The sequence below is a fragment of the Paenibacillus sp. BSR1-1 genome, assembly GCF_030403775.1.
GTDB lineage: Bacteria > Bacillota > Bacilli > Bacillales > Cytobacillaceae > Neobacillus.
This window is the reverse complement of sequence record NZ_JAQMWQ010000018.1, coordinates 57672-115342: the sequence shown is the minus strand read 5'-3', so window position 1 is coordinate 115342 and position 57671 is coordinate 57672. Positions and strand designations below refer to the sequence as shown.

General features: G+C 37.9%; 51 protein-coding genes and 1 pseudogene (2 of these 52 cut by a window edge). 38 read left to right on the top strand and 14 right to left on the bottom strand.

Annotation, left to right across the window (positions count from 1 at the left end):
* Positions 1-947, top strand: partial view of a formate dehydrogenase subunit alpha gene (gene fdhF, locus PH210_RS21530; RefSeq protein ID WP_354670006.1) — the 3' portion only. 1129 nt of this gene lie to the left of the window's left edge; only the last 947 of its 2076 coding nucleotides appear in the window; its start codon lies beyond the left edge, outside the window; the stop codon is at positions 945-947.
* Between the two features lie 201 nt (positions 948-1148).
* Positions 1149-2000: a LysM peptidoglycan-binding and 3D domain-containing protein gene (locus tag PH210_RS21525; protein WP_289988367.1), complete on the top strand. Its 852-nt coding sequence runs from the start codon at positions 1149-1151 to the stop codon at positions 1998-2000.
* A gap of 47 nt (positions 2001-2047) precedes the next feature.
* Here the strand turns inward: PH210_RS21525 and PH210_RS21520 are convergent, their stop codons facing one another.
* Both PH210_RS21520 and PH210_RS21515 read right to left on the bottom strand, forming a co-directional pair.
* Entirely contained in the window at positions 2048-3349 is a 1302-nt protein-coding gene (locus tag PH210_RS21520) for an MFS transporter (protein ID WP_289988365.1), read from the bottom strand.
* Between the two features lie 232 nt (positions 3350-3581).
* Entirely contained in the window at positions 3582-5084 is a 1503-nt protein-coding gene (locus PH210_RS21515; RefSeq protein ID WP_289988363.1) for a nitrate/nitrite transporter, read from the bottom strand.
* A gap of 266 nt (positions 5085-5350) precedes the next feature.
* Here PH210_RS21515 and PH210_RS21510 point away from each other — a divergent pair, with 266 nt between their 5' ends.
* From PH210_RS21510 to PH210_RS21500, 3 genes are all read left to right on the top strand, one after another.
* Positions 5351-6004 carry a potassium channel family protein gene (locus PH210_RS21510; protein WP_289988361.1) on the top strand — a complete coding sequence of 218 codons (654 nt, stop codon included), beginning with the start codon at positions 5351-5353 and terminating at the stop codon, positions 6002-6004.
* A gap of 334 nt (positions 6005-6338) precedes the next feature.
* Positions 6339-7490: an acyl-CoA dehydrogenase family protein gene (locus PH210_RS21505; protein WP_289988360.1), complete on the top strand. Its 1152-nt coding sequence runs from the start codon at positions 6339-6341 to the stop codon at positions 7488-7490.
* 187 nt (positions 7491-7677) lie between these two features.
* Positions 7678-7839: a hypothetical protein gene (locus PH210_RS21500; RefSeq protein WP_289988357.1), complete on the top strand. Its 162-nt coding sequence runs from the start codon at positions 7678-7680 to the stop codon at positions 7837-7839.
* Positions 7840-7882: 43 nt separating this feature from the next.
* Here PH210_RS21500 and PH210_RS21495 read toward each other — a convergent pair whose 3' ends face one another.
* Together PH210_RS21495 and PH210_RS21490 are read right to left on the bottom strand one after the other, a co-directional pair.
* The gene (locus tag PH210_RS21495; RefSeq protein ID WP_289988356.1) at positions 7883-8062 is read right to left on the bottom strand and encodes an H-type small acid-soluble spore protein; all 180 of its coding nucleotides are present in this window, start codon (positions 8060-8062) and stop codon (positions 7883-7885) included.
* A 79-nt stretch (positions 8063-8141) separates the two neighbouring features.
* The gene (locus PH210_RS21490; RefSeq protein ID WP_289988354.1) at positions 8142-8327 is read right to left on the bottom strand and encodes a hypothetical protein; all 186 of its coding nucleotides are present in this window, start codon (positions 8325-8327) and stop codon (positions 8142-8144) included.
* Between the two features lie 476 nt (positions 8328-8803).
* Between PH210_RS21490 and ltaS the strand changes: the two genes are divergently transcribed.
* The 17 genes from ltaS to PH210_RS21405 all read left to right on the top strand — a co-directional run bounded on the left by ltaS (position 8804) and on the right by PH210_RS21405 (position 33250).
* A complete protein-coding gene (gene ltaS, locus PH210_RS21485; protein WP_289988352.1) occupies positions 8804-10765 on the top strand; it encodes a lipoteichoic acid synthase in 1962 nt (653 codons plus the stop codon).
* A gap of 344 nt (positions 10766-11109) precedes the next feature.
* Positions 11110-11628 carry an HD domain-containing protein gene (locus tag PH210_RS21480; protein ID WP_289988350.1) on the top strand — a complete coding sequence of 173 codons (519 nt, stop codon included), beginning with the start codon at positions 11110-11112 and terminating at the stop codon, positions 11626-11628.
* 161 nt (positions 11629-11789) lie between these two features.
* Positions 11790-15197: a hypothetical protein gene (locus PH210_RS21475; protein WP_289988347.1), complete on the top strand. Its 3408-nt coding sequence runs from the start codon at positions 11790-11792 to the stop codon at positions 15195-15197.
* Positions 15198-15394: 197 nt separating this feature from the next.
* The gene (locus PH210_RS21470; RefSeq protein ID WP_289988346.1) at positions 15395-18559 is read left to right on the top strand and encodes an efflux RND transporter permease subunit; all 3165 of its coding nucleotides are present in this window, start codon (positions 15395-15397) and stop codon (positions 18557-18559) included.
* 355 nt (positions 18560-18914) lie between these two features.
* A complete protein-coding gene (locus tag PH210_RS21465) occupies positions 18915-20075 on the top strand; it encodes a cation:proton antiporter (protein WP_289988343.1) in 1161 nt (386 codons plus the stop codon).
* Positions 20076-20216: 141 nt separating this feature from the next.
* Positions 20217-20345, top strand: coding sequence for a hypothetical protein (locus PH210_RS21460; protein WP_289988342.1), 129 nt, complete (start codon positions 20217-20219; stop codon positions 20343-20345).
* Positions 20346-20574: 229 nt separating this feature from the next.
* On the top strand, positions 20575-21573 hold the full coding sequence (locus PH210_RS21455; RefSeq protein ID WP_289988339.1) for an ABC transporter substrate-binding protein: 999 nt from the start codon (positions 20575-20577) through the stop codon (positions 21571-21573).
* A gap of 80 nt (positions 21574-21653) precedes the next feature.
* The gene (locus PH210_RS21450; protein ID WP_289988337.1) at positions 21654-22685 is read left to right on the top strand and encodes an ABC transporter permease; all 1032 of its coding nucleotides are present in this window, start codon (positions 21654-21656) and stop codon (positions 22683-22685) included.
* Entirely contained in the window at positions 22660-23454 is a 795-nt protein-coding gene (locus tag PH210_RS21445; RefSeq protein WP_289988335.1) for an ABC transporter ATP-binding protein, read from the top strand. The genes PH210_RS21450 and PH210_RS21445 overlap by 26 nt, the downstream gene beginning before the upstream one ends.
* Positions 23455-23691: 237 nt before the next feature.
* Positions 23692-24822 carry a 4-hydroxyphenylpyruvate dioxygenase gene (gene hppD / locus PH210_RS21440; protein ID WP_483312134.1) on the top strand — a complete coding sequence of 377 codons (1131 nt, stop codon included), beginning with the start codon at positions 23692-23694 and terminating at the stop codon, positions 24820-24822.
* An 84-nt stretch (positions 24823-24906) separates the two neighbouring features.
* Positions 24907-25515 carry a flavin reductase family protein gene (locus tag PH210_RS21435; RefSeq protein WP_289988331.1) on the top strand — a complete coding sequence of 203 codons (609 nt, stop codon included), beginning with the start codon at positions 24907-24909 and terminating at the stop codon, positions 25513-25515.
* 14 nt (positions 25516-25529) lie between these two features.
* Entirely contained in the window at positions 25530-26456 is a 927-nt protein-coding gene (locus tag PH210_RS21430) for a fumarylacetoacetate hydrolase family protein (RefSeq protein ID WP_289988328.1), read from the top strand.
* A gap of 4 nt (positions 26457-26460) precedes the next feature.
* On the top strand, positions 26461-27618 hold the full coding sequence (locus PH210_RS21425; RefSeq protein ID WP_289988326.1) for a homogentisate 1,2-dioxygenase: 1158 nt from the start codon (positions 26461-26463) through the stop codon (positions 27616-27618).
* Positions 27619-27756: 138 nt separating this feature from the next.
* On the top strand, positions 27757-28371 hold the full coding sequence (locus PH210_RS21420; protein WP_289988325.1) for an NUDIX hydrolase: 615 nt from the start codon (positions 27757-27759) through the stop codon (positions 28369-28371).
* Between the two features lie 131 nt (positions 28372-28502).
* Positions 28503-29864 (top strand): aspartate kinase, encoded by a 1362-nt coding sequence (locus tag PH210_RS21415; RefSeq protein WP_289988323.1) that lies wholly within the window; start codon positions 28503-28505, stop codon positions 29862-29864.
* 143 nt (positions 29865-30007) lie between these two features.
* Positions 30008-30982, top strand: coding sequence for a quinone oxidoreductase family protein (locus PH210_RS21410; RefSeq protein WP_289988322.1), 975 nt, complete (start codon positions 30008-30010; stop codon positions 30980-30982).
* 24 nt (positions 30983-31006) lie between these two features.
* Positions 31007-33250 (top strand): molybdopterin oxidoreductase family protein, encoded by a 2244-nt coding sequence (locus PH210_RS21405; RefSeq protein ID WP_289988319.1) that lies wholly within the window; start codon positions 31007-31009, stop codon positions 33248-33250.
* 44 nt (positions 33251-33294) lie between these two features.
* Here PH210_RS21405 and PH210_RS21400 read toward each other — a convergent pair whose 3' ends face one another.
* Both PH210_RS21400 and PH210_RS21395 read right to left on the bottom strand, forming a co-directional pair.
* Entirely contained in the window at positions 33295-33870 is a 576-nt protein-coding gene (locus PH210_RS21400) for a DUF2238 domain-containing protein (protein WP_289988318.1), read from the bottom strand.
* Positions 33871-33887: 17 nt separating this feature from the next.
* The gene (locus tag PH210_RS21395) at positions 33888-34451 is read right to left on the bottom strand and encodes a DUF2238 domain-containing protein (RefSeq protein WP_289988316.1); all 564 of its coding nucleotides are present in this window, start codon (positions 34449-34451) and stop codon (positions 33888-33890) included.
* Between the two features lie 150 nt (positions 34452-34601).
* On the opposite strand from PH210_RS21395, the gene PH210_RS21390 reads away from it, so the two are divergent.
* Positions 34602-35219 (top strand): GntR family transcriptional regulator, encoded by a 618-nt coding sequence (locus PH210_RS21390; RefSeq protein ID WP_289988315.1) that lies wholly within the window; start codon positions 34602-34604, stop codon positions 35217-35219.
* Positions 35220-35258: 39 nt separating this feature from the next.
* On the opposite strand, the gene PH210_RS21385 is transcribed toward PH210_RS21390, so the two are convergent.
* Both PH210_RS21385 and PH210_RS21380 read right to left on the bottom strand, forming a co-directional pair.
* Positions 35259-36815, bottom strand: coding sequence for an ABC transporter permease/substrate-binding protein (locus tag PH210_RS21385; RefSeq protein ID WP_289988312.1), 1557 nt, complete (start codon positions 36813-36815; stop codon positions 35259-35261).
* Positions 36815-37945, bottom strand: a complete 1131-nt coding sequence (locus PH210_RS21380; protein WP_289988309.1) for an ABC transporter ATP-binding protein — start codon at positions 37943-37945, stop codon at positions 36815-36817. Before PH210_RS21380 ends, PH210_RS21385 begins: the two co-directional genes overlap by 1 nt.
* 167 nt (positions 37946-38112) lie before the next feature.
* On the opposite strand from PH210_RS21380, the gene PH210_RS21375 reads away from it, so the two are divergent.
* The 3 genes from PH210_RS21375 (at position 38113) to PH210_RS21365 (ending at position 40988) form a co-directional block, all read left to right on the top strand.
* Positions 38113-38790 (top strand): response regulator transcription factor, encoded by a 678-nt coding sequence (locus PH210_RS21375; RefSeq protein WP_289988307.1) that lies wholly within the window; start codon positions 38113-38115, stop codon positions 38788-38790.
* Complete coding sequence (locus PH210_RS21370; protein ID WP_354670005.1) at positions 38787-40172, top strand: HAMP domain-containing sensor histidine kinase; 1386 nt, start codon at positions 38787-38789, stop codon at positions 40170-40172. The genes PH210_RS21375 and PH210_RS21370 overlap by 4 nt, the downstream gene beginning before the upstream one ends.
* Before the next feature lie 132 nt (positions 40173-40304).
* Positions 40305-40988, top strand: coding sequence for a M50 family metallopeptidase (locus PH210_RS21365; RefSeq protein WP_289988305.1), 684 nt, complete (start codon positions 40305-40307; stop codon positions 40986-40988).
* A gap of 37 nt (positions 40989-41025) precedes the next feature.
* On the opposite strand, the gene PH210_RS21360 is transcribed toward PH210_RS21365, so the two are convergent.
* Complete coding sequence (locus PH210_RS21360) at positions 41026-41151, bottom strand: hypothetical protein (RefSeq protein WP_289988303.1); 126 nt, start codon at positions 41149-41151, stop codon at positions 41026-41028.
* Positions 41152-41294: 143 nt separating this feature from the next.
* On the opposite strand from PH210_RS21360, the gene PH210_RS21355 reads away from it, so the two are divergent.
* Positions 41295-41780: a nitroreductase family protein gene (locus PH210_RS21355; protein ID WP_289988301.1), complete on the top strand. Its 486-nt coding sequence runs from the start codon at positions 41295-41297 to the stop codon at positions 41778-41780.
* Positions 41781-41830: 50 nt separating this feature from the next.
* On the opposite strand, the gene PH210_RS21350 is transcribed toward PH210_RS21355, so the two are convergent.
* The gene (locus tag PH210_RS21350; RefSeq protein WP_289988299.1) at positions 41831-42820 is read right to left on the bottom strand and encodes an NAD(P)H-dependent flavin oxidoreductase; all 990 of its coding nucleotides are present in this window, start codon (positions 42818-42820) and stop codon (positions 41831-41833) included.
* 177 nt (positions 42821-42997) lie between these two features.
* Here PH210_RS21350 and PH210_RS21345 point away from each other — a divergent pair, with 177 nt between their 5' ends.
* Entirely contained in the window at positions 42998-44248 is a 1251-nt protein-coding gene (locus PH210_RS21345; protein ID WP_289988297.1) for a DHH family phosphoesterase, read from the top strand.
* 33 nt (positions 44249-44281) lie between these two features.
* Here the strand turns inward: PH210_RS21345 and PH210_RS21340 are convergent, their stop codons facing one another.
* Positions 44282-45295 (bottom strand): LLM class flavin-dependent oxidoreductase, encoded by a 1014-nt coding sequence (locus tag PH210_RS21340; RefSeq protein WP_289988295.1) that lies wholly within the window; start codon positions 45293-45295, stop codon positions 44282-44284.
* 297 nt (positions 45296-45592) lie between these two features.
* Between PH210_RS21340 and PH210_RS21335 the strand changes: the two genes are divergently transcribed.
* The gene (locus tag PH210_RS21335) at positions 45593-46579 is read left to right on the top strand and encodes an acyltransferase family protein (RefSeq protein WP_289988293.1); all 987 of its coding nucleotides are present in this window, start codon (positions 45593-45595) and stop codon (positions 46577-46579) included.
* Between the two features lie 42 nt (positions 46580-46621).
* On the opposite strand, the gene PH210_RS21330 is transcribed toward PH210_RS21335, so the two are convergent.
* Together PH210_RS21330 and PH210_RS21325 are read right to left on the bottom strand one after the other, a co-directional pair.
* Complete coding sequence (locus PH210_RS21330; protein WP_289988291.1) at positions 46622-47143, bottom strand: MerR family transcriptional regulator; 522 nt, start codon at positions 47141-47143, stop codon at positions 46622-46624.
* Positions 47144-47205: 62 nt separating this feature from the next.
* A complete protein-coding gene (locus PH210_RS21325) occupies positions 47206-48084 on the bottom strand; it encodes a MerR family transcriptional regulator (RefSeq protein WP_289988290.1) in 879 nt (292 codons plus the stop codon).
* A gap of 459 nt (positions 48085-48543) precedes the next feature.
* Between PH210_RS21325 and queC the strand changes: the two genes are divergently transcribed.
* The 8 genes from queC (at position 48544) to PH210_RS21285 (ending at position 54763) form a co-directional block, all read left to right on the top strand.
* Positions 48544-49203, top strand: coding sequence for a 7-cyano-7-deazaguanine synthase QueC (queC, locus tag PH210_RS21320; RefSeq protein WP_289988288.1), 660 nt, complete (start codon positions 48544-48546; stop codon positions 49201-49203).
* 5 nt (positions 49204-49208) lie between these two features.
* Positions 49209-49691, top strand: a complete 483-nt coding sequence (queD, locus tag PH210_RS21315; RefSeq protein WP_289988285.1) for a 6-carboxytetrahydropterin synthase QueD — start codon at positions 49209-49211, stop codon at positions 49689-49691.
* Positions 49684-50406: a 7-carboxy-7-deazaguanine synthase QueE gene (gene queE, locus PH210_RS21310; protein WP_289988283.1), complete on the top strand. Its 723-nt coding sequence runs from the start codon at positions 49684-49686 to the stop codon at positions 50404-50406. Before queD ends, queE begins: the two co-directional genes overlap by 8 nt.
* Positions 50407-50463: 57 nt before the next feature.
* Entirely contained in the window at positions 50464-51189 is a 726-nt protein-coding gene (locus PH210_RS21305; RefSeq protein ID WP_289988280.1) for a polysaccharide deacetylase family protein, read from the top strand.
* An 85-nt stretch (positions 51190-51274) separates the two neighbouring features.
* Entirely contained in the window at positions 51275-52099 is an 825-nt protein-coding gene (locus PH210_RS21300) for a DUF2935 domain-containing protein (protein ID WP_289988278.1), read from the top strand.
* Between the two features lie 153 nt (positions 52100-52252).
* Entirely contained in the window at positions 52253-52600 is a 348-nt protein-coding gene (locus PH210_RS21295; RefSeq protein ID WP_223595528.1) for a hypothetical protein, read from the top strand.
* A gap of 112 nt (positions 52601-52712) precedes the next feature.
* Complete coding sequence (locus PH210_RS21290) at positions 52713-54215, top strand: aminotransferase class V-fold PLP-dependent enzyme (protein ID WP_289988274.1); 1503 nt, start codon at positions 52713-52715, stop codon at positions 54213-54215.
* 59 nt (positions 54216-54274) lie between these two features.
* The gene (locus PH210_RS21285) at positions 54275-54763 is read left to right on the top strand and encodes a L,D-transpeptidase family protein (protein WP_289988272.1); all 489 of its coding nucleotides are present in this window, start codon (positions 54275-54277) and stop codon (positions 54761-54763) included.
* 53 nt (positions 54764-54816) lie between these two features.
* On the opposite strand, the gene PH210_RS21280 is transcribed toward PH210_RS21285, so the two are convergent.
* Positions 54817-57222 (bottom strand): immune inhibitor A domain-containing protein, encoded by a 2406-nt coding sequence (locus PH210_RS21280; protein ID WP_289988270.1) that lies wholly within the window; start codon positions 57220-57222, stop codon positions 54817-54819.
* 237 nt (positions 57223-57459) lie between these two features.
* On the opposite strand from PH210_RS21280, the pseudogene PH210_RS21275 reads away from it, so the two are divergent.
* Positions 57460-57671 (top strand): annotated as a pseudogene (locus tag PH210_RS21275) (hypothetical protein) (it continues 321 nt past the right edge of the window).

Here is a 57671-nt window from a genome sequence, read left to right as displayed (position 1 = left end):
ATCCTCAGGCTGGCGATACACAGACACGCACCTTTGACCGATTAGAAATGGGGGAGTTAAAGGCATTATATATTATCGGCGAGAATCCGCTCCTTGCAGATGTTCATATGAATCATACAAAAACATTATTTGAAAAGCTTGATCTATTAATTGTTCAAGACATTTTCTTAACCGAAACTGCAAAAATGGCAGATGTGGTCTTACCAGCAAAGTCGTGGGGAGAGGTTGAAGGAACATACACGAATACGGATCGGAGAATTCAAAGGGTCCGTAAAGCGGTTGAGGCTCATCCAAATATAAAGGAAGACTGGGAAATTCTTTGCGAGCTTTCTACGTTGATGGGTTATCCAATGCATTATAACAACAGTGAGGAAATTTGGGATGAAGTCAGAAGGATTGCTTGGGAGATGTACGGCGGCATTTCTTATGAACGGCTTGAGAACGAATACAGCATCCATTACCCCTGTCCTGATGAAAAACATCCAGGCACCTATATTATGCATGAAAGGTTCCATCAAACCGAACCACTTGATAAAAAATCACCCTTTGTACCGGTGGATTATACGGCTCCATTGGAATTGCCAGATGAGGAGTTTCCGTTTATGTTAACAACCGGCAGACGATATGAGTCTTATAATACACATTCTCAGACTCGTCATTATGCCGCAGGCGTAAAAATTAAACAAACTGAAGAAACCGTGGATATTCATCCAGATGACGCGAAAGCATTAGGCATATCCGATGGGGAGATTGTACAGGTACGTTCGCGAAGAGGAGAATTAGAGGTGAAGGCAAAGATTACGGAACAAGTTGTCCCTGGCCTAGTGTTTATGAGCTTCCACTGGAGTGAAACCCCAACGAATGTATTAACATTAAATGAATATGACCCAATCTCTGGTACAGCCGAATATAAAGCATGCGCTGTATCGATTTCAAAAATTAGCTAGTTAGTTTTTAGGGGTAGTGTGGATAAAAACTGCACTACTCTTTTATTTTCTGATGTCAGACTATTCAGTTAGTCAGAAATATTATCGTAATATAATTGCCATGCTTGTCATTTAATTAACATCTCCCTGTTCTTTGTTTCAGAAAATTTCATGTTATTATGAGTACAAGTTAGCAACGAAAGAACATGGGAGGAACAAACAATGATAAGTAAAATAAAAACATTCATCGCAGTTGCTGCACTCTCAGGAACTGTAGGCGCTAATGTACATGCGGCGGAATTAACTGTGAAAAAAGGAGATACCCTTTGGGATCTGTCAAAAGTACATAATACATCTGTAGAGAACATTCAAAAATGGAATCACCTTTCTACTGACCTGATTCATCCAGGAGATGTATTAACAATCGCAACGGAAAAGCAATATACGGTATTAAAGAACGATACATTATGGGATATTGCACAAAAATTCCAAGTATCTGTTTCTCAAATAAAAGAATGGAATAAATTAAACACAGATTTAATTCATCCAGGTTTAAATCTAGTAATCTATCAAGGATTAACCAATCAGAATATAAATAAGCCTGAGCCTGTTAAATCAGCTGCAGTAAGTAAACCTTCTGAGACCAAAGCAGCTTCTGCTCCAGTTCAAGTTGCACCTGCTCAAGCTGCTCCAGCTCAAGCTACTCCAGCTCAAGCTACTCCAGCTCAAGCTACACCAGCTCCTGCACCTAAACCTGAGGCTAAGGTAAGTGAACCGGAGAAGACAAAGGAAATTACTGTTAAGGCTACAGCATATACAGCTTCCTGTGAAGGTTGTTCCGGTACTACAGCTACAGGAGTTGATTTAAACGCCAACCCAAATGCAAAGGTAATTGCAGTTGATCCGTCTGTCATTCCATTAGGAAGTAAAGTGTATGTTGAAGGATATGGCGTTGCCACAGCTGCTGATACAGGAGGAGCAATTAAAGGAAATCGCATAGATGTGTTTATTTCTTCTGAACAAAAAGCGATTCAATGGGGTAAAAAGCAAATAACCATTAAAATATTAAATTAATAAAAAAAGTGTCAGGTACCATTATTCGGTACCTGACACTTTTTTTATTATCCTACATGTTTAGCAATCGTTTTGGCCACTGTTGCTTTTCTCTGATAGAAGAACCAGTTAAGACCAAAGGCGACTACATAAAAACCGATGAAGAAATAGAAAGCTGTTACAGGAGTACCAGTTGCATTTACAGACCATCCAAAAAGTTTAGGGATGAAGAATGATCCATAGGCAGCGAAGGCCGCTGAAAAGCCAATTACTGGTGCTGCTTCTTTAGGTATGAAAATGCTTGGAATCATTTGGAATGTTGATCCAGAGCCAATACCAGATGCAAGGAATAATACCAAGAAAGCCATTAAGAAACCTGCAAATTGTTTACCATTTAAGAAATAAATAACTCCTGCAGCGCCAATCCCCATAATTACTAATACGTATGCAGTGACTTTTGCCCCGCCAAGTTTGTCAGCTAGCCATCCGCCAACAGGTCTTGCAGCAGCGGCTACAAGTGCACCAAGGAAGGCAAGTGAGATATGTTCAGGAAATTGAGATTTTAGTAAAAGCGGAAATGCCGCAGAATACCCAATGAATGAACCAAAAGTAGCCACATATAGAGCGGTCATAATCCATGTATGCTTACGTTTTACGATGACAAATTGATCTGTTACAGATTGTTTAGCGCCTGGGACATTATCCATTTTAAATAAAGCAAGGAGTGTCATTATAACGATTGGGATTACCCAGATAAATGCTGCATTTTGTAACCATACGTCCTGACCGTTTGCTAATACTTGTTTGTCACCAACCAAAGCGAATGTTCCTGAAGTAATAATTATAGGTGTTACGAATTGGACAACTGATACACCCATATTACCTAAACCGCCGTTAATACCAAGGGCTGTTCCTTTTTCTTTCTTAGGAAAGAAAAAGCTGATATTAGCAGAAGAAGAAGAGAAGTTACCGCCGCCAAGTCCGCAAAGTGCTGCAAGCAATAGCATGATAGAGAAAGGAGTATCTGGATTTTGGACGGCAAAACCAATTCCAATTGCCGGTATAGCTAAAATGGCGGTAGATATTACTGTCCAGTTTTTTCCACCCATTGAACCAGCTGCGAATGTATAGACAAAGCGAAGCGTTGCACCGACTAGTCCTGGAATTGCAGCGAGTGTAAATAATTGTTCCTCAGTAAATTGAAAACCGATATCGTTAAGACGAACTGCAACAACTGACCAAATCTGCCAAACGATGAATGCAAGCATTAATGAAGGAACAGAGATCCAAAGGTTTCGCCTTGCATGTTTTTTTCCTTCTGCGTTCCAGAACTTTTCATCTTCTGGATTCCAATAATTAATTCGAGCCATTTTTAATTCCCCCTAAAATCTTTTTAAAATTTATCTTTGAAGTAGTTAATGTTGTTTATGTTGTAACTATAAATCAGATGGTAACATGATTTTTGTGACGTACGTCACAAAAATGGTGAAGGAATTGTGAACTGAAGGGCAATGACAAAAAGTTGTAATATTTATCGCACTATCAACCCAAAACAAATGAGAAAGAGACCCTAAAGTGAGGGTCTCTTTCTCATTTGTTTTATTATTTTGCGGGCTTTATCATATCTTCGTAAAACATGCCAACGTAGTTTTTTGTTTCGCCAATGCCGTCTTTGATAGCGGTTATGGTTAACCATTCCCGATAAATCTCATTGTTTTTCCGTTTGTTCCAAATGTACCCTTCCCAAACGCCATTCATTTTTAATTCAGACCACATATTTTTATAAAATTCATTGTCATGTTCACCAGATTGAAGGACACTTGGTGTTTTCCCAATCACTTCATTTTGCGTATAACCTGTTATTTTTGTAAAGGCCGGATTAACATTTTGAATGATCCCGTTAATATCGGTTACACAGATTCCATCAACGGCATGGTTTACAATTTTGGAGGAGAGATCGAGCTTTTCCTGATAATAAAGCCAAACAACCATGACTAAGCTCGCTAATGAAAATTCTGATAAGGACATAAATCCAATTGCATAATGACCTGTAAAATTAAAGAGAATGGTTAGAATAATTGGGGGAAAGAAACCTCCCAGGCCGCCCATTGCAGCGACAATCCCATTGACAATACCTGCCTGTTTTGAAAAATATAACGGGACAAGCTTAAAGATAGCTCCGTTTCCAATGCCGGCAAAGAAGGCAACAAGCAAACAGCCAAACGAATAGATCGGTAAAGAAGGGGTAAAAGATAAAAGAAATCCAGCGAATGTCAGACTGAAAAATACCGCCATTAGAATAAGGAATGGATTAATTTTATCCCCTAGCCAGCCGCCAATTGGTCTGAATAATGTTGCTAAAGCAATAAAACCTGCTGTCCGGAGCCCGGCATCTACCTTATTCAATTCAAAATGATTGACTAAAAATGAAGGTAAATAAATGGTAAAGGCCACAAATGAACCAAATGTAATAAAATAAAACAAGCTTAAGAACCAAAGTTTCGGATTTTTATATACTTCCTTGACTTGCTCTGATATTGGATGAAAGGCTTTCTTTTCTTTTCGGTCCCCTAAGAGAAGATTAAATAGGGCAAAGACTAAAACGAGAATGAGGTAAATCTTTACAGTCGTTCTCCAGCCAAATTCATTGGCTAAAACAGGAGCTAAAAAGGATGTAACTGCCGTTCCAATGTTCCCAGCCCCATAAATTCCATTGATGAAGCCATGTTTTTCTTTTTTATAATATTTAGGTAAAGAAGTGACGCCGATTGAAAATATTGCTCCGCCAACTCCAAGAAAAAAACCGCCTATTATTAACATGAATAACGAATCTGCATAACTAATAACAGAAATTGGTATAAGGAGAATGATAAAACTGCTTGAGAACAATTTTCTTGCACCATAACGATTCGTCCAATAACCTATCGGAACCCTTAGAATGGAGCCTAAGATAACAGGTACGTCAGTTGCCCAAGCAATCTGATTTGAGGAAAGTTCAAAATCTGCCTTGATAAAAGGCATAAGTGAAGAAATAAGTACCCATGTCATAAAGCCGGCAACAAGACTTCCCGTTTGAAGAAAAAGTTGTTTTGTTCCTTGGTTCATAAATAATCCCCCTTTTAGTGCATTTATTCAATCAAATTCCACTATTAAATCATTCATTACAATAAAAGAAAGCATGATGTTTTGCGAAAATTTTCTTTGAGTATTATAAAACAATTTTCTAAAATTGACTGTGAGGTTAGACACAAATCTATTAAAATTCCAAAATAATTAGGTAACAGGTTGGAAAAATTAAGATTGAATATGACACAGGATAGGGAGAATATTATGCAGCGATAAAAATAACATCAAGGAGGATTTTTGACGAGATGGCAGATCAATATGCAGTAATTGGTTTAGGAAGGTTTGGGTTAAGTATTGCCAATAAATTATTTGAATCCGGCCAAGAAGTACTTGGTATTGATGTGAATGAAGAAAGGGTGGAGGACTCTCATCGGTATGTGACACATGCCGTCATTGCGGATTCTACCGATTCAGAGGCATTAAAATCAATTGGAATCCGTAACTTTGACAATGTGATAGTGGCAATCGGCAATGACATCCAAGCTAGCATTTTAAGCGTCTTGCTCTTAAAGGAACTGGGTGTTAAAAAGGTAATCGCAAAGGCTTTAAATAAGCTTCATGGTCAGGTCCTAAAAAAGGTGGGTGCAGACTGGGTCGTATTTCCTGAACGTGATATGGGAATTAGAGTGGCTCATCACCTTTTATCTCCCAATGTGTTGAATTTTATCGAAATTTCAAAGGATTACAGTGTAGAGGAGGTTAAGATCCCTGATCGAATGGTAGAAAAAACTTTACGAGAAATAGACCTTAGGGCAGAGTATAATATTAGTGTAATTGCCATCCGCCATGACAACGAAATTAATATATCACCTTCACCAGATAAAAAAATCAGTTATGGCGATGTCTTAGTTGTCATTGGTGAAAATCGCGACCTTGAGCGGTTTGCTAATCTTCAATAAAGAGGCCCCCCAATTAATTGGGGGGCTGTTTTGGTAGTAGAATATAGCTGACCCCGCCGTTTTATTTGTGAATCCATTAGCCCAATCCCTTAATCCTTAATGGGAACAAGAATGTTAACATCCTCTGAATAGGCTATGACTTCTAATTGGCCGCCTTTTGCCATAGCCTCTATTCCATTTGACTTATCCAATTTAATTTTTCAGCATTTTGCAGTTTTTTGTGCTAAAATTGCTAAATTTCTCTCTATTATTTTTGCCTTTCATAATAAAAAATGATGGATGGATGCAGGCATGTTACTATAGAAATAACAAATGTAAATGGGAGCGATGTTCGATGAATTTTCAAGATATTAAATCTTTTGACGAACGATTAGAGTTTTTGAAAAATCTATCAAAAAAATTTATTAATAGAGCCCATCAGGTGGACATTGAAGGTAGCTTTCCCTTTGAAAATATTCAGGATTTAAAAAACACAGGCTATACCTCATTAACAGTCTCGCAAAAATACGGTGGGGAGGAAATTTCCCTATATGAGTTAATCCGCTTCCAGGAAGTAATTGCAGAAGGTGATGGTGCTACCGCTCTTTCAATAGGCTGGCATATGGGAATCATTCTTAATTTATGTGAAAAAGAACCATGGGATGAAGTCATTTTTAGAGAGCTATGTGAAAAGGTGAAACAAGGTGCTTTAATAAATAGTGCTCAATCAGAACCAATGACCGGAAGTCCAACGCGCGGGGGCAGGCCAGAGACCAGTGCGCAAAAAAGTGGGAACAATTGGTTGATTCATGGCAGGAAAACCTTTACGACAATGTCTCCTGTTCTTGATTATTTTATTGTTAGTGCAGCAATAAAAGATTCTAATGAAATTGGCAACTTCCTTATCCCACGGTCTGCAAATGGAGTCGATATAGAAGAAACGTGGGACAGCATCGCTTTAAGAGGCACAGGTAGTCATGATTTAATTCTTAATAACGTAATGATACCTGATGAGAACTTCGTTGAACGAGTTCGCCCCGAAAGCAAAAGAGCTAACGGCTGGCTTCTTCATATCCCAGCTTGTTATCTTGGAATTGCAAAAGCCGCTAAAAGGTATGCTATACAATTTGCTGAGAACTATGCACCTAATAGTATTCAGGGAACTATAATCGATTTACCAAACGTACAGCAAAAAATAGGCGAAATCGAGTTGAAAATTATGCAGTCAGAATATTTTTTATATAGTGTTGCAAAACAATGGGATGTTTCGAATGAACAAGAAAGAAATAAGATGGGGCCAATATTGGGTGCTGCAAAGTTAACCGTTACAAATTCGGCTATTTCTATAGTAGACCTTGCCATGAGAATCGTTGGGGCCAAAAGTCTTTCCATACAAAATCCCCTGCAGCGATATTATCGAGATGTACGAGCAGGCCTGCATAATCCTCCGATGGATGATATGACAATTCAACTACTTGCAAAACATAGCATTCTTAACTGCGATTAAAAACAACCAGCCACCCGGCTGGTTGTTTTATGAGACTGATTCAATAATTTGAATCCTCATAAAACGAGTCAAGTCAAAAAAAAATGATTCGACAAGAAACTTCATATAATATAGAAAAGTTCTTTTCAATATCATTTTTATAATTTAGATTCTCAATGGAAATGTTATAAAAAAGGAGTGAAGCATAATGCCCAGAGGGAAAGAATTAGAGCAGTTGCCAATGGCAAATATTGCGCCTGGCGCTGGGAAGGATGCAGGTAAATATAATCGAGAAGTGCTTGGAAGTATTGTGCAGCAAGAACAGCCGCATCCAGGGGACATTGATAAGGAAAATGAGGACATGATTTAAGGCAGGCTCCCAAGCCTGCCTTTTACCTTCATATATAAATGAATTATTCTTCGAAGAGTTCACCAATTTCCACTACTGTTCTTTCTTCAAGCGGTCCCCGCAAATGGACTGTTGCTGTTTTTCCATCTTCATTTAATTGGTCAATCCATACGGAAGCCCCGTTATATTTGACCTCAATATCAGCGGAAGAAGATATTATTTGTTTTACTCGATTCACATTCATATTTTCACTCCTAATTATAATATTTGTAACCGTTTTCCAAAACTATATATTATAGAAGAAACTCGGTTTTACTTGATGATTATCGTTCATAAGGCTCAATTTGAACACCATTGATCGTACCGGGTTGGTCAATCTCTTCAAGACTATTTAAATAATTAGTCAGTTCTACTTGCAAGTCCTTTGGAGCACCTGGTTTTAAATGCCAGTTACCGGGTTCATCAACGAAATATGGACTCTTCGTAAATTCAGGCCTTATTCTCGGCATGTTAATTTCTCCTTTTTATAATAACTATATATTTAGACTAACCAGTAAGCACGGAAGTCATGCAAAATCCCCATCTTTAAAGATAAGTCAAAAATCATATTGCATCCTCAATTTTTCAGGTATAGAATAGATGGAAATCACTTTCATATTGGAATTTCCATCATTTGGTTGAAATTAAATAAAGAAAAAGATGAAACTAATTATAAGTGGAATCGTCTTATATAATTGAGGATTGAAAAGAGTCATGTCCAACAAATAACCAACATAATATTAAAGGGATAATTAATGGACACGGATTTAACAAGCCGTATGGGGAATTCGGTTTGTCGAATGGGCTAGAAAAAAGACGTAAGTTTTTGATCGAATACCATTTGAAATGGAATATTTTATGTTTTTCTTTTTAAAGAATCTGTGTTATAGTAATTGAGGTTCGTTTACCGGAGCTTATTTTGGTAAGTGAGAGGAGAATTATAGAGATGAATAAAATTAGACTACCTAAAAAATTCAGCAATAGTCATATTACATTCTTCGCCATTGCCGTCGTATTATTCTGGATCAAAACATATGCGGCATATCAAATTGAATTTAACTTAGGCATTGATAACAGCCTGCAGAAATTTTTGTTATTAATTAACCCATTAAGCTCAGCGCTTTTCTTTTTTGGATTTGCACTTCTATTTAAGAAGCGCACTAAGCTTGTCATGATTATTACTAACTTCATTTTATCATTCTTGTTGTACGCAAATATTGCCTATTATCGCTTTTTTAATGATTTTATAACCGTGCCAGTTTTAATGCAGACTAAGACAAACGCGGGACAGCTTGGGGACAGTGCTCTTTCATTAATGTCACCCTTAGATATTTTTTATTTTACCGATATGTTTATCTTAATTGCTTTAGCATTAACAGTATTTAAGAAAGTAACGGTAACGAACAGAAAATCCTTTAAAATTGTTTTGCTTTTTTCAATCACTACGTTTTTATTTAATCTTGGTCTAGCCGAAAAGGATCGTCCGCAGCTCTTAAGCCGTTCCTTTGACCGAAATTATTTAGTGAAGTATCTAGGTGCTTATAACTTTACGATCTATGATGTGATTCAAAACATTAAGTCATCAAGTCAAAGAGCATTAGCTGATTCAAGTGATATTACAGATGTTGAGAACTATCGTAAAGCAAATTATGCGGCACCAAACCCTGAATATTTTGGTAAAGCTAAAGGAATGAACGTCATTTATATTTCAATGGAATCATTTCAAAGCTTTATGATCAATTATAAAATGCCTAATGGGCAGGAAGTAACACCATTTCTTAACTCGCTAACACATGACAAAAACACGTTTTATTTTGAAAACTTTTATCATCAGACAGGGCAGGGAAAAACGTCTGATGCTGAGTTCTTGATGGAAAACTCATTATATCCAATGGCTCAAGGTGCCGTTTTTGTTAACAAAGCACAAAACACTTATCAAGCAACTCCTTCTATCCTAAAGGGTTATGGATATAATTCCGCAGTATTCCACGGGAACTATAAGACGTTCTGGAATCGAAATGTAATGTATAAAGCTTTAGGTTATGATCAGTTTTTTGATGCTGAATACTATAGCATGAGCGAAGAAAATACGAAGAACTATGGCATGAAGGATAAACCTTTCTTTAAGGAATCAATGCCATTACTAACAAACTTGAAACAGCCTTTCTATACAAAGTTTATTTCTTTATCGAACCATTTCCCATTTGAAATGGATCCACAAGATACTGATTTTCCTGCAGGCGATACCGGTGACACAGTTGTTAACCAGTATTTCCAATCAGCACATTATATGGACCAAGCATTTGAGCAGTTCTTTAATGATTTAAAGGCTTCTGGTTTATATGATAATACTGTAATTGTTATGTACGGTGACCACTACGGAATTTCAGAAAATCATAATGATGCTATGGCAAAGGTTCTTGGTGTTGATGAAATTACTCCAGCAATCAATGCTAATTTACAGCGAGTTCCATTATTTATTCATGTCCCTGGTGTAAAAGGAGGTATTCAGAAGCAGTATGGCGGTGAAGTTGATGTACGTCCTACACTTCTGCACTTACTAGGAATCGACACTAAGGATTACATGGAGTTTGGATCAGATTTATTATCTAAGGACCACCGCAATTGGGCTCTATTCAGAAATGGAGATTTTGTCTCACCTGAAGTTATTCAGGTTAAAGACAAATGCTATTCCACTGCGACTGGTGAAGTAACGGATAAAGCCAATGCTTGTAAGGATATTAGTGATAAGGTAAATACTGAGCTTCAAATGTCCGATGAGGTTGTTTATAAAGACTTATTACGTTTCTATAAGCCGCAGGGATATACACCTATTAATCCGAACGATTATGAATATTTAGGACCAAAAGGGAATAAAGGAACCAAAACGACGACTGGAAATAATTAAACTTGAGAGAAGAAATTTTCTTCTCTCTTTTTTTGTTTGATAGGTAATCGTGTATTTTATGCGATCCAAAAGAAGCTCAAAAAAAGGGTATTGGTATTTGGTCCATTGAAAATTATGCCCAGGAATTCCACCAACGATAATATTGTTTGGTTTTGTACTGAAAAGGAAGCTTAGGATGCTGGCCATCATAAATCAAAACGGTAGGATAATAAATCTTATAAAGGAGCAGTGAGCAATGTTAGAAAAGCTCACTGTTTTTTTATGTTTTTATGATATTAAAATAGCTAAGATTTAATGATTATCATATAATATATGAAATATATGCAACAGTAGGGGGAGAGCAAATGCGAGACGTAAAATTAATAAATATCTTTGAACATCATATTGCACAAAAATATTTAAATCGCTCAGGACTTGCCCATGCGATTGCAGTCGCGTATCATGCATTTCACTTAGGGAGAGAGCAAAAGCTTGATGTGGATATTGCGTCAAAAGCAGGACTTCTTCACGATATGGGGCATTATACATGGTATAAAAACGGAAAATGGGATTATGAATTGTACAAGCAGAATGATATTCATGCCATAAAAGGAGCAGAGCGTGCCCATAAGCTGCTAATTCGTCTTGGAGAAAATCCAATAAAGGCAAAAACAATTGCTCTGGCCATTTTATTTCATACTGATTCATTTTTGCCTTCGAATGACATCGTACGGACACCGTTGCAGCAAATCGTAAAATGGGCAGATGAAAAGGATGAAGAAGAAGGCGGGATGCATCATTACCGAACAATTGAATATGAGAGAGCAAAACAAAGTATCATTCGCCTTGATCAATGGATAGATGCAGAGATCTCTGAGAAATAAAGGATAACAGCTGTGTAATTACTTACACAGCTGTTATTTATTTTACTGTAAAATATTGAGATAATTACCAAAATGGTGTAAAATTTCACTATAGTGGCAAATGAAGATTACATTAAGCTTTAAAATACATACCTAATCATTGTTCGTTAAGGGGGATAAAGATGGAGCCTAATAGCAGGGAAGAGAAAAGACGAATCTTCAGGCAGGAGCTTTTCACCTTAAGGGAAGAAGGATACTTAACAAAGAATATCGTAGAATTAGTCGCGAAAGCACATAATCAGTTTCATTTGGATTTAATCGAGGAAGATGCAATGCAAATGCCAATTGAAAAGGAAATACCGATAAATAAAAAAGTTGATCCGCCTAAACCTCAAAAAGTAAAAAAGACACTATCTCCTGAAGAAATTCGTGAAAGGAATATTACGTGGTCCCTAAATATCGGGGTTATTTTTCTCTTAATAGGGGGCTTATTTGTAGCGACTAGTAACTGGGAATCAATGACAAGTGTGATGAAAAGCGGTTCTATTGCCATTGTTTCGTTATTATTTTACGGAATTGCCGTGCTAGCAGCTAAAGTGTTAAAAATTGACAAAACAGCGTTTGCTTTTACTGTGTTAGGCAGTTTGTTTTTACCTATTTTTATTTTGTCACTTGGATGGTTTGGTCTTTTAGGCACTTATTTATCGATAAGCGGTGAAGGAAAATATGTCCTAGGTATGATGGGGAGTTTTCTTCCGCTCATCGTTTATACAACATTTGCTAGTAAGTTGAAATCTAGATTATTTGTTTGGTTTTCTTATGTAACAGTCACTGCAGGGGCAGCATTTTTAGCTGCTTCATTGAAGCTTAGTGTCGATTTCTTTTATCTGGGTATGATGCTTTTTAATGCCATAATAATTATCATATATCATAGATTAAAAGGTAATGAAGCATATAAATTATTTTCAAAAGAATTTGTCCTATATGTACAAGTCAATCTCGTTCTTTGTACACTTTTTATGCTGTTCTTATATAATAATGAAGTATTATACAGCTTCAATCTTCTCCTAACAGCCATCATATATTTATCAATGATGTTTGTCAGCGGGAGAAAAGAATATCATTTTATTTTTAGTATCATGGTTGTATACGGGGCCTATCAGTTGATTGAACATAGTTTCCTTGATTATTTCGGATCCGTAATCTATGGAATGGTTGGCTTTGCAATCGTGTTTGTGCCAAAGGCACTTGGCGGGAAATTCGCTCTGGATAAAGTCTTTCAATATACAAGTGCGATTATCTCAGGTTTCGCCTTTATCTACATTAGCCTTGAAGGATTCTTACAGCGAGCGGGCAATCCATCCATTGTGTTAATGCTGGCTTATTTAGTTATAGCTGGTAATTTTCTCTATTTATCCCATAACAGTAAGATGCCATTATTCCCTTATTTAAGTGCAGTTTTTACGGCATCAAGTCTCTATGAAGCGATCGCAATGGTCACTAAACCTATTCAATTGAGTATTTCTTTATCTGTTTTTATAACAGGTTTTATTTTGTTTATCGTTTTTGGAATTGTTGTTTCAAATAAAATTATTAAAATCATTCAGAACAGTTCAAAAGATGTTGGATTGGGGATTATGACCTTGGCCATAATGGCAGCCCTTGTTTTCTTCAAGTGGTGGGAGCTGGGAGTCATGCTTCTGCTTGTTACTGTCATTTCCTTTTTAGTCATTAAAAAGGAAAAAAGGCGCTACTATAAAGATGCAGCCTTGTGGGTTTTGCCCGTATCATTTGGTCTTGCCGCGCTGGCATTTGGAGAAGAAATCAATTCAAACTCTCCAATTTACTATGCTGAATACGGATATGCTGTAAACCTTGCGGTTGGTGCTTTCCTTGTTTTAGTATCAAACTTTGCTTGGAGAAAAGCTGCTGAAAAAGAGTTAGAACGAATATCTTTGTATATTTCGCAAGGATTTTACACTATTAGTATTGCCTGTGCCATTTTTTGCCCAATTAATGTTCTTTGGGTTCAGCCATTTGTTTTATTAATTGGTATTGGTATGTATTATTATTTGTATAAAAAGGTTGGAACAAAATGGGTTCCCTATCTTATTTGCTCTGCAACCTTTCTAACATACTTTTCCATCGTAAATGCAGTTTCCCAAAGCATCCATTTAAATCAAACAACTAATTCTTTAATGGCTTCAACAAGTGCAGTTATTCTGCTTTTAATGGCTTTAATTAGTCGTAAATCGGATAAGAAATTATACAATGCTTTTGCTTGGACAGGACACATGATATTTCCATTCACTCTTGCCTTTACCTGGTTTTCCTATAACATTGAATCCATTTATAGTTTTATCACGGCATTAGTTGTATACGGGCTAAGTACAAAATATGCAATTAAAGAATGGAAGATTAGGGTATTTCTATATGGAAGTTTTACAACACTTTTCGTTACGGTATCCTTGGCAATGGATGAAATCCTCGTCCAATATTTTGGAAATTATGAATTCCCGATCACCAGCTGTCTCATCTTAATCGTTTCACTGGCGGTTAATAAGGCGATGCAACAAAGAACATCCTATTATTTAGTGCCATTTTCGATCATTGGAATAAGCTTGATGATCATAAATTATCCATTTTCATGGGTTACATATGTCATTACATGCCTATATGCATTTGCAACCGTATTTTATTTGCATAAAATTAAATGGAGTCTCATTGGGATCATTCCATTATTATTGGCATTTTTAGCCACTGCAGAAATATCATATGTAAGTGACATGAATGAAGTTGAAAAAATGCTTTTATCTGGCGGAATGGGTATTGTATTGTCTGTATTCGGCCAATTAAAGTATAAAATGCTGTTAGAAAACGGAAAAAAACTGCAGGAGATAAAAATTGATGGTTTTACTATCATTTCTTTCTTGTATTTTTGGTTGATGTACTTTTTTGAAAATCAAGCTTTGTGGAGTCATGTTATTCCAGGTGTTCTCATTGCAGCCTTAATATGGATGCAAAGGAAAAGAGTACCTGAAAATATTTCTGTATTTATGTCGATCCTCGGTGGGGCCTATTTATTACAACCGTACTATTCGATCATTCATGAACTCAATATCCCAGCACTGTGGGAGCGGGAGGTAGTAGTTCTTCCATTTATTTTGCTGGTGATTTTCAGCAGGTTCCTTTTAAAAGGCAGATATTCGGAAATTACTAAAGCGATTCAATGGGGAGTCCTAATTATTGTTGCCCTTCTTTTAATTCAGGATGGGTTATCAAGCAGTACGATATATGATGCGATAATTTTAGGTTCCCTCTCATTATTATCGATGATATCAGGGATGTTCTTACAAATTAAGTCTTACTTTTTTACGGGTGCCGGTGTATTACTTTTAAATGTATTCCTGCAAACACGTCCTTACTGGGGCAATATGCCGTGGTGGTTTTACCTATTAATTGCTGGCTTAGTCTTAATTTCTATTGCAAGCTTTAATGAATGGCATAAACAAAAAGTATTAAAAGGGGAAAAAACGTTTATTTCGAGCTTAAAGGAGAAGGTAATTGATAGAATCAAAAAATGGGACTAATAATCTAAATAGTCTTGTGGTAATTTATTAGCGGATAGGTTAAATGCCTGTCTGCTATTATTTTGGTGTTTTTGACCAATCAGTCAAAGCAATACTTATAATTTTTCGTTGACCTAATTATTTATTTCATATATAGTAGGAATTGTTATGACCAGTCAGTCATTAATTGATTCTTCCAAAATAGAAAGGACAAACAAATGAATCGAATTATTAATTTTTCGCTTAAAAACAAGTTTGCTATTTGGTTAATTACTTTAATTATTACGGCTTCGGGATTATATTCTGGATTAAATATGAAACTAGAAACATTACCGGATATTACAATTCCCGTTGTAACTGTTACTACCGTTTATCCGGGAGCAGCGCCAGAACAAGTGGCAGAAAAAGTTTCGGAACCGATTGAACAGCGCCTTAAAAACCTAAATGGTGTAAAAACAGTCAGCTCCAACTCCTTCCAAAATGCTTCAGCGATCCAAATTGAATATGCCTACGAAAAGGATATGGAAGAAGCGAAACGAGAGGTAGAGGAAGCCTTGGCAGATGTTACCCTTCCAGAGGGAGCGGTGAAACCTGAAATCTCCCGGATTAGCTTCAATGCATTTCCGATTCTCGCTTTAAGCGTCTCCAATGAGGATAAATCCTTGGATCAATTGACAAATGATGTGGAAAAGCAAATCCTCCCGGCCTTGGAAGGGTTAAACGGGGTTTCATCTGTAAAAATTGCCGGTCAGGAAGTTAAAGAAATTCAATTAACCTTTAAGGAAGATAAGCTAAAACAATATGGACTAAATAAAGATACCGTTCAAAACGTAATCAAAGGGTCAGATGTCACTTTCCCATTAGGCTTATATACCTTTAAAGATACTGAAAAATCAGTTGTGGTGGAAGGTAACATAAAATCGCTGAATGATCTGAAAGAAATGAAAATCCCAGTTGTTCCCGCACAGTCTCAGGGTTCGACAGGTAGTTTCCCTGGGCAGTCTGGGGGTGCACAGGCGGCACAAAGTTCAGCAGGTCAACAGATAGGACAAAGTAATACAGGTTCACTCAAACAGGCCCCACAAATGCCAACCATCATGCTTAAGGATATAGCGGATATCAATGAGGTGGGACGTGCGGAGTCAATTTCTCGGACAAATGGCAAAGAAGCAATTGGAATTCAAGTTATTAAGGCTGCGGACGCGAATACCGTTGAGGTTGCTAATGAGGTAAAAGCAGAAATTAAGAAATTCGAGAAAAAAATGAAAGGCTCCGAATTCGAGACAACTTTTGACCAAGGAAAACCAATCGAAGAGTCCGTTAGCACGATGCTGAATAAAGCCTTGTTTGGAGCATTATTTGCTGTAATCATTATCATGTTGTTTTTAAGAAGCTTTAAATCAACACTGATTTCAATCATTTCAATCCCTTTATCGCTTTTAATTGCCATTTTGTTATTAAACCAAATGGATATTACCTTGAATGTCATGACCTTAGGAGCTATGACGGTCGCGATTGGCCGTGTCATTGATGACTCTATCGTCGTGATTGAAAATATTTACCGGAGAATGTCATTAACGGGTGAGGAACTAAAAGGAAAAAATCTCATTCGCTCTGCGACGAAGGAAATGTTTATTCCAATTATGTCTTCTACAATTGTAACGATTGCTGTTTTCTTACCATTAGGATTAGTAAAAGGACAAATTGGAGAATTGTTTCTTCCATTTGCGCTAACCATTGTATTTGCATTATTGGCTTCACTTCTTGTAGCAATTACAATCGTTCCAATGATGGCCCATACGATGTTCAAAAAGGGAATTGACCGAAAGCACCATCATGACGATGAAAAACCTGGAAAACTAGCTCAGGTATATAAACGGATATTAAATTGGTCACTGAATCATAAAATTATTACCATTAGTTTGGCTATACTTTTGTTAGTGGGAAGTTTCGCCTTGGTGCCATTAATTGGCGTAAGTTTTATTCCCTCTGACGAAGAAAAAATGGTTGTGGCTACCTACAAGCCTGACCCTGGCCAAACACAGGATGAAGTTACAAAGATTGCTAATCAGGCAGAGGATTATTTTCAGGACCGTAAGGGGGTAGAACTTGTCCAATATACAGTTGGCGGGGAAAACCCAATGAATCCAGGGGCATCCAATCAAGCGATGTTTTTCGTAAAATACGATAAGGATACGGAAAACTTCGATAAAGAAAAGGATTTAGTCATTAAAGAACTGCAAAAAAACACTGGTAAAGGTGAATGGGGAACACAAGACTTCTCTGGCGGTGGTTCAAGCAATGGTCTAACCTACTTTGTTTATGGTGAAAAGCTGTCAGATATCGAGCCGACAGTTAGAAAAATCGAAAATTTAATGAAGGATAATAAATCGCTTCGAAATGTAGATACGAGCATGTCCAAAACGTATGACGAATACACATTAACGGCTGATCAGGAGAAGCTGAGTAAGCTTGGATTGACAGCCGCACAGATTGGGATGGAGTTATCACAAAACCGTTCCCGTCCTGTTATCACAACCATTCAAAAAGACGGCAAAGAATTAAATGTTTATCTGGAAGTTCCGAAACAAGAATTCACGACTGTGAATGATTTGACCAATAAGACGATAAAATCAGCCATAGGCCAAGAAGTAAAGATTGCAGATTTGGTGCAAATAAACGAAGGTAAAACATCTGATACGGTTACAAGAAGAAATGGTGAAATTTATGTTTCTGTCAGCGGTGAAATTACCAAAAAGAATATCTCTAAAACTTCTGCTGCTATTCAAAAGAAGGTAGATAAAATATCTGTACCTGCAAATGTCACAGTGAAAACAGGTGGAGTAACTGAAGATATTAAAGAATCGTTTACACAATTAGGGATAGCGATGCTTGCTGCGATTGCGATTGTATATTTAATTTTGGTTATTACGTTCGGTGGAGCGCTAGCACCATTTGCCATCCTGTTTTCGTTGCCATTCAGCATTATTGGTGGCCTGGTTGGATTATTAATTGCTGGGGAAACCATCAGTATTTCAGCGATGATTGGAGCTTTGATGTTAATTGGTATTGTAGTTACAAATGCGATCGTTCTGATTGACCGAGTTTTAAACAAGGAAAAAGAAGGATACAGCACAAGAGAAGCATTATTAGAAGCAGGAGCAACAAGACTTCGTCCAATTCTAATGACGGCTATCGCTACAATCGGCGCGCTTATTCCATTAGCCTTAGGAATTGAGGGCAGCGGCGTTATATCTCGAGGATTAGGGGTTACTGTAATTGGCGGTTTAACGAGTTCAACCCTCTTGACCCTCGTAATTGTGCCAATTGTATATGAGGGATTAAGAAAAAGGAAAAAAATGATTGTTGATGTTGACCAATAAGACTATATTGAAAAATAACATAATGTTTGTTATAATAGTAATAATTTAATAATCGTTTTTTTGGAGGAGTCTGTCACCAAGGGATTTTTATGTCCTTTGGTTGACAGGCTTTTTTGTATCAAATTAGGGTCTGTTATTCAATAACAGACCCTTTTTATTTTTTATAAAAGGCTATTTTCGCATAAATTGTTGTTTTTCGTAAAAGGTTTATTAACCCGTATATCCAGAAGCGTCGTGGCATCTTTTCGTAAGAACTTTTGCGAAAATTGCCTAGATACTTAGAAAATGAACCTTATTAAGTTCCAAAAGCAACAAAGTTTACGAAAAGAGCCTTATTGAAAGAAAGGTGATGGGGATGAATTTAATTTTTGAGTTGGCGATTATTTTACTTGCATCTAAGATTGCGGGGGATCTTAGTGTTAAACTAGGGCAGCCCTCGGTATTAGGGAAGCTTTTGATTGGAATTATACTCGGGCCGGCAGTATTGGGAGTCGTTTCAGAAACGGCTACACTAGAGGAATTAAGTCAAATTGGTGTAATTTTACTAATGTTTATTGCTGGCTTAGAAACAGATGTGGACGAATTTAAACGAAGCGGCAAAGCTTCATCACTTGTAGGAATTAACGGAATTATTGTCCCTTTAGGAATAGGTTATCTAGCTGGTTACCTAATGAACATGTCAACAATCGAAGCATTATTTTTAGGGTTATTGCTTTCGGCCACAAGCGTAAGTATTTCCGTTCAAGCGCTTAAAGAACTAAATAAAATGCAGTCAAAAGAAGGAACTGCGATTTTAGGTGCAGCCGTAATAGACGATGTTCTTGTAATCCTTGCTTTAGCCTTTTTAATGAGTATGGCTGGCGGTGAGGTAAATCTAAGCATGATTGTTTTGAAAAAGGTACTCTTTTTTGGAGGTGCTATTTTAATAGCTTGGAAGGTTGTACCCTGGGTTTTAAAAAAGTTTGCGCCACTAAAGGTGACGGAATCACTTATTTCGGCTGGGTTGATTATTTGCTTTCTTTATGCCTATGCGGCTGAATTAGCGGGAGTAGCGGCGATTATAGGAGCTTACATTGCTGGAACTGCTATTAGCTTAACAGATTACAAGCGGGAGATATTTGAAAAGGTTGAAACTATTGGCTATTCCGTCTTTGTTCCTGTTTTCTTTACTTCTATTGGTGTGAAAGCAAGCTTCGAAGGTCTGTTAGAAAATGGGGGTCTGATTATTGGACTTAGTATTCTTGCAATCTTAACAAAATTAATTGGAGCGGCACTAGGAGCTAGAATGGCCCGCTTTTCTTGGAAAAGCTCGCTTGGAATCGGTGCGGCCATGGTTTCCCGCGGGGAGGTTGCCCTAATTATTGCTTCAATTGGCTTAGAAACAAAGCTAATCACTGAAGCATTATTTTCTATTTTAGTTATAGTCGTCCTCATTACAACGATTGTTACTCCACCGATGATGAAATTCTTTTTTAAACAGGAGCGGAATAAAAAAGCCATGAAAAGTACTGCTTAATGAAAAAGACATCCAGTCAAATGATAGACTGGATGCTTTTTCATTTTTAGTACAGTTTTTTTTATTGCACCCCCAAAATCGAAAAAAAATACACGAATAGTTTGGTAACTTAAAAAAACTAATTTACTTAGGAGGTTAGATATGGGAAACGTATTAATTGATATCGACAAACTACTAGAAGCCACTGTTGATCTAACATCTGGGAAAAATAGTAATAAAGTAAAACCGGTTGAGATTGATAAATTGCTTGATAACACACGTGATTGGTAAATCATATTTTGGTTCCCTGGCTCATAACTTAAAAATATACTATCAGAATGCCTTCTAATTAATTAGAAGGCATTTTCTTTTTATCATTTCTATTAATTGACACGCTTTAAAGCACAAAAATATTTTAGGATTTTCTATTGCTTTTGTCCAAAAAAAATACTAGAATAATTTTTAATATAATAAATTTTTAGAAAATTATTTTTAAATGAATGTTAGGGGGATATTAAAAATGAAGAAGAAAGTAAGTGCGCTGTCCTTTGCGCTGGCAGGAATGCTGATGCTTGCAGGATGCGGCAGCAAAGAATCATCAGGAGATGCAGAAAAGGGCGGGAAAGATAAGGAATTCAAAGTTGGCATTAGCCAATTTGCTCCGCACCCATCATTAGATGCAGCTACTGAAGGTTTTAAAAAGGCGTTAGCCGACAAAGGTATAAAAGTAAAGTATGATGAACAAAATGCTCAGGCAGATATGAATAATGTCCAAACAATCGCGAAAAACTTTGTGGGCGACAAGGTCGATTTGATTTTTGCCAATGCTACACCTAGTGCAACGAGCGCGTTAAATGCAACAAAGGAAATTCCAATTATTTTTACATCCGTAACAGATCCTGTAGGAGCAGGACTTGTGGAAGCTTTTGATAAGCCAGGAAAGAACATTACGGGAACGACCGATAATCATCCGGATGCAACGAAAAAAACAATCAGCTTTATTACAGATGAAGTGAAAGCAAAAAATATTGGTGTAATTTATAACTCTGGTGAACAAAATTCAGTTGTTCAGGTTAAGGCTGTTAAAAAGATCGCAGAGGAAAAAGGCGCTAAACTTGTAGAAGTATCTGTTGCAACGACAGCAGATGTTAAGCAGGCAGCTGAATCCCTAGTAGGCCGCGTGGATGCAATCTACATTCCAACTGATAACACAGTAGTTACTGCCCTTGACTCTGTCATTGCTGTCTCAAATAGCAAAAAAATCCCACTTTTCGTTGGCGAACTTGATTCAATGAAAAAAGGGGCAGTCGCAGCTAGTGGCTTTAGCTATTTTGATCTTGGCTATCAATCTGGTGTAATGGCTGCTGATATTTTATCTGGTAAAAAGAAAGCGTCTGACATTCCAGTTGAACTGCCAAACAGCTTAAAGCTTGTAATTAATAAAAAAGCAGCTGAAGCACAAGGCTTGCAAGTGAAGGAAGAATGGAGCAAGCTTGGCGAGTTTTATGATGGAAAATAACAAACTATAAATCTATAAGGAGTCAGCCTGAAAGGGTTGACTTCTTGATTGATACATAGAACAAAGAAAGGATGATTTCAATGTTTACAGCCATATTTGGATCTTTTGAAGCAGGTATCATCTATGCGATTATGGCACTGGGCGTCTATCTTTCCTTTCGTATTCTGGACTTTCCAGATCTAACGGTAGATGGTAGTTTTGTGACAGGTGCCGCCATTTCGGCGGTTATGATTGCGGGGGGATCCAATCCGTTTTTGGCAACGATTGTAGCATTATTTGCAGGATTTGCTGCAGGCTGCTTAACGGGACTGCTTCACACCTTTGGTAAAATCAATAATTTGCTATCCGGTATTTTAATGATGATAGCGTTATATTCGATTAACTTACGAATTATGGGACGATCAAATATTCCATTATTAAATACGGATACAGCTTTTACAAAAATCAGTGATATGTTTGAAAAATCAGGTATTGATTCATCTCTAAACAGTATTCTTTCGGCGATTGGGCTTGGCGATAGCCTTCCGGAGACATGGGGAATTTTAATCTTTATGGTCATCGTCACCTTAGTGATCAAAATCCTTACCGATTTGTTTTTGCAAACCGAAATTGGTCTTGCTATCAGAGCAACAGGCGATAACAAAAGAATGATTCGCAGTCTTTCAGCTAATACCAATCTCCTAGTAGTTCTTGGACTCGGACTTTCCAATGCATTAGTGGCATTTTCAGGTGCCCTAATTGCCCAACAAGGCGGATTTGCTGATGTTGGAATGGGAATTGGTATGATTGTCATCGGCTTAGCTTCTGTTATTATCGGTGAAGCCCTGTTTGGTACTAAAACAATTGCACGAGCAACTCTTGCGGTAATCGGTGGTTCCATTATTTATCGTATTGTTGTTACCCTAGCCCTCCGTGTTGAGTTCCTGGACCCAGGGGATATGAAGTTAATAACGGCTGTAATTGTTATTATTGCCCTAACGGCACCAAAGATTATTGAAGGCACCAAAGAGAAAAAACGGAAGGCGAGAAGAAAATCGGAGAGAATGAACATCATTCAGACTTCTGTGAGAACGGAGGGGGACAACCATGCTGCAATTAAATCAGATTCATAAAATCTTTAATGAGGGAACACCAGATGAAAAAATTGCGATTGACCATATTAACCTTTCGCTGAAACCAGGGGATTTCGTGACGGTTATCGGCAGTAACGGTGCAGGAAAATCGACCTTAATGAATATCATTTCCGGTGTTTTATTCCCTGATATCGGAGACGTTTGTATCGGCGGAAAAAATGTAACCAATATGTCCGAGTTTAACCGGTCTAAAATGATTGGCCGCGTTTTTCAGGATCCCATGGCAGGAACAGCTCCAAGTATGACTATCGAAGAAAATCTGGCTATGGCCTATTCACGAAATAAAAGGAGAACGCTTCAAAAGGGTGTGACGAAAAAACGGCGCGATTATTTTAAAGAAGTACTGGAATCATTACATCTCGGTTTGGAAAACCGTCTTAGTGCAAAGGTTGGACTGCTGTCAGGCGGGGAACGCCAGGCGCTTTCCTTATTAATGGCCACTTTTACTGAACCCTCCATCCTGCTGCTTGATGAGCACACGGCTGCACTTGACCCATCAAGGGCGGAGTTGATTACAAATCTGACAAAGGAGATTGTCAATAGGTACAAACTTACAACTTTGATGGTCACACATAATATGCAGCAGGCGATTGATTTGGGAAATCGGTTAATTATGATGGATAAGGGCCAAATCATTTTGGAAGTGGATGAGGAAAAGAAACAGCAGTTAACCATCGAGAGATTATTAGAGGAATTTAAACGAATTCGCGGTGTTCAAATGGTAAGTGACCGAGCGGTCCTTTCATAGTGAAAAATATTTTTTCGATTGTCATTTTAGGTATATATTTTTAAAAAATATTCTCGATACACTAAAGTAAGAAACATCCTAGGACTAGGTATGTTTCTTTTTTCTTTTAGGGAAAAAAATACTATGGTTAAAGAATATTTCTTTACTGCAAAAAAGCGTTATTGCTTTACATCCTGCTCTTGAGGGGACAAGAATTCTTCCATTACAATATATTCTGAATATTACTATTTTTAAAAAATGGGGGTTCTTGAATTGAAAGAAAAACGCGTAAAAGCTGATCAGCTTGTAAATGACTTTTTTCCGGTAAGAGATGTAGATTATATAGAGATTTATACAGGGAATGCCAAACAAGCATGCCACTTTTTTTGCACTGCATTCGGGTTTCAGCCAGTTGCGTATTCTGGTCTAGAAACGGGCAATCGTGAAACCGTTTCCTATGTGTTAAAACAGCGGAATATTCGCTTGGTGCTTACAGGTTCCTATGTGGAGGACAGCAGAGTAGCTCAGTTTGTTAAAAAGCATGGCGATGGCGTAAAAGATATTGCACTTTTAGTGGATGATATCGATAAAGCATATGATGAGGCGGTAAATCGCGGCGCAATTGCCCATGTGGCGCCTTTTGAAATGAAGGATGAAAAGGGTGTTGTAAAAAAAGCTGTTCTAGGTACATATGGTGATACCATCCATACGTTAATAGAACGGAAAAATTATCAAGGTGCATTCCTGCCGGGATTTGAGTCCTATTCTTCTGATGTACCAGTTGAAGATGCTGGCTTAATCGGAATAGATCATGTGGTAGGAAATGTTGAAAGCATGGAAGAATGGGTCGAATATTATTCGAAGGTAATGGGCTTTATCGAAATGAAGCATTTCACCGATAAAGATATCACGACTGAATACTCTGCGCTCATGTCAAAAGTTATGCATAATGGCGGCCGCATTAAATTCCCAATCAATGAACCGGCAGAAGGTAAACGCAAATCGCAAATTCAGGAATTTCTCGAATTTTATAACGGTCCAGGCGTACAGCATCTTGCAATTTTAACAGAAGATATTGTATCTACCGTTTCCACTTTAAAGAGAAATGGTGTTGAATTCCTTAAAACTCCAAGTACTTATTATGAATCATTAGGGGAGCGTATCGGTAAGATTGATGAAGAAATTGAAAAGCTGCGCGAGTTAAATATTTTAGTGGACCGTGACGATGAAGGCTATTTGCTGCAAATTTTCTCAAAGCCGATTGTAGACCGCCCGACACTATTTATTGAAATCATCCAGCGTAAAGGTGCTCGTGGATTTGGAGAAGGAAACTTTAAAGCCCTGTTTGAATCGATTGAACGGGAACAGGAAAGACGCGGTAATTTATAAATTAATAGCTAAATAGAGATAAAAGGGGGGAACTTTTTCCCCTTTTTTTACAACCTTTTGTCATAGGAAAGAGTGGTGTATTGAATGGAAATTACCCCGAAAGCGCTGGAATGGAGAGAGGCCTACAAATTATTAATCGGATCTATTTTACCAAGGCCGATCGCTTTTGTTTCAACGATAGATGTCGACGGTATCGCCAATGCGGCACCCTTCAGTTTTTTTACTGCCGTTTGTGCGGACCCCATGCTCGTCTGTTTTTCGCCGATGAGAAGAGGGAAGGACGGGGCGAAAAAGGATACTCTAGTTAATATAGAAAATACCGGTCAATTTGTTATTAACATTGTCAGTGAGAGTATGGCTGAGCAAATGAATGATTGTGCGATAGAATTTTCTCCTGACGTTGATGAAATCCTGGAAACGGGTTTAACAAAAGAACCTGGCCATATGGTTAAAGTGCCGCGAATTGCGGAATCACTTGTCCATTTAGAATGTGTACTCCATCAGGTTCTCCATTTCGGCGACAAGCCGGGCAGCGGCAGTCTCGTCATCGGTAAAGTGGTCCATGTTCATATTCAAGATGAATTAATGGACAAAGGGAGAATAGACACCGCTCTTTTAAAACCTATTGGAAGAATGGCAGGTAATATTTTTACCGATCCTTTGGCGAAAACGTTTGAAATGATAAGAAAATAGAAAAAGGTGAGTCAATGAAATTTGTAACCTTTGAAAAACCAGATAGAAGTATCCGGGCAGGCTGGCTCCTGAATGAGGCTTATGCTGTTGATATGTCCGAAGCAACGGATGGTAGGCTGCCTTGTAATCTAATAGGCTTTCTAGACAATAGTGAAGAAAATTTAAAGATTGCGGCTGCATTGTCGTTAACCAATGATCATAAAGGAGTTTACCAATTAAGTGATCTTCACTTAAAAGCACCACTTCCCAATCCAAGAAGCTTCCGTGATTTTTATGCCTTTGAGCAGCATGTGAAAACAGCTCGGGAAAATCGTGGCCTGAAAATGATTCCAGAATGGTATGAAATTCCTGTATTTTATTTTTCCAACCACCTAGCAATTAAGGGACCAGGCGAAGAAATCATTAAACCTTTAGATTGTGAGTGGTTAGACTATGAACTAGAGGTCTCATGCATTATAGGCAAATCAGGCAGAAATATTTCAGCAGCAGAGGCCAATGATTATATTTTTGGCTTTTGTATTTTGAACGATTGGAGTGCAAGAGACCTGCAGCGTAAAGAAATGAAGGTTGGCTTAGGTCCTGCAAAAGGCAAGGATTTCTCCACCTCTATGGGGCCATGGATTATCACAAAAGATGAATTGGAAAATTTAAGGACAGGGAAGGGCTTTGATCTTAGCATGAAAGCACGGGTAAATGGCGTCCAACTTTCTAAAGGTAATTTAAAGGAGCTTTATTTTTCCTTTGGAGAAATGATTGAAAGGGCATCAGCAGGCGTAACCCTCTATCCAGGCGAGGTTATTGGTTCAGGCACTGTCGGAACAGGATGTATCCTTGAACTTGGCGAAAAGGTGCATCGATGGCTTAAGCCAGGAGATAAAGTAGAGTTAGAAATTGAGAATTTAGGGATTTTAGAGAATACAATAATCGAAGAAAAGAGGTGAGAGGATGTATTATCGCCAACTGGGAAAGATTCCCCATAAACGGCATACGATGTTTAAAAAAGAGGACGGGAGCCTTTATAGGGAGCAGGTAATGGGAACTCGTGGTTTTTCTGGAACTCAATCGATTCTTTATCATCAATACATGCCGACAGAAGTCGTAAAATCAAAGCTAGTTGGAAATTATTTTCCTGTTTTTGAAGAGCAGCAATCGCTAAAGCACCGACATTTTTTTTCGACCAAGATTACCAAAAAAGGGGATGCTCTTAAGGCAAGAGAATATATTCTAGGTAATCAGGATTTGTTAATCGGAACGGCATCGATTACTGAGTCGATGCAAAGCTTTTATCGAAATGGCGATGGCGATGAAATGCTATTTATTCATCATGGCTCAGGAAAGCTCGAGACGATATTTGGGACAATCACATACCGTCCAGGTGATTATCTCGTCATACCGATAGGGACGATTTATCGAATCATACCCAGTGCAGATGAAGAAACTAAAATGCTTTTTGTCGAAGCGTTTAGTCAAATCACTACTCCAAAAAGGTACCGAAACGAATACGGCCAGCTTTTAGAGCACAGCCCATTTTGTGAACGGGATATCCGCGGTCCGGAAGCCTTGGTGACATTTGATCAAAAAGGGGAGTATGAGGTTATAACAAAATCGAGAGGGGCGATTCATTCTCACATACTGGGGCATCATCCGCTTGATGTGGTTGGCTGGGATGGGTATTTGTATCCTTGGGCTTTTAATATCGAAGATTTTGAACCGATTACCGGAAGAGTTCATCAGCCGCCGCCAGTACACCAAACCTTTGAAGGAAATAACTTTGTGGTTTGTTCCTTCGTTCCCCGCCTTTATGATTATCATCCGGAATCCATACCAGCACCGTATTATCACAGTAATGTTAATAGTGATGAGATCCTCTATTATGTTGAAGGTAATTTCATGAGCCGAAAAGGGATTCAAGAGGGTTCCATCACTCTCCATCCAAGCGGAATTCCTCATGGACCTCATCCGGGAAAAACAGAGGCGAGCATCGGAAAGAAAGAAACGCTGGAGCTGGCGGTGATGATTGATACTTTCCATCCTTTAAAGGTTGTAAAGGGTACGGTTGATTTAGAAGATACTGCTTATATGTATTCCTGGATTGAAAAATAGAAATAATAATGGAGAAACAATCCTGCCTTTTGCGCTAGGATTGTTTTTTTATATACATAGGATATTTTTAACCGATAATTCTGTTAAAAATGCTATTGTAAGTACATACACATTAATATCGAGATGAGGGGTGAAAACGTGAATCGCGAAACCATTTTGACGAAATTAAAAGATCATGTTCCTACAATACTTGGCAGTGAGAAATTTTCAAGGTACGCTGTCATGCTGCCGCTCATTCAAAAAGAGAATGGAATCCATGTATTGTTTGAAATCCGTTCACAGCAATTACGGAGGCAGCCTGGGGAAATTTGTTTTCCAGGGGGCAGAATTGATTCAGTTGACTTTGATGAAAAGGCAGCGGCCATTCGTGAAACGAAAGAGGAATTAGGTATAGCTGAAGAAAATATCAGTGAGGTGTTCCCTTTAAATTTTATGGTGTCTCCGTTTGGGATGATGGTATTTCCCTTTGCCGGCTTTATTACAAATCCAGGCAGTATTCAAGCGAATCCCTCTGAGGTCGGGGAACTATTCACGGTGCCTTTATCATTTTTTATCGAAAAAGATCCGGAAATTTACCGAATTGAATTTAAAGCGGAGCCGGAAGAAAACTTTCCATTTGACTTAATTATCGGCGGAGAGAATTATAATTGGCGGACACGAGGGATGGAGGAATACTTTTATATTTATGAAGATAAAGTGATTTGGGGTCTGACAGCGAGAATTCTTGCTCATTTTATTGAAATGATTCGCTGAATTTTATCTATTGCAAAGTTGTGTACTCCCTATACGTACAAATGTCCATGCAAAAAGGAAAAAATACTTGATTATTTTCAGAATTGGAATAAAATTAAGATTATATTTTTACACAATAGGGAGTTGTCATGATGAAGGTAGTAAAGTTTGGCGGATCATCTTTAGCATCCGGAAAGCAGATTGAAAAAGTATTACAAATAGTCATAGCTGACGCTGAGCGGAAAGTGGTCGTTGTATCAGCTCCCGGTAAAAGATTTTCTGAGGATCATAAAGTAACGGATTTATTAATAGAATGTGCAGAACTCAGCTTACTCAATATGGATCCAAAGGAAAAATTTGACGCTGTTATCGAAAGATACTCATCCATTGCAGAGGAATTAGAACTCGGGGATGAAATTATTCATGAAATTCAAAACGATTTGATAGAAAGGCTGAATGGGAACAAAAGTAGGCCTGACCGGTTTATGGATAGGCTTAAAGCGAGTGGAGAGGATAATAATGCCAAATTGGTGGCTGCCTACTTCCGTAAGCGGGGAATCGAAGCCTCATATATCGACCCGAAGGAAGCTGGACTTTTAGTAAGTGATGAGCCTGGAAATGCTCAAGTATTAACAGACTCGTATAATCGCTTATTTTCACTCCACGAACGCCCAGGCATTTTGATTTTTCCTGGCTTTTTTGGCTATAGCAGGGAAGGTGAAGTTTTTACGTTTTCACGAAGCGGCTCTGATATTACCGGATCGATCCTTGCTAACGCACTAAAAGCGGATTTATATGAAAATTTCACCGATGTAGATGCGGTTTATTCCGTTAATCCTAATTTTGTTACAAAACCAAAAGAAATTAAAGAATTAACGTACCGGGAAATGCGAGAGCTTTCGTATGCGGGCTTTACCGTTCTGCATGATGAAGCCCTTGTCCCAGCATTCCGTGCGGGAATTCCGGTTCATATCAAGAATACAAACAATCCTGCTGCTCCTGGGACCAGAATTGTGTCTGATCGAAAAAATTCAAATGGGCCGGTAATTGGTATTGCCAGTGATCAAGGTTTCTGCAGCATTTATGTAAGTAAATACTTAATGAACAGGGAAGTTGGTTTTGGTCGTAAGCTTTTAGGTATATTAGAAGATTTCGGGTTATCCTATGAGCATACACCATCAGGAATTGATGATGTATCTGTCATCTTGCGAGAAAGCCAAATGGATCCTATTATGGAAAGAGAAATAAAAGACCGTATTATGACAGAGCTTCATGCAGATGAAGTGAAAATTGAGCATAGCCTCGCTCTTATTATGGTTGTTGGCGAAGGCATGAGACATAATGTCGGTACAATGGCTCGAGCCTCTAAAGCGTTAGCAAAGTCACATGTTAATATTGAAATGATTAACCAAGGATCCTCTGAAGTCAGCATGATGTTTGGTGTAAAACAAGTAGATGAAAAAAGAGCTGTTGCAGCATTGTACGAAGAGTTTTTTGTTGCAGTCACGGTTTAATAGGTAAAAGTAGTTCTTAATTACTTTTAATTAAGAACTACTTTTTTTGTCTCTAGAGGGCAAAAATTTAAATAGTATGAAATTTAATTGTGTGCTATCATTGTACTAACCGGTTAGTATCTCTCAAATAAAGGAGACTTAAAATGAAAGCGATTCAATTTAAAGAATATGGAAAACCTGATGTTTTACAGTTTGTCGATGTACCCTCACCAGAATTAAGGCCCAGAAATGTTTTAGTAAAGGTAAAAGCTGCGGGAGTGAACTTTGCGGATACTGCCCGCAGATATGGCCAATATTTAGCGAAAACTCCTCTACCTTATGTTCCGGGAGCGGAAGTAGCGGGTGTCATCACAGAGGTTGCGGCAGATGTCACGGACTTTAAGATTGGCGATCGGGTAGTCGCATTAACAGATGATGGAGGATATGCAGAGTACATTGCACTTCATGAATCCCAGTTAGTAAAGATACCGGAATCAGTTGATTTTAATCAGGCTGCTTCCATTTTAGGTCAGGGAATTTCGGCATATTTCATCTTAAAATCTTCTGGCCAAATCCAAAAAGGTGACACCGTACTGGTGCATGCTGCAGCAGGTGGTGTGGGTACATTTGCGGTGCAATTAGCAAAGATAATGGGCGCAGGCAAGGTCATTGCCACAGCCAGCAGCAAGGAAAAGCTTGATCTTGCTTTTTCTCTTGGGGCTGATGTTGGAATTAATTACACTGAAGAAAATTGGCATAAGCAAGTTCTAGCTGTCACAGGTGGCAAAGGGGTCGATGTTGCTCTTGAGATGGTTGGCGGCGACATTTTTAAAAATACTTTGAAATGCATGGCGGTAAATAGCAGACTTGTCATTTATGGCCGTGCTGGCGGGCAGGAAACAAAATTCGATCCTGCTATCCTCATGCAGCGAAATGTAAGTGTTGTCGGTTTTTGGCTTGTTCATTTTCTGAAAGATTCAAAAGCATATAAAAATAGTGTAAGAGATTTATTGAATTATATTGGCGAAGGAAAATTAAAATTAATAATAGGCAAAACCTTTGCTTTGGAAGATGCGAAATTGGCACACGAACTGTTAGAAGGTCGTCAAACAATCGGGAAACTTATCTTAAATCCTTAATAAGCCTCAGGGGAGGAATTGCAATTGAATTTGAATGAACTGGAAACCAAAATAAACTTTCGTACATGCCCATTGTGCGAAGCGACATGCGGCCTGGAAATTCATACGAGGGGACAAGAGGTTGTCCACATTAAGGGGGATAAACTGGATCCGTTTAGTAAGGGGTATTTATGCCCAAAGGGTTTTAGTGTCAAAGAACTTCATTCTGACCCTGACCGAATCCGAAAACCGATGATTCGTCGTGGTTCTGATTGGCAGGAGGTTTCTTGGGACGAAGCCTTTTTAGAAGTTAGAAAAGGACTGCAAACGATTATTAAAGAGCATGGTAGGAACTCCGTCGCCGTTTATTTAGGAAACCCTTCAGTTCATAATTTGGGGAGCATGTTATATGCGCCAATATTTTTACGGGCATTAGGGAGCCGGAATATATATTCTGCCAGTACGCTAGACCAAATTCCTAAGCAGCTTTCCTCTGAAATGATGTTTGGAAGTGATGCAAATCTACCTATCCCTGACATTGATCATACAAATTATTTTTTAATGATTGGGGCTAATCCGCTTGCTTCAAATGGGAGTTTAATGACCGCGCCTAATATGAGAGGTAGGTTGAGGGCTCTCCGGGACCGCGGCGGTAAGTTAGTTGTTATCGATCCAGTACGTACCGTGACTGCTAAACAGGCAGATGAACATCATTTTATCCGACCTGGAACGGATGCTTTTTTCCTGTTTGCCTTGATTAATACTCTTTTTGAGGAAGATTTAGTATCACCAGGGATACTGGTTCATCTTATTAACGGTTTAGAGGAAATGAAATCCCTATCCCAGGATTTTTCACCAGAGGCGGCAGCAGCTAAATGCGGTATTTCTGCTGCTGAAATTCGCCGGATTGCCCGAGAGCTGGCCGCCTCGTCTAAAGCCATTATTTACGGAAGAATGGGCACCTGTACACAGCCTTTCGGAACGATGAACAGTTGGCTTGTAGATGTATTGAACGTTTTAACTGGGAACTTGGACCGTCAAGGTGGTGTAATGTTCCCTGCCCCGGCGACTAGACGGGCGTCCTCGAAAAAAGTCCGCTCAAACAGGTATAATCGTTATCAAAGCCGGGTTAGCAGCATGCCTGAGGTCTTGGGGGAGCTTCCAGTCTCATGCCTGGCGGAAGAAATGGAAACGGAAGGACCCGGACAAATTAAAGGATTCATTTGTATGGCCGGAAATCCAGCCCTATCAGCACCAAATAGTAAGCGGCTGCAGGCGGCTCTTGAGAGAGTGGATTTCATGGTCAGTGTCGACTGTTACATGAATGAAACGTCAAGACTTGCAAATGTGCTGCTGCCAGTTCCTTCGCCATTAGAACATTCACATTATGATATAGCCTTTTATAATCTTGCTGTAAGAAATATAGCACATTATTCAAAGCCTGTTTTTGACCTGCCTTCAGAACAATTAGATGACTGGCAGATAATTCTGCATTTAGCTGCAGCAGTCAGTGAACAAAATTTAGTTGGCGATCCTCTCACTTTAATGGATGATTATACGATTGGTGAACTGATCGATCATGAATTAAAAAATGAAAATTCGCCTATTTATGGACGAGATGCAGTTGAGATTTTTTCATTACTAAAAGATAGAAATGGGCCAGAACGGTTACTAGATTTTTATCTCCGTGTAGGACCGTACGGTGATCATTTTGGGAAAAATCCGGATGGGCTTAGCTTGTCTGTACTTGAGGTAAATCCGCATGGAATGGACTTTGGTGCAATGAAGCCTAGAATCATCGAAATTTTGCAAACTCCATCTGGGAAAATTGAATTAGCACCTTCAATTTTAGTAAAGGATGTTAAGCGCTTAAAACAGTCGCTTAAGTCTGAAGCGAATCCTGTCGTTTTAGTCGGCAGGCGGGATTTACGAAGCAATAACTCCTGGCTGCACAATTTGCCAGTATTGGTAAAAGGTGAAGACCGTTGTACGCTTTGGATTCATTCCAGTGATGCAACTCGTTTTGGTATAGGTAAGGGAGAAAGGGCAATACTTAAATCCCGAACAGGTAAAATTGAAGTGCCTGTCGAAATCACAGACGATATCATGCCTGGTACTGTAAGCCTGCCGCACGGATGGGGGCATAGTCATACAGGTACACGACTTGGCGTCGCATGTGAGCATCCAGGTGTGAATGTCAATATTTTGACGGATGAACAAGTATTTGATCCTATTTCAGGAAATGCAGTACTTAATGGTGTTCCAGTATCCATTGAAAAGATTGGATAAAAATACCGATTCAAATAAAAGAGGCTTGAAATAAGAGCCTCTTTTTACCCTTTCTTTAATTTAATTTTCGTCCGAATCCCAGCCCAAATGGCGATGGCAAGACCGCCAGCCGTATCCGCAATTAAATCAGTCATTGTATCTGTGTTGCCTCCGCCCTGTAGGGTCATGCCAAAAAATTGATCAGAGCTAAATTCATATACCTCCCACAAAACACCCCCAAGTGCAGCAAACGATAATGTGAATAAAAAGACAAACCACGGCGATATTTCATCCCCTGCATTCCGATGGATTAATCTTTCATACAAGGCAATCCCCGAAAAAGCAAGGATTGCTCCGCTGACAAAATGCATAAAAGTGTCCCACCAGCCAAGTCCATACCAGCCTCGAATCGATCCTAAATATTGTGAGCCGATTAAAAAAATTAAATAGGAGATGACGATGGGCAAATTAAACTGCAGCTTTGTAAATAGCGCCAGCAATAGGGGGACGGCCCCGCAAACAATACCGCCTATGGCAACAGTTGATTTGAAGGATGCTCCATTTTTATAATAATAAAATGCTAAAATTGCCATGAAAACAACATACAATCCACTTAAAAGAATAACGAGCTTCCGATTCATTCAGGAATCCCCCATTTTTAAACTTTTTGTTTTCTAACACCAGAGTAAATAGCGATAAGTAGACCACCGGCACAGCCACATAATAAATCATACATTGTGTCCGTATTGCCGCCGCGCTGCATCGTATGGGTAAAAGTTAAATCCCCAAGAAATTCATAAATCTCCCATATCAAACTTGAAAAAACTGCAAGTGAGAGAATGAAAAGAAAAAGCATGGCAGCCGAAACGCTGCTGCGGACGTTCTCCGGTATTAATCGTTTATACAGAGCAATCCCAACAACCCCAATAAAAATCGCTTTTAAAAAATGAAGAGTAGAATCCCACCATTTGTAGTGCAAATAAAAGCTTGAGATTGATCCCAAATATAAGGAACAAAATAAAAAAATAAAATAGCTGATTATAATAGGGATATTAAAGGGGTTATTTTTCATACGTAATAGAACTAGTGGTAATGCGCTGACCAAAACTCCGCCTAGTGCAACCTGCCATCGGGAGGAATCACCCTTCAAAAGGTAATATATGAGTAAGACAGTCATAAAAATAATAAATGCCGAACTTAAAATGATAATTAATTTTTTCATGATGATTTCATCCTATTCTAATGAATTCCTTAAAATTATGTCCAAACTTAAGAAAATAAGTCTAAAATAGTGATTTAGACTTTTGCTGGTTAGAGTTAATGTATAAAATAAGAAAGAAATTTCTTTTAGACGAAACGTGGCGGTGTTTTTATGCAAAGGGCAAAAATCCCAACCTATGAGCGGATTGCAATTGATTTAGCAAATAGAATTTATGATGGTGAATTTAAAGTCGGAGAAAAAATTCACGGAAGGTCGACGCTGGCTAGTGAATATAAAGTTTCTCCGGAAACTGTTAGACGAGCTATTAAGATATTAGAGGATGTTGATATTGTTCAATCGGCTATGGGCAGCGGAATTGTGATCGCATCCAAAGAGAATGCCATCAAATATATTCATCGATTTTCCAATTTAGCAAGCATTAAAGATTTAGAAAAAGAAATGAATAGTATAATCGTGGAAAGGGAAAAGCTTGATGAGATGATGCTGGATACTCTTAGAAAAATAATGGATTATTCAGGAAAGCTTAGGCATACAAATCCCTTGGCCCCAATAGAGGTAGAGGTCTTTCCAGACTGCAGCCATATTGGTAAAACGATTTCTGAAGTAAAGTTTTGGCAAAATACCGGCGGTACCGTCATCGGTATGAAACGAAACGGGGAAATGATTATCTCACCAGGTCCATATGCGGTAATTATAGAAGGAGATGTGCTGCTTATAATAGGTGATGATAAAACATATGACAGGGTTTTGCATTTTTTAAAGGAATAAAAACAAGCCAGTTTCGAAGGAAACTGGCTTGTTTAAGTTTTATTGAATTAATCCTTCATGTTCCAAAAACTCTTTTGCTACTTTTGCTGGAGACTGTTTCAGACTATCAACCTTATAGTTAAGCTGACGCATTTGATCATCAGTTATTTTACCCGCAAGCGAATTGAGGGCTTTTTTCAATTCAGGATGTTCCTTTAATGTTTCTTGCTTAACAATTGGCACAGCATAGTAAGGCGGGAAGAAATTTTTATCATCCTTTAGAACTTTTAAATGAAAGGCCTCAAGTAAACCGTCAGTGGAAAACGCATCAATAACATCACTTTTATGATTATCTAAGGCTGTATAGCGCAGACCACCGTCAACAGCTTTCACATCTTTAAAATTCATATTATATTTTTGAGAAAGTCCAATCAAACCATCATCACGATTTGGAAATTCAAGTGTAGGACCTAATATTAAGCCATTGCTGACTTTCGCTAAATCAGAAATCGTATTTAACCCATACTGTTTAGCGGTGTCTTGGCGAACAGCCAATGCGTAAGTGTTGTTAAATCCGAGGGGCTTTAATTGTTCAATCCCATATTTTTTAATAAATTCTTTTTGGACAATATTATAGACCTGCTCAGGATCATTTTTGGGCGGCTGCTTTAAAATATTAACCAACCCAGTTCCGGTATATTCGACATATACATCGACGTCCCCTTTATTCAGGGCGCTAAAGGCTACCTGAGAGCCCCCTAAATTAAGCTTTCTTTCTACTTTAAGATCCGTCTTGTCTTCAATTAAATCTGCCAGCATATTTCCTAAAATTAATTGTTCACTAAAATTTTTCGAGCCAATCACAATTTTATCTTCAGCATTGGCCTTTGCATAAATTGAAAAGGCTCCGGCAGTAACAAGCAGAACGGAGGCAATACCAATCACCCATCGTTTTGTCTGCTTACTTGAAGACTTTGAGTACCGTCGTTTGCTTGTATACGAAAGTGCAGATTCCATTTTACCCACAAGAAAGTCAATCAGAAGCGCCAGAATACACGCAGGGATGGCTCCTGCTAAAATCATGTTATTATCAACGGTTTGCACCCCTGAAAAAACGAGGTAACCAAGTCCTCCGGCGCCGACGAAAGCAGCGATAGTCATTAATCCAACAGCGGTTACCGCTGAAATTCTGATTCCCGCCATAATCATCGGGAAGGCAAGTGGCAATTGCACTTTTCTCATTGTTTGACCTTTGGTCAGACCGATGCCTTTGGCGGCTTCCAGAATATCCCTATCAATATTAGTTAATCCTGTATAAGTGTTTTTTACAATTGGAAGCAGTGAATAAAGAACGACCATGATAATTGCGGGCGTGCTTCCGATACCAATAAAAGGAATCAAGAATCCAAGTAAAGCCAAGCTTGGTACAGCTTGAATAACATTTGTCGTCCCAATAACCGGCTTAGAAAGCTTTGGTTCTCTAGAAATAAGAATTCCAAGCGGAATACCTACCACAATCGCGATTAATACGGAAACAATACTTAAATAAAGATGCTGTCCTAGTAAACTAAAAATCTGCTGATAGTTAGACGTTAAATAATTCCAAAAATTACTCATTAAAACGCCACCTCCAAATCAATTAGTTGGCTGCTTAATGCTGATAAAATGCTGCTTCTTGTGATTAATCCAGTTAATTGTTTAGCACTATTCACCACAGGCAAATAGCCTATTTTATGCTCATTCATAGTTGCTAACACTGAAATTAAATTTGCATCTTGGGAAACAGAAAGAACATTTTGTTCCATAATCATTTCAATTGAGGTATTTCGATTAAGAAGTTGAATGCCTTTTAAAGTCACTAGTCCTTTTAGGACGTTATTTTTATCGGTAACCATTAAACTGTCTACCTTATTGTCCTTCATGATCTCAATCGCCTGTAGGACGTTTCTCATCGCTGTAATTTTTACAGGATTCTGAATCATAATATCTTCGGCCAATAATAATTCGGGATTATTCCATACACGTCGTTTCCCAATAAATCCCTCAACAAATTCATTAGCAGGATTTTTTAAGATATTTTCAGGAGTATCATATTGAAGAATATCCCCATCTTTTAAAATACAAATCTTATCTGCTATTTTAATAGCTTCATCCATGTCATGCGTAACAAAAATGATGGTCTTATTCCATTCCTTTTGCATTTGGAATAATTCCTCCTGAAGGGAGCTTCTTGTAACGGGATCTAATGCACTGAAGGGTTCATCCATTAAGATGATATCGGAGTTTGTAGAGAAGGCCCTGGCAACGCCTATCCTTTGCTGTTGGCCGCCGCTTAATTCTTTGGGATAACGGTGCAAATATTCCTTAGGATCTAAACCTACCATTTCCAGCAATTCTAAAGTCTTTTTTTCAATCGACGCCGGATCTTCACCCTTCAGTTTAGGAATCAATTCCAGGTTTTCTTTAATAGACATGTGAGGAAATAATCCTGTGTTTTGAATGACATATCCAATATTTCTCCGTAATTCAATCGGATTCATCTTAGAGATATCTGTCCCGTTGACAAAAATCTGTCCCGATGTGGGCTGAATAAGCTTATTAATCATTTTAAGCAAAGTCGTTTTACCGCATCCGCTTGGACCAATAAAAACAACCAACTGACCTGCTTCAATGTCTAATGAGAAAGTGTTAATAATGGTCTTAGTTCGATATTTCTTAACAATATCTTTAAACTGTATCAAGTTCATTCCCCCTTTTTTTGAAACGTTACCGGTAATGTGACAACTCAATGATAACACATAAGTTGTCACTTTGTCGAGTTCAAGAAAAATTGAAGGATCGGATCAATCTTTTCAAAAGATTAGTCATTAAGTAAAATGGTGTGTGAGCAATGCATAAATAAGTAGGTGGAAAAATGAAAACAATTTTAATTTGCGATGATGATGTGCATATTCGTGGTTTAGTAAAAGGTCTATTATCAAAAGAAGGTTTTAAGATTCTAGCAGCTGATAATGGTGCCGCTGCCTTTGAATTATTACAAAAAGAAATGTGTGATTTGGCCATAGTAGATGTCATGATGCCAATTATGGATGGGTATCTTTTAACGAGTAAAATTCGAAAATTGTACGATATTCCGGTCATATTATTAACAGCGAAAAGCCAGATTGAAGACAAGGAGAAAGGGTTTGAATCTGGGACGGATGATTACTTAATTAAACCCTTCGAACCAAAAGAACTGATTTTCAGGGTAAATGCTTTGTTGCGGAGATATGGTAATTCGAATGAAGCAAATGTAAATTTAGGTTCCTTATACATAAATAAAAAAAGGTATGAAGTTAAAATCAACAACAAAACCTTCATACTTCCACTAAAGGAATTTGAGCTTTTATCATTTCTTGCCGCCCACCCGAACCAGGTTTTTACCCGCAGTCATTTAATTGAAAAGCTTTGGGGATTAGAGTTTGAAGGTGATGATCGAACCGTAGATGTTCATATAAAGCGCTTGCGGGAGAGGTTTAGTGACATCGCTGATGATTTTTCCATCAAAACTATAAGAGGAGTGGGATACTCCCTGGAGGCAGAAAACGCATGATCATGAAATCTTTATATAGTAAATTTGCCTTTATTACGATCATGATCATGATTGTGAGCGGTATTGTGTCGTTTTTCATCTCAAATGTCTACTATCAAGTAAAATTGAAGCAGCAAAATGATGAAAAAATCACAAATTTTGCTTTAGAAATGGCTGATTTTGCAAGCAAACATCCCTCAATAAGCCTTCAGGATTATTTTGGACATATCGGAGTGATTGGTTATCAAATCTTGTTGATAAATCAAGAAGGCAAAAAAATCTATTTTGGTTCCTCTTTCAGGCGAACGAATTTGCCGGAGGTTGTCCAGGAAAGGGTGATGAATGGGGAAGTGTATCATGGAATTCGCCAATTTCCTCACAAAACGTTTGTGACCGGCTTTTTTGCGAATGAATTATCCAATTCCATCGGAGTCCCTTTTCAGTATCAGAATAAAAAATATGCATTGTTTATTCGGCCGGATATTAAACTTTTGTTTAACGAAATGCATATTTTGTTTGGCTGGCTTCTACTCCTATCCATTTTGTTAAGTATTTTTATGGTGCTTATTAGTACTAAATATTTAATTGAGCCTATTAGAAAACTTAATATGGCAACGAAAGAAATATCGGAGGGTAATTTTTCAATCAGATTGAATATTGAACGAAAGGATGAACTCGGGCATTTGGCTGCCAATTTCACCAAAATGTCTGAGAAGCTGGCAAAAGTCGATATGCTGCGAAAAGAATTAATTTCAAATATTTCCCATGATATTCAATCTCCTGTTGCGAATATAAAAGGGTACTTAGATCTCTTGGAAAATAATGATAAACAGGATCCGGACAAACAGCAATATATTCGGATCATGCATTCTGAAGCAGACAGGTTATCAAAAATGACCAAGCAGCTTTTGCTTCTTTCATCAGTAGAAAGTAAAAGAGATTTAATGAATGTAAGTAAAGTGGATATCTCAGGTCTGCTTAAAAGTGTCATTCATCAATACCAATGGAGCATCCTGGAAAAAGGGATTATGATCAGTTACGAGCTCCCGGATGCATGGGTCAAAGGAGATGCTTCTTTGTTATACTCTCTCTGGGAAAATCTGCTGACAAATGCCATTAAATATAATTATCAAAATGGGACGATTGATATTGAATTATTGGAAACAGTGTCAGATATAATAGTTGTTTTTAAAGATACTGGTATTGGATTAGATGAAAAACAAATAGAAAGAGTTTTTGACCGGTTTTACCGCGCAGACGCTTCAAGGGAACGGTCTGTTGAGGGGACCGGGCTTGGCTTATCAATTGTCAAATCAATTATCGATTTACATCATGGAAAAATTGAAGTTAAAAGTCAAAAGGGAAAGGGATCAGTCTTTAAGGTGAGTCTTCCTAAATTGTAACAAAATGGATGAAAAAAGAAGGCAGGCAATCTAAGATATTGCCTGCCTTTTATGTTTATTTTGTAAAAGTTTCCTTAAAAGATGTTAAAATAAAGATAATAAAAAATATTCAAAAAAAGAGGAGAATGTAAAATGAGCTTTGTTCGAGATAAATTTAGTTCGAAGTTTTTCTTTTTCCTCGTGTTTGCTTTTCTATTGATTCATGTGCCCATTATCGGTAATTATGTAAAAATTATTAATACCCTTATCCATGAATCCGGCCATGCTTTGATTGCGCTATTTAGCGGCAATGTCGAAAGAATATCGTTGTTTATGAATTCAGAAGGTGCGACCTATAGTAATCAATCTACATGGATTGGCAGCTTTTTTACCAGTCTTGCTGGCTATACATTTGCTTCTTTTATGGCGTTCCTTTCATTTTTGCTAATCGGAAAGAAAAAACAAATAATCTTAATTGATATATTGTTAGGTTTTATTTTTCTAAATTTGTTATTTTGGGTACGTAATCCATATGGGATATTTTGGCTCTGTTCCTTTGCGGTCGCCTTTTTAATTTTATTGATAAAAGGAAGTCAAGGTCTAAGAGATCATATTTTACTTTTGATTGCTTCAATTTTATTGGTTGATTCCGTTCAAAGTGCTTATGAAATCTTAATTATTAGCTTTATTCAGCCCGGTGCGGCGGGGGATGCTGTAAATCTTTCGCAATTGACGCATATTATTCCTGCGCCACTTTGGGGGATTTTCTTCTTTATTCAGTCACTTTGGTTTTGTTACTACGGCTTGAAAAAAGGCTATTATAAACTGAAAAACTAAAAAAGGAGGACCTGCCTCCTTTACTAATAAAAATACTTTATTTTTGTAAATCTTTTTTCGTTATCTCACTTCGAATACTTGTCTCTTTTGAGAATTCAGTATCTTGTTTTTTGTTGGCCGGATATTTATTTTTCCTCTCACGATTGTCGTTACGATTTGTCATTTAAGTCCCTCCCTTCAATAGGGTCGATGATTATTTTGTACATGCGGATGTTTTTTACTCAAGTAGATTTGAAAAGCACATTGTTGGTAATAGTTAACATATGATAATACAATGACCGATGGATGAAGGGTGGAGTAATAGAAATGAATATTTTAGACGCAATTAATACACGAAGAAATATAAAAAAATTCAAACCAGTTTCAGTTAAGGAAGAGTTGATTCATTCGTGGCTCCAGGCAGCGGCAATGGCGCCTAATCATCGAATGACCGAGCCATGGGAGATTTATATTATTGGAAGTGAAACACGAGCAAAATTGAACCATAAAACAAATTTTGGGAATGCCCCTTTTTTGATGGCAATATTATCCAAACATGGAGCAACAAAAATTGAATCTGAAGAAAATGCAATGGCAACTGCCTGTTTTGTCCAAAATTTTAATCTGGCTGCCTGGGCTGAGGAAGTAGGGACATTTTGGTCATCGATAGGAGCGAAAGGAAAAAATCGAGAGACCCTCGGAATTCCTGATAATTATGACCTCATTGGCGTTCTTGCTGTTGGATACCCAGAAGAAATACCAGCTCCAAAGCCAAGAACTTCAATTAATAGCAAAATAAAGAAGCTGCCATAAGAATAAATAAAGACAAAGCCAACCCTTCATTTTATGGTTGGCTTTGTCTTTTATGTTAAAAGACTTTTATTTACGGACTCTTTAAACTCCAATGTAAGATTGTCGATGATTTTTTGGACAGGTAATATTTCTTTAATTTCATCCACTCTTGCGCCCGCAAAAACTAACCCGTTTTCAACATCCCCATTCACTGAGGTAACGAGAGAATCTAGTGTGCAAAAACGATAAGAACAATTTTTTAAACAATCCTGACATTTAGCAATTTTTAATTTGTCTGATCCACTGATTAAGTTGGTAAAATGATTCCTTATGGCCCTCCCTTGTAAGCCAACAGTAGTTTTAACCAGAACCAAATCATCCTTTTGGGCATTAACGAATTTTTGTTTAAACGCTAATGGGGCATCACATTCTTCGCTGGCCACAAACCGTGTCCCCATTTGCACCCCTGAAGCACCCATAGAAAGTGCTTTTAAGATATCGCTTCCATTCATAATGCCTCCTGCAGCAATAACGGGAATGGAAACCGATTCAATAACTTCTGGAAGTATGTCAAACATTAGGCGATTAGTTCCAAGATGACCTCCAGCCTCAAACCCTTCAACCACTACTGCAGAAGCACCTAGCCTTTCAGAAATTCTAGCCAATTTGGCTGAGGAAACAATCGAAATGACCGGAATTCCAGCTTGTTTTCCCCAGGTATACATATCCCTTGAAATTCCTGCGCCAGAGATAATAAAATCGACCTTTTCTTCTAGGGCAGCTTTCATTTTTTCAGCAAAATCATTCATAGCAAACAAAACATTGACCCCTATATACCCTGTGTCTTTGATTAGATTTCTAGCTTTTTTAATGTGAGCACGCATTTCCGTAACTGAAATTCCTGTCCCAGAAATAATCCCAATCCCACCAGCATTTGCGACTGCTGATGCCAGTTTGCTTAAAGAGATACCTACACCCATTCCTCCTTGAAGGATCGGAACCTTTGGCATGATATGACCTATTTTGAGTTGTGGAAAGTTCAATTCATAACCCCATTTCATATGATTTCTTTTATAACTACTTGTAAATCGTATCATATTGTTTTTAAACTGTATGTGATGTTTGTTACCTGGTCATAAAGGTAGGTTATATTTCTTTTCTAACAAAACAAAGTATAAGAACAAACTTCCGAATCCAAACTATACGTTATGGATAAATTTTTGAATGGTGGGGAAGAGATGGTAAAACTTTTTACAGACATTGATTTGGATGGACTTGGCTGCGGCTTGATCGCTAAGATTGCATTTGGGGAAAAGGCAGATGTAGCATATTGCTCCTACCGAAATCTAAATCAAAGGGTGGAAGCATTTATTTCTAATTTAGAGAATAATGCAGAAGAAGTGTATATAACTGATTTAGCCGTCAATAACGATGTTGAGAAAAAATTGGCAGAAAGATTTCGGCAGGGCAAGCATATTCAAATGATTGACCATCATGCGACCGCGATGCATTTTAATGAGTATAAGTGGGCAAGTGTAAGGGCGGAGTATGAGACGGGTAAAAAGACTTGCGCTACCTCATTGTTTTATGATTTCCTTGTTGAACATGGAAGGTTAGAGCGAAATAAGGCTTTAGAGGAATTTATCGACTTGGTCCGCCAGTATGATACATGGGAATGGGATGAAAATGATAATATCAAAGCAAAAAGATTAAATGATTTATTCTATATCAGGAACCGCGAGCAGTTTGAAGAAGAGATGCTAAAAAGGCTGACAGAAAACAGAGATTCATTTGATCTGACTGAAACGGAAAACATGCTACTTGATATCGAAGAGCAGAAGATAAGCAGATACATTCAGTCGAAGAGCAGACAAATGGTCCAAACCTTTGTTGGCGATTATTGTGTCGGAATTGTCCATGCGGAGCAATATTTATCTGAGTTGGGAAATGCATTAAATAATCTTTATCCGTATTTTGATATGATTGCATTATTGAATGTCGGAGGTAAAAAAATGGGATTCCGAACTATTCACGATGACGTAAATGTAGCCCAATTTGCCCAAAAATATGGCGGCGGCGGCCACCCGAAAGCCTCCGGAGCGGATTTAACAGCTGAAGCATTTGAAACGTTTATTGTGGGAGTTTTTAATCTTTCTTCTCCTAAGCCAGACGCAGATCGAAATGAATTTAATGTGAAAGAAGCCTCCTATGGCAGCAGTTATCAGAACCATAAAGGGGAAATTAGTTTTATTCAGCCGAAGGGTAATAGCAGTTACATTGTATTCCATAATGGGGAGAAGCTAAATCAATCATTCTTGTCTTATGCAGAGGCTGAACGATTTTTAAAAAGAAACTACGCTTCTTGGCTCCGATATGACAAAGAATATCTTCCATTACTTGCAAAAAATCTCCAGATTTCATTGGAGGAAATAAAAGAAAAATATCCTGAAACAATTAGTAACAGGATTGTGGATATTGTAAACATTTAAAAAGAGCTTGGGCAGCCAAGCTCTTTTTTATGTTCATTTAACTATTTCAGATAAAATTTCATAAGAACGAAGCCGGGCTTGATGATCAAATATTTGTGAATTGATAATCATCTCATCTGCCTGGGTTTCATCTAAAAAGGCTTGCAGTTTCTCCTTAACCGTTTTCGGTGAGCCTACAATAGACGTACTCAATCGACCGGCTAACAGTGACTTTTCATAATCACTGCAAAGCGAATCAATATTTTCGACAGGAGGCTGGAGCTTTCCAGGGTTATTTCGGATTAACGCTAGGAATTGCTGCTGCATTGAGGTTGAAAGCCAGTTAGCTTCATTATCTGTTTCCGCGGCAATAACATTCACTCCCACCATGGCATAAGGCTTCTCGAGTACATCTGATGGTTTGAATTTGCTGCGATATAGAGCAAGAGCAGGTTTCGTGTATTCAGGAGAAAAATGACTAGCAAAGGAAAAAGGCAATCCTAATTGTCCTGCTAATTGAGCACTAAAACCGCTGGAACCCAATAACCAAATTGGGACATCCAATCCTTCTCCAGGAATGGCCTTTACATAATTTTTCCCTGATGGATTAAAGTACTCTCGGAGTTCACCCAGCTGCTCAGGGAAGTCATGGCCATCGCTTCGCCGGTCTCTTCTAAGTGCATGGGCTGTCATCTGGTCTGTTCCTGGTGCACGGCCTAGTCCAAGGTCAATACGACCTGGAAAGAGAGATTCAAGCGTTCCAAATTGCTCGGCAATGATTAGTGGTGAATGATTGGGAAGCATAATCCCGCCAGAACCAACGCGGATGGAAGTAGTGCCAGCTGCAACATGACCAATAACCACAGCTGTCGCAGAACTCGCAATCCCTAGCATATTATGATGCTCTGCAAGCCAATAGCGGTTATAGCCTAATTTTTCAACATGACGGGCAAGGTCTAACGTGTTTCTTAATGACTCAGCAGGAGTTCCTCCTTCAATGATGGGAGAAAGATCAAGGACTGAATATGGAATATCACTTAGACGTTTGCTTGTTTTTTCTTGATTCATATTGTCAGCCTCTTTCATAAAAACTTTAATGGGTAATCATAAAGAAATTTTAACAGTTCCATGATGCCTCGCAAAATGAAATGACTTGCCCCAACCATTTTAAGGGTTTATTAAGAATTGAGTGGTAATTTAATCGTGGGTATATTTGATTATTATTTCAAAATTGTAATTTACATGAAATATTATGTAAATCCGCTAACATATTTCCGTAATGGTTTTGAGGTATCATGGATGAACAGGGTGTTTTGGAAAATTTTAATATACCTTTTTGAGTGAATTAAACTATGGGGTGATAAAATGGGTTCAATTTCAAAAAGGAGTAAATATTTCGATAATGCCAAATTTATATTAATTTTTCTTGTTGTTTTTGGGCATCTCATCAGTCCTTTAAAGGAACACGATGGGCTCCTTTTTACCTTATATTCCGCGATTTTTTTATTCCATATGCCAGCATTTATATTAATCTCCGGATACTTCGCAAAAGGTTATAAAAAACCTGGCTACTTGAAAAAGTCTGTAAAAAAAATATTAATTCCTTATTTTATTTTTCAATCTATTTATTCTGTTTATTATTATTTAAACGGACAGGAAGACAAATTGAATTTTGATTTACTCCATCCGCATTGGACGCTATGGTTTTTAATGAGTTTGTTCTGCTGGAATTTGTTGTTATATATCTTCGCAGAACTTAGATGGAAGGGTTTAGTGATTGCTATCGCAATCGGTATCGGGGTAGGTTATGTTGATCATATAGGCAGTTTCTTAAGCTTATCAAGGACATTTGTATTTTTTCCATATTTTTTATTGGGGTACTTACTAAATGGGAATCAGTTAAAAAGGATTATCAGAGCAAAGTACTCCCTTCCATTGGGGATATTAATCATATCAGTAACACTTTTATTGGTTGGATTTGGTTTCCCAAAAGATGCAGTTCCATGGTTGTTAGGTGATACATCATATGCAAACATGGGAGGGAAAGAGGTATCAGATGGGTTATTGCGTGGACTCCAATATGGTGTGACATTCATAGTAATGTTTGGGTTTTTAGCTCTTATACCGTCCACTCAGTTTAAATTAACGAAAATCGGAGAAAGAACCTTATATATTTATTTATTTCATGGTTTTATTATTAAATCGTTTCAAACGTTCATTCCGGATGAGCAATTAAATTCCATATCTGGAAATTATCTTTTACTTTTCATCATTTCTTTCTTGATATGTAAAGTTCTTGGAAGTTATTTGATGAAAAAATATACGCAGCCTCTAGTTGAATTAAAAGTATGATAGCCGAATGTGTTGATCACATTCGGCTAATTTTTTGCCCAATTACAATCCAAGTAATGAACTAACGAAACTTTTCTTTTTTCTTTTGACTTTTCCGTTGTCCAGGACGAGTGGTTTTTCTATTTGAGGCGGTCTTTTCATTTCGTTCATTTCTGTTTGAAGTGTTTCTACCAGTTGTGTTAATTCTTTTATTTGTTGCTGCAGTTCTTCAATTTCACGGCGATGCTGTAAAAGCTGGTAGGAAGCAACCGAATCTGCTTTTGCATGAAGACCCATTTCTAGTTTATTAACTTTTTCAAGCAGCTTTTCAAATGTTTCATTCTTCTCCGTAGAGTTAACTATACCTTTTCGAGGTATCTTCTTCTCTTTTACAGGAACAATTTCTTGAATTAGTGTCCCGCTTTGCAGTTGTTCATGAATTTCTTGTAATACCTTAATGTCCTTGTCATTAAAATGATAATGCCCTCGTTCATTTCGTTCCATTGGCAGGTCGAGCTGTTTTACCCAGCGTTGAATCGTACTAGTAGACACTCCTAATAATTTAGCGGCCTCGCTTGTATTCATATCGAATCCCTCCAAAGTTAAAATTCTCGTAAACTCCGAACGACGATTTGATTAACAATCTTTTAAGCCCAGAATTTCCACCATTTCTTTTCTTTGGATGCTGCTACATCTCTAAAGCTTGTCAGCATTTGTTGAAATGCTAATTCCCTTTGAGTAATTTCTTGACGGTATTGATTTCGTTCTTCGATAAAAAATTCACGGTCAATGGAAATAGCTTCAGCAAGGTTTGAGATTTCGTTATTGGTTACATCAACATAATGAGACAATTCTTCTGTGGTTTCGGAAAGTTGTTTTGAAAGGGTGAAAATTTCTTCAGTTGTTTCCATTGAAACGTTTGCAATATTATTAGAAAGGTATTGCAATGATTCTAGCGTATGTTCAGAAGCTTTTTCAATAGATTCTGAAAGCTGTTGAATATCAGATTGTGTGTTGGCTGATGATTTATAAATCGAATCGGAAATTGATTTGACAGTAGTTAATGTTCCATTTTTAATTTCTTTTTTTACTTCCTCTATTACCTCTTTACGGACAACACTTCGGATTTCTTCTTTTACTTCATTTAAAAAATTTTGCGTATAGGTATCCATGGCTTCGAAAAAAAGATTGGCATTATTTAATGGATACTCCTCTACAACCGCCGGCGTTTTCGGTTCTGAAATGACTTCTACAGAGATGACAGAGGGTTCTAAATCAGTTTCAGCAACATTTTCGGACTCTGGTTTTGGTTGTAGCGATTTGCGAATAAGCTCTTTACTTGCCTTTTTTTCTTGCATACTTTTAATATCGAAAAGGAGGTTTATCTCTCTTTCTCCATAAATTCTTGCCCCTTGTTTTGTCCGGGGAATATCGAGTAACTCATTAAATTCTGTTTCCCACTGACGTAAGGTTCCAGGCGCGATATTTATTTTTTTTGCTGCTTCTTTTAAGGTATAGGTTTTCATTTACAAATCATTCCTCTCTTTAAAAATCTAGGAAATAATCATCGTTATGATAGTAATTCACCATTAAGTATCCTATTTTCCTGCTATATGACAAAAGCTATCAAAACAAGACTTAATGCAAGAAATAACAACATATTACTGCAAATTGAGCGCATTTCTTTTTTTGGAATGAGTAAGTTGAAATAGTTGAGTGTAAACTAAAAGCAAAATGTCGATTGAACAACAATTTTTATTGTGATGTTGGCGATCATTTAGAAGTTGATTTCGGTAAAATGATATAGAATTAGCAAAAATTTTATCTTTGAAAATATTTATTTTGTGGTATAGTTAGAAACGGAAATAAATAATAATCCGCAGGCAGATGCGGTAGAGGTTCTAGCACCCCTCTCAAAAAAAACTAAGAGGAACAGTACTGCTTCTTAGTGGTGCTGTTTTTCTATTTTAAGGAGAATGAGTAAAATGAAAAACAGTAAAGCACTTGTAGTCTTTAGCGGCGGTCAGGATAGTACAACATGTTTATTCTGGGCCTTGGAAAAATTTAAAGAAGTGGAAGTCGTCACTTTTAACTATAATCAGCGTCACAGCCTTGAAATTGATTGCGCCAAAAATATTGCAAATGAACTTGGTGTCAAGCACCATATTTTAGACATGGCACTGCTAAATCAATTAGCGCCAAGTGCATTAACACGGGAGGATATTGAAGTAAAGGATGGCGAAGAGGGCGAATTGCCATCATCCTTCGTACCAGGAAGAAATTTAGTCTTTTTAACGTTTGCAGGAATCTTAGCGAGTCAGATCGGCGCCAAGCATATTGTTACAGGTGTTTGTGAAACAGACTTTAGCGGCTATCCAGATTGCCGCGATATTTTTGTGAAGTCTTTAAACGTTACCCTTAATTTATCGATGGATTCCCAATTTGTAATCCACACACCACTAATGTGGATTAATAAAGCAGAAACTTGGGAATTAGCCGATAAATTAGGAGCTTTAGATTTTGTCAGAGAAAAAACGCTAACTTGTTACAATGGCATTATTGCCGATGGCTGCGGCGAATGTCCTGCCTGCAAGTTACGACAAAATGGATTAGATGAATACTTGAAAATTCGAAAGGAGTTTTAACAGCTATGTATGGTTTTCGAATTGTTGATAAACTCCAAAAGATTGATGTAGATATCCAAAAAGAGCAGCTAAGGTATCATAAAAAGCGTGTCATGGTAAGTAAAGAATTCACCTTCGATGCTGCCCATCACCTGCACAACTATGAAGGAAAATGCAAGAACTTACATGGGCATACCTATAAAGTGATATTTGGTCTCAGTGGTTTTGTCGATGAGCGCGGTTTGATGATGGACTTTGGCGATATTAAAGATATTTGGAAAAATGAAATTGAAGTCTTCCTCGATCATCGGTATTTAAATGAAACTCTTCCGCCGATGAATACGACAGCTGAAAATATGGTTGTTTGGATTTATGAAAAAATGACTGAAGCACTAAGCCAAGATGAAAGACAGAAACAGTACCACGGTGTAAGGGTGGAATTTGTCCGTTTATTTGAAACACCGACGAGTTATGCGGAAGCCAGAAGGGAGTGGATGGAAGTTGAGTAAATTGCCTGTAATGGAAATTTTCGGGCCAACCATCCAAGGCGAAGGCATGGTTATCGGTCAAAAAACGATGTTTGTAAGAACGGCGGGCTGTGATTATTCCTGCAGCTGGTGTGATTCATCTTTTACATGGGACGGAACCGGTAAAAATGACATCAATATGATGACAGCAGATGAAATTTGGGAAGAATTAAAAAGGCTTGGGGGAAATGGGTTCTCGTTTGTAACTATATCTGGAGGTAACCCTGCACTATTAAAAAATTTAGATACTTTAATAGAACTATTCAAAGAAAATAATATAAAAATCGGCCTAGAAACGCAGGGCAGCAGATGGCAGGATTGGTTCGTGGATATTGATGAATTAACAATTTCGCCAAAGCCGCCTAGTTCAAAAATGGAAACAGACTTCTCCATTCTTGATACAATCCTAAACCGCCTTGAAGATCCCTCAAAACATGTAAGTATAAAGGTTGTCATTTTTGATGACCAAGATTATGACTATGCCAAAAAAGTATACCAGCGTTATCCGACTGTTCCTTTCTTTTTGCAGGTTGGAAATGATGAATTAGCAACAACCGATAATCTGGCATTAGTTAGTCAATTATTGAATAAGTATGAGTGGCTTATTAATAAAGTGATGGATGATGTTGAATTTACAAATGTAAAAGTCCTTCCACAATTGCATACTTATATTTGGGGCAATAAACGAGGGGTTTAGATCGAATTATTGGGGTAAACTATGTGCGAGTCGTTTCAAGGTAAAGTGAGGGAATATATGAAAAAGCTGCTATTTTTCCTATGTCTTTTCGTAATTGGACTTCCCGGTGTAGTTTTCGCTCAGCAAAAGGTACCCATTCTTATCTATCACTCGATTGATGAATTTACTGGTCATGGTTCAAAAGAGTTATATGTTACACCGGATAATTTTAAAAAGCAAATGATTTATTTGAGAGATCATGGCTATACCCTGTTGACTTTCGAACGCTGGCAAGATGTTCAAAAAGTGAAAAAGCCCATTTTTATTACCTTTGATGATGGATATAAAAATAATTTAAACGCGTTTGCAATTTTTCAAACAGTGAAAACGAATCATTTCAAGCCTGCTGGAACTATTTTTGTGATATCAGATTTTATTGGCCGTTCAAATCGCTTATCGCAAATGGATTTGAAGATGATGGCGGATTCTGGCTTGATTTCTATTCAATCTCATACGGCAACCCATCCAGATTTAACCAAATCGGAGAATTTGACTTATGAACTAAAGGAATCGAAAGAAAAAATACAGAGGATAACGGGCAAACCAGTCATCGCCTTGGCCTACCCTTATGGAAATGCTGATGAACATGTTGTTAACGAGACGAAAATGTACTATTCCTACGGACTTACTACTACTCCTGGGCCATTTACAAAAACCGGGATTAAGCATGAAGTTTATCTTTTGCCTAGAACGTACGTGAAATATTCAACAACACTTGAAGACTTTGCACAAATAGTAAAATGACCATAAAGATAGGCGATTACTTTTTACAAGGTAATCGTCTTTTTTTGTGGTTTAGATAATATGCTCTTTTTAGGGGGGAGTGGGGATGAATTCGGGGATTAGTGTATGGCAAGAGCATTCATTTTGGCTGGAAATTCTCCAGGATCATGCAATTTTTGTTCGCGATCACTTATCAATAGAAGCTGAAGAGGCAATTTCCATCGCTGAAAGGTTTAAAGAATCATTCGGTGCCTTACTCAATAGCCTGCAGCAATTGAATCCAGACTTAACTGTTTCAGCAAGTGAACAAATTGCTTTTGCTAAACAAGCTTATTCTGTTTCATTTGAGTACTATCGATTTGAGGGTCATTTACAAAATCTTAGGATTAAAAATGAAATAAATTTAAACTTATCGCCAACCTATTTAAATGGAACATTGAATGAAAACCAAGAGTACTTACGGATCCTTTCTTATTTTGTCAATGGACAGCAGCCTGTTCCCTTACGGCTCGATCAACTGCTGGATTTATGGCTGGAGGATCAGCTCGGTCATATCATTTTATTAAGGAATATTGTAGATCCTATTGAATTGGCCGTCGATAGGCAGACAGATGTGTATGCACAAAGGTTTCAAATGTTTATTCTCCAAAATCATCATGTAAAGGGATTTCTTAGATTTACGGAGCAGGGTTTCCCTCGTCAGAAAGAGCTTGCTATAGAAATAGGAAGAAGCGTTATTGAAATGAATCAGTTCGTCAGGTCAATCGTGGAAAAATATAGAGGCAGTAAACTATTAAATAAAACAACATTAAGATTTTTAGAACACCACTTTCCGGAAACTTGCTACTTTATTAAAAAATTAGCGGAATTTGCACCAGAACTTCATTTAGAAAGCACACATTGCTCCTTAAGAAAACCATCTTTTAGCTAAATAGAGAAACTGAGCATCTACGGCTGCTCAGTTCTTACTATTAATTATATGAATATCTCGATAATGACAAAGCATTGTAATCTGTACGAAACTTCCGTGTAAACTATCACAGCTATAATAGAACAAAGACTCTAGTAGGGCGGGTGTTTTTATATGGAAGAGACAATGGTAAAATCTTATTTGCAAAAATCACTAGAAGAGTGGAAGGATGATATTTCACTCGTTCTTGATGAAATTGCGTCTGAATATGATGAGGTGGCCCAAGAATTAAAGGTGTATTCATATAAATATGGGATTACCAAACAAGTTATTCAATCGACAGTTAATGAGGAAATTATTGAGAAAATTCGCCAAATGTATCATAAACCTTTCGAAGAAAGCTATAACCAGCTGAAGGAATACATAAAAGATCTCGAAGAAAAACGAAGAGTTTTCCAAATGTTTATTCAAAAAATCGAAGAAGTAACCAAGAAAGAATCAGCTAAGATTACAACTTATTAATTGTATTAGGAGGCATCCTTTAAGGGACTGCCTCCTTTTAATTTGGCGTGAACCACTCCAAAAGGGATTTGCATATATTGATTAGAAGGATGGAATAGCGAGGTGTCAATATATGATAACAGCAAAAATTGGAAGTAATACTTATCAAATCCCGGATAACCTCGAGGAGTATTTTCAATCGTTTCGAAAACAAGTGATAGGGATGAATCAAGAGTTTGAATCGCCCTATGGCAAAAAGAAAATTATTTATGCCGACTGGACAGCCAGTGGACGATTGTATAGACCAATTGAACAAAAAATTTCTGAAGTATTTGGACCATATATGGCCAATACACACACAGAATCCAATATTACCAGTCTAATGATGACTGAAATTTATAAGCAATCAAGAAGGATTATTAAGGAACATGTTAATGCCGATATGAATGACGCTGTCATCTTGGATGGTTTTGGAATGACATCAGTCATCAACAAATTTCAAAGGCTCATAGGCATCAGGGTGCCAGAACAATGGAAGAATCACCTGCAGATTCCAGAGGAAGATAGACCGGTTATTTTTCTGACTCATATGGAGCACCATTCGAATCAAACCTCCTGGCTCGAGACTTTGGGAGAGGTGGTGATCATTCCACCCGATCCGGAAGGTGGAGTGGATGTTCATCAATTGGAATTTCAACTCTCTCGATACAAAGAACGCCGAATTAAAATCGGTTCTTTTACTGCCTGTTCCAATGTATCTGGAATCCAAACTCCTTATCATCAATTAGCAAAAATAATGCATCAACATGGCGGGATTTGTTGTGTGGACTTTGCCGCATCTGCCCCATATATCAAGATCGATATGCATCCTAAAGATCCGCTGGAAAAGCTAGATGCTATTTTTTTCTCACCCCACAAATTTTTAGGAGGACCTGGAACAAGCGGGGTATTAGTCTTTGATTCTCGATTATATAAAAATAAGGTACCCGACCATCCAGGAGGCGGAACGGTGACATGGACAAATCCATGGGGCAATCATAAATATTATGATGACATTGAACTGCGGGAAGATGGAGGTACACCTGGCATTCTTCAAGGCATTCGTATCGCCCTTTGCTTGAATTTGAAAAAACAAATGGGAGTTCCGAACATTTTAAAAAGAGAAAAAGAGCAGCTTGCTTTATTGCTATCACAATTAGAGGATATTCCAACCCTGCACATATTAGACGGTCACATCAAGGATCGCTTGGGAATCGTGTCTTTTTATGTGGAAAACATCCACTACAATTTAATTGTCAGATTACTTAATGATCGATTTGGCATTCAGGTAAGGGGAGGCTGTTCGTGCGCTGGAACTTATGGGCATTACCTTTATAACATAAATGAAAAAATATCAAAGCAAATTACGGACCAAATAAATCTGGGTGATATGTCCACTAAACCTGGCTGGGTTCGCTTTTCCTTACATCCCATCATGACTAATGACGAGATTTCAATGTTTGTTAGAGCAATGGCGGAAATAGTCAGCAACATTTCTGACTGGAAAAAGGACTATGTATATGATCCTGCGAGCAATGATTACTTTTATATTAATCATATTAGAGAGGATATGTCGCCATTATTCCGCTTTGAATAGGGAGGTATCACGGGCAAGCGGCTTTTCATATGCTAATCAAAAAAAGGGGGTGGTTTGGGATGATTCATACAGTAAGAGCTGGTGAAACGTTACCTATCATATCCGCTAATTATCGGGTTAGCCTCAGGCGGCTTTATGCAGCAAATCCCGGGATAGGGCATTTGCATGCAGGACAAAAAATTCAAATTCCCGGTCTGCCGGAGCCGAATACGATCCCTTTTTCTATCCTTATTTCAGTAGGGAAGAGAAACCTTGTATTATATAATAATGGGAGATTAGTGAGAATTTTTCCAATTGCAGTCGGGAAGATGTTGACAAATACTCCAACTGGAGAATTTGTCATTGTGAATCGACAGTACAATCCTGGAGGGCCGTTTGGAGTTTTATGGATGTCGCTTTCAAAACAGGGTTATGGGATACACGGTACCAATGATCCAAGTTCAATCGGCAAGGCTGTTTCCCATGGATGTGTAAGAATGTACAATCGAGATGTTTTGCAGCTGGCGGATATGGTCCCGAATGGAACTAGGGTTGTAATTAGTCCATAAATTTTAGATAAAAGGCCCACCTTCTACTAAGAGGAAGGTGGGCCTAAAATTTCTTATTTATAGATTACGATGGATCCAACAGACTTATCTGTTGATTGTCCGTTCACACGAACCTTGAGTCCAAAGTGAGGGATGTTTCGTCCTTCATCTGGTAAAAATGGATTTAAGAAAGATTTGCTGTCATCGAATAATGAAACAGCATTTTGACTTGGTGCAGTCATAGTCCTAAATCCATAATCAACAAATAGGTTTGAAGTTGGATCTAAACCAAATGCAGCATCACGAGTATAGAATCGAGAAAGTACTGGGTCATTATTGCTCCATGATAAACTTTGACCTAAATGGGCATCAACTACTCCAAGGAACCCATCACCAGGATGTCCTCCATTTTTAACTGGACCAGTCCAGTTTTCAGTATAGCTATCATCCACATACCAGACTACTAATCCACCATCAAAGCTCATTAAGGACTGACCACGCTTAATATGGGCAAGACCTGCATCGACACCTTTATGATTTCTCCACTCAAGTAGATAGTAATGGTTGGTTAATTTGTTCCCATCCATTTTAGTGAAACCGTTTAAAGTAAATTGAGAAGGTGTATTTTCAGCACCATCATTTACTAAAGTTTGGCCATCTGCAACTACTTTTAGGTTATCAACAAAGAATCCAATTTTTGAAGTTCCCCAGTCTGTTGCATAGCGAACGCGAAGTTGAATTTTTTGACCTGCATATGCTGATAGATCAAAATTCTGTGCTTGCCATCCATTTGAATTTCCAGTGAAACCAGGCATTGAATTTAAGATAGTTGGATATCCTTCGGCAACCACATCTGAACGAGTATGGTCGTTTCCTAACGATTTCCAAGTTGCGCCATTATCAGTGGATACTTGAACGAAACCAAAATCCCATTGTTCTTCCGTATCGTACCAAGCATCGAAGGATAAGGTAGCAGAGGTTTTTCCTGATAAATCCACATTCGTTACCATATTGGAATCCATTTCATCAGCTTGTCCGCCCCAGAACTCATAACTACCAGCTGCTGGAGTATTGATAGGTGTTTTCTTCTTAGGCAGGTTCACACGAATTGCTTGATTATTTTTGCCTAGTGGTGAATTTGCTTGGTCTAACAAGAATTGTGTGCCTTTTGTAGATACCTCATCCCAATTCACAACAGTGGGAGCTGTCCATTTTCCGCCAAGTGTAGATTGGAAATACTGTTTAGCCCAAGGAGAGAAGCCTGTTGGTTCTGCACCTGGGATTTTACCAGCCCATGAACCGCTTGACATGATGGACCAATAATCGATTGGTTCACCTTGACCAGAATAAATTGTATCATATTCATCTGGAAGACCTAAGTCATGACCGTATTCGTGTGCGAATACACCTGTTGCCCCGTCTTCAGGCATTACAGTGTAATCGTAGAAACCTGGTAATCCTTCTCCTAAACCGTCTGGATCATAGAATACAGCTGAACGGTGAGACCAAATAGCATCATTACCTAAAGAGCCCCCGCCCGCTTCTTGACCCATTCCAGAGTGGATAATTTGTAGATGGTCTACTAATCCATCTGGCTCCCAGTAGTTACCGTCACCATCTAAATCATGTGGATCTTCCAAATCATAGTTTTGTAAAGGTACTCCTTCAGCTTTTGCAGCATCTAGAGCATCCTTTACTAATTGTTTGGCCCCGCCAGGAGTGACGTTATCATGACCTCCAGAAGCTCTATCTGCACCGTAATACTTGGCTGTTCCTGGTACTTTTAACCAGCCATATGCTTGTCCTTCAATTGTATAAGTTCCACCTGATTGTTCTTCATAATATTGTTTTTGTGAAACTTGTTCTTCACCATTAGGGCCTTTATATGTGCCTTTATCTCCAAAAATCATATTCTCATAATGTTCAGGAGTATAGTCTGGATAATAGTTATCGGTTTCACCAGGCTTAATATTATTGTGTGCAAAATCAGAATACTCTACCATTAAAGTTAATAGTTTACCTTTTTTCTGTACACCTGGCGATTTTCCTTCTTGTACAGGATCAGGATTACCCTTTAATTGCCCATACTTGTTTCCGCTTCCTTTTAACAAACCATTATTAAAATCTTTAAATTTCCTTTGCTTTGCAGCATCCGCTGCTTTTACTTTTGCGGCTAAAGGATCTACACTGGTTTCTTTATCTTGTTTCCCCTTTAACTCTAGGTAATTATGTAGAGCTTTTTGTTGCTCCACAGAGGATGCGTCTTTAGAAATGATACCCTGTTTAATAAGGGAATCTAGTAATTTGTCCTCATTTACTACAGATAAGTCTAGCGAACCATAAGAATGAGAGACTGAAGCTTGACTTTGACCTTGGTTTAGGACAGCAGCCGAAGTTTTCACATAGTTTCCAGGAAAGCCGGAAAATAGTGTTCCTGCGATTACGGCTGTAGTAAGTCCTGTTTTTAATAGTTTTTTCAATAATCTTCCCCCTTAGTAAAAAAATAGAGTGCCTTTTAATAATATTTCGAATATTGAAATAAGACAACGGGATGATTTGCTTAATTTTCTGTAAATTCGAACAAATTATAGTGAATTCGACTTATTTTTCAGGAGGGATTTTTGTCACATCTTTCCGTATCTACCTTCACAAAACGACAAGCGAAATTTACAATAAAAATATATATAGTAATAATCAGCCAAAGAGGAGACTTTTCGATGAAAAAAGTTTATATCATCCACGAAGATAGCGAATGGACCAGTCATTTGACGAAGCGCTTAGATGAATTAGAAGTCCCATATGAAGAATGGCATCTAGACCGTGGAAGATTGGATCTATCCAAAGAACCACCAGAAGGGTTTTTTTATAATCGGATGAGTGCCTCTTCCCATACGAGAGAACACCGCTTTGCACAGGAATTTATAGGTGC

Excerpts from the sequence above, each read along its gene's own strand:
- PH210_RS21500 (WP_289988357.1), top strand. The coding sequence starts at position 7,678 with ATGCCCAGAGGGAAAGAATTAGAGCAGTTGCCAATGGCAAATATTGCG.
- PH210_RS21385 (WP_289988312.1), bottom strand. The coding sequence starts at position 36,815 with ATGAGTAATTTTTGGAATTATTTAACGTCTAACTATCAGCAGATTTTT.
- PH210_RS21525 (WP_289988367.1), top strand. The coding sequence starts at position 1,149 with ATGATAAGTAAAATAAAAACATTCATCGCAGTTGCTGCACTCTCAGGA.
- PH210_RS21475 (WP_289988347.1), top strand. The coding sequence starts at position 11,790 with ATGGAGCCTAATAGCAGGGAAGAGAAAAGACGAATCTTCAGGCAGGAG.
- PH210_RS21450 (WP_289988337.1), top strand. The coding sequence starts at position 21,654 with ATGTTTACAGCCATATTTGGATCTTTTGAAGCAGGTATCATCTATGCG.
- PH210_RS21350 (WP_289988299.1), bottom strand. The coding sequence starts at position 42,820 with ATGAAATGGGGTTATGAATTGAACTTTCCACAACTCAAAATAGGTCAT.
- PH210_RS21520 (WP_289988365.1), bottom strand. The coding sequence starts at position 3,349 with ATGGCTCGAATTAATTATTGGAATCCAGAAGATGAAAAGTTCTGGAAC.
- PH210_RS21455 (WP_289988339.1), top strand. The coding sequence starts at position 20,575 with ATGAAGAAGAAAGTAAGTGCGCTGTCCTTTGCGCTGGCAGGAATGCTG.
- PH210_RS21425 (WP_289988326.1), top strand. The coding sequence starts at position 26,461 with ATGTATTATCGCCAACTGGGAAAGATTCCCCATAAACGGCATACGATG.
- PH210_RS21335 (WP_289988293.1), top strand. The coding sequence starts at position 45,593 with ATGGGTTCAATTTCAAAAAGGAGTAAATATTTCGATAATGCCAAATTT.
- queD (WP_289988285.1), top strand. The coding sequence starts at position 49,209 with ATGTATGGTTTTCGAATTGTTGATAAACTCCAAAAGATTGATGTAGAT.
- PH210_RS21370 (WP_354670005.1), top strand. The coding sequence starts at position 38,787 with ATGATCATGAAATCTTTATATAGTAAATTTGCCTTTATTACGATCATG.
- PH210_RS21395 (WP_289988316.1), bottom strand. The coding sequence starts at position 34,451 with ATGAAAAAATTAATTATCATTTTAAGTTCGGCATTTATTATTTTTATG.
- PH210_RS21470 (WP_289988346.1), top strand. The coding sequence starts at position 15,395 with ATGAATCGAATTATTAATTTTTCGCTTAAAAACAAGTTTGCTATTTGG.
- PH210_RS21465 (WP_289988343.1), top strand. The coding sequence starts at position 18,915 with ATGAATTTAATTTTTGAGTTGGCGATTATTTTACTTGCATCTAAGATT.
- hppD (WP_483312134.1), top strand. The coding sequence starts at position 23,692 with ATGGGGGTTCTTGAATTGAAAGAAAAACGCGTAAAAGCTGATCAGCTT.
- PH210_RS21510 (WP_289988361.1), top strand. The coding sequence starts at position 5,351 with ATGGCAGATCAATATGCAGTAATTGGTTTAGGAAGGTTTGGGTTAAGT.
- PH210_RS21480 (WP_289988350.1), top strand. The coding sequence starts at position 11,110 with ATGCGAGACGTAAAATTAATAAATATCTTTGAACATCATATTGCACAA.
- PH210_RS21435 (WP_289988331.1), top strand. The coding sequence starts at position 24,907 with ATGGAAATTACCCCGAAAGCGCTGGAATGGAGAGAGGCCTACAAATTA.
- PH210_RS21295 (WP_223595528.1), top strand. The coding sequence starts at position 52,253 with ATGGAAGAGACAATGGTAAAATCTTATTTGCAAAAATCACTAGAAGAG.
- PH210_RS21340 (WP_289988295.1), bottom strand. The coding sequence starts at position 45,295 with ATGAATCAAGAAAAAACAAGCAAACGTCTAAGTGATATTCCATATTCA.
- PH210_RS21290 (WP_289988274.1), top strand. The coding sequence starts at position 52,713 with ATGATAACAGCAAAAATTGGAAGTAATACTTATCAAATCCCGGATAAC.
- PH210_RS21390 (WP_289988315.1), top strand. The coding sequence starts at position 34,602 with ATGCAAAGGGCAAAAATCCCAACCTATGAGCGGATTGCAATTGATTTA.
- ltaS (WP_289988352.1), top strand. The coding sequence starts at position 8,804 with ATGAATAAAATTAGACTACCTAAAAAATTCAGCAATAGTCATATTACA.
- PH210_RS21400 (WP_289988318.1), bottom strand. The coding sequence starts at position 33,870 with ATGAATCGGAAGCTCGTTATTCTTTTAAGTGGATTGTATGTTGTTTTC.
- PH210_RS21460 (WP_289988342.1), top strand. The coding sequence starts at position 20,217 with ATGGGAAACGTATTAATTGATATCGACAAACTACTAGAAGCCACTGTT.
- PH210_RS21375 (WP_289988307.1), top strand. The coding sequence starts at position 38,113 with ATGAAAACAATTTTAATTTGCGATGATGATGTGCATATTCGTGGTTTA.
- PH210_RS21345 (WP_289988297.1), top strand. The coding sequence starts at position 42,998 with ATGGTAAAACTTTTTACAGACATTGATTTGGATGGACTTGGCTGCGGC.
- PH210_RS21330 (WP_289988291.1), bottom strand. The coding sequence starts at position 47,143 with ATGAATACAAGCGAGGCCGCTAAATTATTAGGAGTGTCTACTAGTACG.
- PH210_RS21285 (WP_289988272.1), top strand. The coding sequence starts at position 54,275 with ATGATTCATACAGTAAGAGCTGGTGAAACGTTACCTATCATATCCGCT.
- PH210_RS21325 (WP_289988290.1), bottom strand. The coding sequence starts at position 48,084 with ATGAAAACCTATACCTTAAAAGAAGCAGCAAAAAAAATAAATATCGCG.
- PH210_RS21365 (WP_289988305.1), top strand. The coding sequence starts at position 40,305 with ATGAGCTTTGTTCGAGATAAATTTAGTTCGAAGTTTTTCTTTTTCCTC.
- queC (WP_289988288.1), top strand. The coding sequence starts at position 48,544 with ATGAAAAACAGTAAAGCACTTGTAGTCTTTAGCGGCGGTCAGGATAGT.
- PH210_RS21415 (WP_289988323.1), top strand. The coding sequence starts at position 28,503 with ATGAAGGTAGTAAAGTTTGGCGGATCATCTTTAGCATCCGGAAAGCAG.
- PH210_RS21410 (WP_289988322.1), top strand. The coding sequence starts at position 30,008 with ATGAAAGCGATTCAATTTAAAGAATATGGAAAACCTGATGTTTTACAG.
- PH210_RS21360 (WP_289988303.1), bottom strand. The coding sequence starts at position 41,151 with ATGACAAATCGTAACGACAATCGTGAGAGGAAAAATAAATATCCGGCC.
- PH210_RS21430 (WP_289988328.1), top strand. The coding sequence starts at position 25,530 with ATGAAATTTGTAACCTTTGAAAAACCAGATAGAAGTATCCGGGCAGGC.
- PH210_RS21495 (WP_289988356.1), bottom strand. The coding sequence starts at position 8,062 with ATGAATGTGAATCGAGTAAAACAAATAATATCTTCTTCCGCTGATATT.
- PH210_RS21300 (WP_289988278.1), top strand. The coding sequence starts at position 51,275 with ATGAATTCGGGGATTAGTGTATGGCAAGAGCATTCATTTTGGCTGGAA.
- PH210_RS21305 (WP_289988280.1), top strand. The coding sequence starts at position 50,464 with ATGAAAAAGCTGCTATTTTTCCTATGTCTTTTCGTAATTGGACTTCCC.
- PH210_RS21355 (WP_289988301.1), top strand. The coding sequence starts at position 41,295 with ATGAATATTTTAGACGCAATTAATACACGAAGAAATATAAAAAAATTC.
- PH210_RS21505 (WP_289988360.1), top strand. The coding sequence starts at position 6,339 with ATGAATTTTCAAGATATTAAATCTTTTGACGAACGATTAGAGTTTTTG.
- PH210_RS21445 (WP_289988335.1), top strand. The coding sequence starts at position 22,660 with ATGCTGCAATTAAATCAGATTCATAAAATCTTTAATGAGGGAACACCA.
- PH210_RS21380 (WP_289988309.1), bottom strand. The coding sequence starts at position 37,945 with ATGAACTTGATACAGTTTAAAGATATTGTTAAGAAATATCGAACTAAG.
- PH210_RS21490 (WP_289988354.1), bottom strand. The coding sequence starts at position 8,327 with ATGCCGAGAATAAGGCCTGAATTTACGAAGAGTCCATATTTCGTTGAT.
- PH210_RS21515 (WP_289988363.1), bottom strand. The coding sequence starts at position 5,084 with ATGAACCAAGGAACAAAACAACTTTTTCTTCAAACGGGAAGTCTTGTT.